This is a genomic window from Shimia sp., assembly GCF_039969785.1.
In the GTDB taxonomy this organism is placed as follows: domain Bacteria; phylum Pseudomonadota; class Alphaproteobacteria; order Rhodobacterales; family Rhodobacteraceae; genus Shimia.
The window spans coordinates 112,564-156,290 of sequence record NZ_JBDVNC010000044.1; the positions used below are offsets into that span (position 1 = coordinate 112,564).

Sequence of the window (43,727 nt, forward strand, 5' to 3'; positions counted from 1 at the left end):
TGGCCATGTCGGCCCGCTGGGCATTGACGCCAATAAACCACCTGAACTGACATGGACCCTCTGGGATGGCGCGCACGAAGGCAACGGATATGCCACCGAAGCCGCCATCGCCATGCGCGATCATCTGTTGGGTGATCAGGGCTGGCCACTGCTGGAAATTCTGGTGCAGCCAGATAACAAACCCTCGGTGCGCGTGGCCGAAAAGCTTGGGGCACAACTGACCGATCTGCCTGCCCCTGACTGGTATCCTGGCTGTCTGACCTATCATCTGACATCTGAAAGCATTGGCGAGGCGCTGCAATGACCGCGCCCATCCTGACCACAGATCGCCTGATCCTGCGCAAACCAAACGCACAGGATGCCGACGCCGCGCTCGCGTTTTTTCAGTCTGATCGCTCACGCTATGTCGGTGGTCCCCATTCGCTGGGCGCCGCATGGCGCAGCTTTGCCGGCGAAATTGGCCACTGGGACATTCGCGGCTATGGCATGTGGACTGTGACGCTCAAAGATACAGGCCGCGCCATTGGTCTGGTGGGCCCGTGGCACCCTGCCGACTGGCCTGAATTTGAAATTGGCTGGTTGCTGTTTGATGACGCAGACCAGGGTCACGGCTTTGCCGCCGAAGCGGCCCGCGCGGCGCTCGACTATGCCTTTGTGGCCCTGAACCAGCCCACCGTGGTCAGCTATATCGCCCCCGCCAACAGCGCATCCATTGCGCTCGCCGAACGGCTTGGCGCCACGCTGGACAAAGATGCGGCTCAACCCCATCCCGACAAACCCTGTCTGGTCTATCGCCACGCGGCTGATGACAACGACGGCAGTCCGGAGGCCTATGCATGACCTCCTTTACCATTCCCACGGTCGAGACCGAAAACCTGATCCTGCGTGCACACCGCACCGAAGATCTGCCTGCGGTGGTCGAATTCTTCGCATCTGAACGCGCTGAAAGCGTTGGCGGTCAGATGGACGAAGGCGACTGCTGGCGCGCGATGCTGCGCGGAGCGGGGCACTGGGCTTTGCGGGGCTATGGCCTGTGGTATATTCAGGACAAGGCAACCGGCAAGGTTGCTGGCTGGGCGGGTGTTCTGCACCACATCGAATGGCCCGAACCCGAACTGGCCTGGACCCTCTTTGAAGGTTTCGAAGGCAAAGGCGTGGCATTTGAAGCCGCCACTGCCGCCCGTCTTTATGCGGCCCGTCATTTTGATCTGAACGCTCTGATCAGCCTGATAGCCCCCGAAAACACACGATCACTGGCCCTTGCTGCGCGACTGGGTGCCACCTTTGAGCGTGAAACAGTTGTGAATGGATACAACTGTCACCTCTACCGCCATCCCAAAGTGGAGACCGCGTAATGGCCACCGAAAACATCCCCGTCCTTGAAACCCAACGTCTGATCCTGCGCGGCCCCGCGCCCGAGGATTACCCGAACTTCAAGGCCACCTTTGCCTCATACCGTTCGCGATTCATGGGCGGTCCTCTCAATGCCTATGAAACATGGATGCTCTATGCCGCTGAAATCGGCCATTGGAACATTCGCGGCTATGGCATGTGGATGATCCACGACAAGGTGACGGATGAAACCTATGGCATGGCCGGTGGCTGGATGCCCGCCGCGTGGCCGGAAAAAGAGATCGCATGGATCATCTGGCCGGATGCTGCCGGACACGGCTATGCGCTTGAGGCGCTGCATGCGGCGCGCAAGTATTTTTATGGCACGCTGGGCTGGGACGGCGCGGTGTCTTACCTCGACCCCAAAAACCTCGACTCGATCCGCCTTGCGGAACGCCTTGGTGCGGTCAAAGACAAAGAGGCACCTTCGGTTGACGGGCATGACGTGGTCTATCGCCACCCCAGCGCCGAGAATTTGACCAACAGCCAGATCAATCACGGCATCGAAATGGAAATCAGCCACTACGCCGATCCGATGTTCAAACCGAAAGGCTATGCGCTTGACTGATGCTCTGACCCGTTCGCCGGTGTTTGTCACCGACGTAATACCGACGCAATACCGACGCGCTGCCGACGGTGGTTTTTCACTCAATGGAGGCCCAGGATGACCGACGCTGCAAATCGCGCCGCTGAGGTGCTCAAAGAGCATCGCGAAAGCATCGACCGGCTCGATGCCATCCTCGTCTATACGCTGGGCGAACGGTTTAAACACACGCAGGCTGTCGGGAAACTGAAAGCCGAACACGACCTTCCCCCGTCCGATCCCAGCCGCGAAGCGGATCAGATCGCACGGCTCGAAGATTTGGCAAAACGGGCCAATCTGGACCCCGAATTCGCCAAGAATTTTCTGAACTTCGTCATCGCTGAAGTCATTCAGCATCACAAGAAACACAAAGCATAACAATTCCGTAGGTCGGACAAATTTGTCCGACCTACCAGCGCCATTCAAAGGAGAATTCACCATGGCCATGAAAATTCGTCTCGCCCGCGGCGGCTCGAAAAAACGTCCCTTCTATCGCGTCGTTGCTGCCGACAGCCGCATGCCACGCGATGGCCGTTTCATCGAAAAGCTCGGCACATATAACCCGCTGCTGCCTAAAGACAGCGAAGAGCGCGTAAAACTGAACATGGAACGCGTTCAGTACTGGCTCGACCAGGGCGCTCAGCCTACAGATCGTGTTGCACGTTTCCTCGAAGCGTCCGGCACCCTGGACAAGAAGGCCCGCAACAACCCAACCAAGGGTGAGCCTGGCGAAAAAGCCAAAGCCCGCGTCGAAGAAAAAGCTGCCAAGGCCGCTGAAGCTGCTGAAGAGCCTGCTGAGGGTTAATAAGCCAGCGTTCGAATGAACCCGAGCACGCTCAGATCATTCGGCGCACGTGGATCAGCCTTTAGCTGCCGACGCTCATGCTACAAACCACTTGTCGAGGCACGTCATACCACGTGCCTCGATTTTTTTTGGGCGGCTCGAAGTGTTTGACAGCCATTCGGTTCTGTTGCCCTGACCACATTTTCCTTGGAATGCTTGCACCTGATTCCGATCGCGTTTGCAATCAAAACCCCACCTCGATCCGTCCCTTCTCTCTTGCGTCCGCCATCCGGATCGGGGACAAAGACCGGATGGCTTCACGCGTGACAATCCAAGAGAAAACAAATGACTGAGCTGGTGTGTGTCGGCGCGATTGCTGGCGCTTATGGTGTCCGGGGCGAAGTGCGCCTCAAGAGTTTCACCGCCGAGGCTGAGGCCATCGTCGACTATGCCCCGCTGACAAGTGAAGATGGCGCGCACAGCTACAACGTCACGCTAACCCGCGCGATCAAAAACGGGCTTGCCGCACGATTATCGGGCGTGTCCAGCAAAGAACAGGCCGACGCGCTCAAAGGCCTGCGCCTGTTTGTGCCGCGCGACCGGTTGCCAGTTCTGGACGATGACGAATACTACTATGCGGACCTTGTCGGGCTAGAGGTACGCGACACAGGCGGCACCGTTCTGGGTCACGTGAAATCCGTGCAAAATCACGGTGCAACAGACCTGTTGGAAATTCACGGTGCAGGCCTAAAGGCCACGGTGCTATTGCCCTTCACTCACGCCGCCGTACCCACTATCGACATGACCGCCCGCCGTATTGTGGCCGACCCGCCCGAGGGCCTTTTCTGACCATGTCCGGCGGGCCTCTCAGCCCACTGGGTGCCACTCTGTTGCCACGTACCGATCATACCGAAGGGTATCTGCTGCTGGCACTTCACGTATTTTCCCGACCTGACGTCGATCCAACACCAATAATACACAGTGATCTCAAAGCCCCCTTTTACAAAGCAATTGCCCGCGCGGACCCGGTCATTGCCAAAGCAGCCCTTGCACTTGACGCGCGTTTGCCGGACCATCTGTTTGAAACCGCACGCTCAGACCTGACCAAAACCGCAACACTCAAAGACAAAGACGCCTGACCCCATGAAACGCATTCTGATCCATGCTGGATTTCACAAGACCGGCACCACAAGCGTCCAGCAAACGTTATTACACAACACCAGAACGCTGCGGCGCAACTTTCAGATCTTCACCCGCAAAAACATGACCGGTGCATGCGAAGCGGCGCGCTCCTACTCCGCAAGCCGCAACATGGCAGATTTGCTGGTGTTCACGGCGGAAATGACCGGAGTTTTTGAACAAGTTGACGTTCAGGATACGCGCCCTGTTATTATCTCGTCTGAGGACTTGTCCGGGTATATGCCGGGGCGACGCGGGCTTTCAACATACAGCGCCGCACCCATATTGATGAAGGCGATCACCGAAACCGCAAACCGCGTTTTCAATTCTCAGCCCGAACTAATCTTCTATTTCTCAACCCGCGAACCGCAAAGCTGGCTGCGCTCGTGCTATGCCCAGCATGTGCGCGTCATCCGCATAACGCAAACGCTTGAGGAATATCAGAAGGAACAAGCCGCCTCTGCCGATCTGGGCCGTATCATTGACGGCGTGCGTCTGGCAGTGGCACCGCATCGGGTGGTCGCCAGCTCTCTGGAAGACAATGCGCCCCGCCCTCTAGGGCCACTGGCGGCTGTGTTTGATGCATTGTCGGTTCCCAGCAAAATCCGTCGCCGCCTGTCAGTTCTTCCGCCTGCGAACGTGTCTCTGCCACAAGAGCTTTTGAACGAATTTCTGGCCGCCAATCAATCTGATCTGGATGACGCCACCGTCGCCAAAGCCAAGACAGAGGCGCGCCGCATCTGGCTGACCGGAACAGCTGACGCCTGACTATGGTGTTTTCCACAAAGCCCATTATTCTGCATGCCGGGTTTCACAAAACCGGAACGTCCAGTCTGCAACAAACGCTCAAGGCCAATCGGGCTGTTCTCAAGCGGACCTGCAACATTGTTCTCAAGTTTCGACTGCAAGAGATTTTGCGTGCCACGCGGGGCTATTCCACATGGCGCGACCCGCTGTCGCTGGCCAAGATCAGCCACCGCGCGGACACGTGGCTGACCGACCAGCCTGACTACCGCCATCGCGGTCTGATTGCCTCTGCCGAGGAGTTTGTGGGACACATGCCCGGTCGCGAAGGGGTCGACGACTATTCCGCATCGCTGACGTTGTTGCCGGACTTGCTCGCCGCGTTTCAACGGCGCTACGAACACCCCGACCTGCACATTGTTTTTACCACCCGCCAGCCCGACACGTGGCTGCACAGCGCCTATTGGGAACATGTCAAATCGTCCTCTATGACCATGTCGCTGGATGCCTTTCTAAGGCAATTCTCACAAGCCGCCGAATTCTCGCCCCTGCTGGATCAACTGGCGGAACGTATTGCCCCGGTGCCGCTTCATCGCATCGCTTTGGAAGACTGGCGGCACACCCCGCTTGGTCTGGCCGAACCGGTTGTGGCTTTGGCTGGATATCCCGCGCAAGACATGCAAAACCTTACACCTATCGCGCCCGTTAACACGCGCCTACCCAATGAGGCGCTACAGGAATTGCTGGACCTCAACCGCAATATCAGCGACAGGGAAGCCCGAAATCAGGCCAAACAGGCGCTGATGGCCCGCTTTGACACTTGAAAAGAGACTGACGTGACCGACACACCCAGATCACACGGACGCAAGTCGATCACCGCTTCTTTCAAACCACGCGAACTGATGACGCAAAATCCGCGACTGGCCAATATCTGGACCGCACGGATTATCACGCTATTTCCTCAGGCCTTCCCCGGCGTTCTGGGCGAAAGTCTGACCGGCAAGGCGCTGAAGGATGGCAAGTGGCAGTTGGAAACTACCGACTTGCGTAACTTCGGCGTTGGCAAACACCGCAACGTCGACGGCACGCCCGCCGGCGGTGGCGCAGGCATGGTCTTGCGCCCGGATGTTCTGGGCAATGCAATTGATCACACAATGCGCGGCGCGCGTGGCAACTGGCCGTTGGTGTACCTGTCTCCACGTGGGCGCCGCTTTGATCAGAAAATGGCCCGCAGCTGGAGCCAGCTGGATGGCATCACCATGCTGTGCGGCCGGTTTGAAGGCGTGGATCAGCGCGTGCTGGATCATTACGGCATCATGGAAGTATCGCTGGGTGATTTTGTCCTGACAGGTGGCGAGATCGCGGCACAAGCCATGATTGATGCGACCGTGCGCTTGTTGCCTTCGGTGCTGGGCAATGCTGAAAGCATCGAGGAAGAAAGCCATTCCAACGGGTTGCTGGAACATCCGCAATACACCCGCCCGGCCGAATGGAACGGCCATCCGATCCCGGATGTATTGATGTCAGGCCATCATGGCCACGTCGAAAAGTGGCGCCATGACATGGCCAAATCGATCACCCGTGAACGCCGCCCCGATATGTGGGCAGCGTACGACATGTCGAAAGAAGATTGACAAGCGCGGGGGTTGCCGCAGAACGTAGCCAACGGGCGCAGAATAAAAAAGACTGGAGACTTGAGTGTTTTACGGAGATTTCAGCGACGAAAAAGCAGATAAGTTCCGAGCGGCATTGCAAACCTTGCGCGAATGCTGTGGTCCAATCTACGCGGCTGACAACCTGATTGGCCTGCAGCGCGCTGCGGGTTTTCGCGAAGATCCGCGATTTAACGAAGCGTTGCAGGCCACCGCTGAAACCGATCAGGAACGCTCTTTGGCCTGGCGTCTTCATTCGTTGCTCTGGGCCGCGCAGAACGCAATGCACGTCCCGGGGGATTTCGTGGAATGCGGTGTCTACAAAGGGTTCAGTTTCCACTTTCTGACCACGTATCTGAACTTCAACGATGTCGACAAAACCCTTTACCTTTATGACACATACCAAGGTATTCCCGAGGAAATGAACTCTGAAAACAGGTCCAATTCCGTCTATGAACGCGACACGGACAAAGATCCTGACGCCATTCTAAATCTGGTAAAGAACCGTTTTCGGAACGTCTCCAATGTGCAAATAATTCAGGGGATGGTGCCGGACAGCTTTGAACAATCCAGCCCGGACAAGATTTCCCTTTTGCATATCGATATGAATTCCGCCGCATCCGAGCTTGCCGCTTTAGAGGCGTTGTTTGATCGGGTGCAGCCCGGCGGCATGATCTTGTTCGATGATTACGGCTGGACCGGATACGCGGCGCAACGTCACGCGGAAAACGCGTTTATGGCGGCACGTAACCATCACATTCTTGAACTTCCAACCGGTCAGGGGCTGGTCGTAAAACACTAAGAGACGTCACAATTCGTCCGTGCCAAGCCCGTTGACACCCAACGCCCTAAGCGTGACAACAAGCGCCGCTGTATCGACCTCCTGGACCGACACGCCAGCAGTCAACGCCATCGCAGCCGCCGTACCGGTTGCCTGTCCCATCGCCATGCATTGCGGCATGCCCCGGACCGAGGCAAACGCCACCGGATCAGCAGAAATAATCCGCCCCGCAAACATCAGGTTCTCAATCGCCTTGGGCACCAGTGCGCGGAACGGAATGCTGTAATACGCCCCTGCGCCTACAATCGCCTCATGCGTCATCTCGCTGCTGCGCATCACGTCGTCAATCGGGTTGTCACAACACACAATCCCGTCCTCAAATCGGGTCGCGGCCGCCAGATCAGCCCCCGTGACCTGATACATTCCTTCCAGTTTTCGGGTTTCGCGCACGCCAACCGTCGGGCCCAGATACGCCATACGCGCCTGTTCAAACCCGGGCACATCGCTGCGCAGAAATTCTGCCAGTTGCAAACAGCGCCTGCGCCCTTCCTGCGTTGCGCGTGCGACCGCAAGCGCATCGGTGCCGTCCACATTGCGAATGACCACGGAATTGCAAAACACCGTATCGCGGTGAAACCCTTTCATCAGGTACAACTGCGCCAGATCCGGGTGCAACCGCCCCTCGGCAATCCCCTTTTGGGCAAAGCGTCTGAAATAGGGATCGTTTTCGGAAAACACCCGGGTCCAGTCCGCATTCAGCATCTGAAAACTCAGCGTGACCCCCATCACATTGCCCTCCGCATCCCCAACGGTAAACGGAACGCCAGCCCTGGCTGAAATGTCGCCGTCCCCGGAGCAATCGATCACGATTTTGGCGGAAACTTCGTGCACACCGTGCCGGTCACTGACCTCGACTGCGCTGATCCGGGGGCCTTGCATAACGGGGGCAAGCGCGGTGGTGTTCAAACGCACCTGCACCCCTGCCTCTTCGAGCATTTCGAACATCGTGATTGTCGCAAGATCGTGGTCATATTGAATTTCGGGGCCGAAATTCTCCAACGTACAGGAGCGTTTTTCAGCCGCGGGCGGCGACATTGCAAACAGCCGTTCTGCCAGTTCCTCGATCAGGCCGCCAACAATACGATCCTTGGGATAGGCCGCGCCCCACGGCATGCCGGGGCAAAAAGCCATGACCCCGCCCACCTTTGGACTGCTTTCAATCAGACAGACATCCAAGCCCTGCCGCCCGGCCGCAACAGCCGCGCCAAACCCGGCCGTGCCGCCACCGATGACCAAAACGTCCGTTTGCCAGCGCTGCATTGTCTGCTCCCCGCTCTAAGCCCGCTCAGCGGCGGGCAATCCACTGTCCAAATCCCTCTGGCGTGCCGCGGAACACGTTGATGTCCACCTTGCCGTCAATACCGGGCACCAACCCGGTGCCGGTATACTGCCAGAACGTCCAATAGGCGCCCGGGTAAACATGGATCGGATGGCCCGCAACGGACCGCAACCAGAGTTCCGTGCCAGAAAGTCGCCCAATCCCCGTGTCACGATAGAAATCGACGGTTGTGTAAACAACCGGGCGGCGCCCGTAATGCGCCTCCAGAATGTTCAGGAATGTGCGCGCCTCTGCCATGACTTCCTTACCGCTTGGACGCCGCTTGCAGGTGCGCGATCGGGGGTTCCACTCCATGTCCAGCACATGCGGCAGCTCACCGCCCTTGGGCACATGTTGAATGAACCAGCGCGCCTGTTCCTGAGGCGTGCGACAGAAATAGTAATAGTGATACGCCCCCCAAGGCACGCCAGCCCGCTGTGCGCCAATCCGGTGCGTGTCAAATTTCGGGTCGGCCACATCGCCGCCTTCGGTGGCCTTGATAAAGGCAAAGCTCACGCCCGATTGTTTGGCCGTCGCCCAATCGATTTCGCCCTGCCAGCGCGAAATATCAATCCCGTGGATCGGATAGCTTGTTGGCCGCCGCCCATCCCACTCATGTGGATCAGCATCGCCAAATGTCGGATAGGTCGTGAATTGCTGCACCGGGTATGTTGGCACCACTTGTGCGGCAGCCTGTGTCTCATGAGGTGAAAGCTCTGGCGTGCGCCGGCCACAGGCCGACACCAGAGTCGCCAAGACACACACGGCAAGGATAAGACGCATCATAAAGTTCTTTCTGAAAAAATGCCCGTCGCGCCGGGGTATCCCAATTAGATCGGAACAGCGTAGCAGAATTCAACTGCCAATCCTGCCAGCAGACACCGATTGGCAGATTTTCACCACCTGCCTGCCTGTTTTCCCCGCTTGCCCGGTGAAACCCCTTGATCGACGCATGCAAACTGCGTAAAGCACCCCTTGTTCGGAATCGTTTTTCGCGGCTCCGGGCGTTTGGTCTATTGCAAACACCGTCACGGGCTTCTTCGTCCGGCATTGGCGACGCAAGCGACCAGAACCCAAGGAATGACGACCTGAACTCTGGCGGGCGCTGCGGCGGACCCGGAAGAAGACCAAGAGCTCTGAGGCGCAGCAAACTTCGTGGACAAACCACGAGCATATAAGGAGATGGTCAGATGAACCTGATCGCACAGCTGGAGGCGGAACAAGTTGCCGCCCTGGGGAAAGACATCCCCGATTTCAAAGCCGGTGACACCATCCGCGTCGGTTTTAAAGTGACCGAAGGGTCGCGCACCCGTGTTCAGAACTACGAAGGCGTCTGCATCAGCCGTAAAAACGGCGACGGCATTGCCGGTTCGTTCACCGTTCGTAAGATTTCGTTTGGCGAAGGCGTGGAACGTGTGTTCCCCCTGTTCTCGACCAACATCGATTCGATCACCGTCGTGCGCCGTGGCCGCGTTCGTCGTGCCAAGCTGTACTACCTGCGTGCCCGTCGCGGTAAATCGGCCCGTATCGCCGAAGACAGCACCTATAAGCCGAAGAAAGCGTAAGGAGCGGTATCATGAAAAAAGACACTCATCCCGAATACCACATCATCGACGTCAAAATGACCGATGGCACCATCTTTCAGATGCGTTCGACATGGGGCAACGAAGGCGACACGCTGGCGTTGGACGTTGATCCAACCGTGCACCCTGCATGGAATGGCGGCAACACCCGCTTGATGGATGCCGGTGGTCGCGTATCCAAGTTTAAAAAGAAATACGAAGGTCTGGGCTTCTAAGCTTCCCAACTTTATTTCGAATGAGACGCCGCATCCCATATCGGGTGCGGCGTTTTTGTTTTGTGGACAGCGCTTTGTATTTTCAGTCCCCCATGTCAAAGTGACGATCACGGTTTCTGTGAACTTAAAAGGGACATCGGGTGCAGCGCAAACTGGCAGCGATCATGGCCATTGATGTCGTCGGGTATTCCCGCCTGATGGCTCAGGACGAAGTGGCAACGCTGACTGCCTTGCAGCAAAACCTGACCCGCGTGTTCAAACCTGCCGTCAAAGCCAGCAACGGTCGCATCGTCAAGCTGATGGGCGACGGCGCATTGGTGGAATTCGCCAGCATCATGGACGCCGCGCAATGCGCGTTGTCGCTCCAGACCCAACCGGAAACACCGGTCAGCGGGCTGGAGACACACCTGAGTTTCCGCATCGGTCTGAACGTCGGGGACATTATCCGGCAAGGTGACGATATATTCGGGGATGGTGTGAATATTGCCGCCCGCCTCGAGGCGCTCGCCCCTCCCGGGGGCATTGCCATCTCAGCCGCCGCGCATGCCTATCTGGCCCCCCGTCTGGAACAACAGTTTCAGGACGCGGGCACACATCAGCTTAGGAATATTCCGGCCCCGGTCGCGGTTCTGACATGGGCGCCGCACAACACGCCAGTCCGGTCTTCGGCCCCCGCCCCCGTGCGCTTTCACAAAGCATCCATTGTGGTTCTGGCCTTTGACAACATGTCCGGCGATCCCGATCAGGAGTTCTTTTCGGACGGCCTTGCCGAAGACATCATCACCGAGCTTTCGCATTTCAGCGAATTTTTCGTCATCGCCCGCAATACCAGCTTCACCTTCAAAGGGCGCGCCGTAAAAACCGATGAAGTATGCCGTGAGCTTGGGGTGCGCTACCTGTTGGAAGGGTCGGTCAGAAAGGCTGGCAATCGGGTGCGTGTCACCGCTCAGCTGATCGAAGGCAACACAGGGGCGCATCTGTGGGCCAACCGGTATGACCGCAATCTCGATGACATCTTTGCTGTTCAGGATGAGATTACCCAATCCATTGTCGCCGCCGTCGCACCTCAGGCGCTCAGCGCGGAAACACATCGGTCACGACGCAAAAATGACGCCGAAACCAACGCTTGGGAAAAGGGTCTTCTGGGGCGCTGGCATATCGGGCGCATGACGCAACAGGACAACGCGCTGGCCCAACGATATGCCAGCGACGCAATTGCGCTGGACGCCCGGCTGTCAGATGCGCATGCCACGCTGTCTCTGGCCAAGCTGCACGCCATGTTGCACATCTGGCGCCCGGACACCAAAACCGCCATTGCCGAAGCCATCCAACACGGTCAGGACGCCATTAAGGCGGATGAGGCTGACGCGGCCGCGCACAGCATACTGGGCATGGCCTATATGTTTGGTCGCCAGTACGACAAAGCCCCCATTCATCTTGATCAGGCGATTAAACTCAATCCAAATCTGGCCAACGCATACGGTGTTTTCGCCGCGTTCCATGGCGTGTCGCGCGCCTACGAACCGTCCAGGGCAAACGCCGAAAAAGCACGCTCCCTCAGCCCGCATGACGTCAATCAGGCATTCTGGTCCGGCGGATTTGGGATCGCGGCCTATCTGGATGGCGATTACGACCGCTGCATTCAGATCAGCCAGCGCGTATTGGCCGAATTTCCCGGCTATGCCTCTTCGCTTCGACAACTGGCCGCCGCACAGGCGATGTCAGGGGATCAGACCGCCGCACAAGAGACCATGCAGCGCCTGATGACGTCCATGCCCGGCCTGACCGTGTCTATGACCCGGCATATCGTGCCCATCAGATACCCGGACGACCATGAACACTGGCTTCAAGGTCTGCGACTTGCTGGCATGCCCGAATAAACGGTCATAATGACAGCGTCGGTCGTGCAACCATAAGCCAGACCAGCACCATAATCGCAGCGAATGCCGGAATGCCACATGCGAACCATATGCGATACAACCGGTGATACCTGGCACTCAACTCTTGTCCAGCAGCGCTCAGACGCAGCGCTTCATCCCGCAACCTGATCTGGATAAACACCACCGGAACCCAGAACAGGCCGATGAAAACGTAGAGCGCGACGGACAGCACAATCCAGCCCTCACTCAGTGGCCAGCCAAGCACTATCGCCAGACCCACGCCTGTGAGCGGTTGCACAACCACAGCTGAGGCCGTGAACAAAAAATCGGCGACAACCACAATCTGGGCCGTGTGCGCAATCAACTCCACCCGCCCGGTCCGGTGCGCCATGACCATGAAAAAAGCGATGCCCGACCCGGTGCCGATCAGGACACAAGCCCCCAGCACATGCAGCCACCGCAGAATCTCCAGCCACGCCATCACCGCGACTCCAAAAGCACGCGTGCGACCAAGGCCAGAACCATCGACGGCAAAATCTTGACCAGCGGTCCCAACGGATCAAGCCACATATGCGGCACGCTCAACGTCGACGCCACCAGATAGAATAAACTGACACCGATCATGCCCCAACAAGCTGCCTTGGCGTAACGCCGCATCAGGATCAGCGCTGCCAACCCAAGATCCACCAGCGCCCAGAAAACCACACTGGCCACGGCAATCCCATGCGGCCACCCCACCTGTTCCAGAACCTGCGCCGCCGTGTTGGCGCGGACCAGTCCAATCGCGCCGGAAAGCGCCCAGAACACCGCCAGAACCGCGATGACAAGTGGCATCAAAAGGCTCATACGCGCCGCCAACCTGTCCTCAGTGCGCGCGGGCATTGATTGCAGCGTGCCAGTCAAAGGTCGCACCGCCCCAAGCTCCAGCGCCCGCCACGCGCCGGGATCGCCCCGCACCCCATCTTGCAACACCCTGAGCGCCGTACTGCGCAAGGGCGAACGCCAGCCCAACCGCGATAAAAAATCCGCCCCCTGCGCGACAACTGACACGCTCCACCCCGGCAAACGCAATTGCCAACGTGCGGGCGCAAAGCCGAGCCAGCCGCGCAAAGTTGCAACAAGATCGCTCAGATTATGCGGCGCGTCTTCAACTAGATCGCCTTCAAATCCCGGCGGAACCCGCCCGTCTATACCCGCCTCAACCGCACGCGCCACATCGGCAACTGACACCGTTTGAATTTGCGCGTTGGCCAATGCGATCGGTTGAACCAGCGGTATTGCCGCCAGCATACGCAATAACGCCGTGCCGCCATAGGCTTGTGGCGCCAACACCAAACCCGGTCGGAAAAGTCGATACTGACACCCAGACGCCCGGACCGCAGCGTCGCCAAACGCCTTAGTGGCCATAAACGCGGTATCTGCCTGCGCGTTGACCCCCACTGCTGAAATTTGCACAAGATTGATGTCACCCGTCGCACAAGCCTGCGCCAAAGCCGCAATGGCGTGGTGATGCACAGCTTGCAGATTGTCCCGGGGTCCGTCTTGTAAAGCGCCCGAACAATTCACCACGTCGGTGACGCCCTGCAATACGTCTGCCCAGTTGTCGGTGCTGGTCATGTCAGCCATGTCGCGCATAACCCAGTCCAGCCCTGGCAAAACCTGTTGCGCCATGCGCAGATCGCGCCCCATACCGCGCACGTCATATCCCCGGTCCATCAGATGGCGCGCGACACAGGCACCGATCAGCCCATATGCGCCTAAAACCAAAACCGTTTTTTGTGAGCGAACCTGTTCAGGCGCCTTGTGCATGCCGTAATCCCGACCTGTGTGACATCACCACCGAACACCACCGTATCCTGAAACACAACCATGCGAGGTCTGTTAGGCCATGCGTGCCACGGCACCACCACGTCGTCCACGCATCAGGATCATTAGCATGATCCCGATATTGAGGAAATTCCATGCAATCCCGTTCAGGAACGCCCATTCATAGGACCCGCTGATGTCGTAAATCCAACCCGACATCCATCCGCCCAGCGCCATGCCCAGAATGGTCGCCATCAACACGAATCCAACCCGGGCGCCCGCTTCTCGTGCGGGCATGTATTCGCGCACGACAAGCGCATATGCAGGCACAATGCCGCCCTGACTTAATCCAAACACCGCGCTGACCAGATAGAGCGGCACCAACCCGTCAAACGGAAGAAACAGAAACAGCGCCATGCATTGCAGCGCCGAACCTATCAACAAGGTCACAACTCCGCCCAGCTGATCCGCGACCAATCCCGAAATCAGGCGCGATACAACACCGCCCAGCAACATCAAAGCCAGCATTTCCGCGCCCACCGCAGGGCCATAGCCCAGATCGACACAGAAACTTACAATATGCACCTGAGGCATCGACATCGCCACGCAACACCCGATCCCGGCCATCCCCAATATCCATTGCAACGTGACAGGCCGGAACGGTGCCGCGCCCTGCCGGGCCAAATTTGCAGTGTCCTGTGCCGCAAAAGAATCTGCGGGCACCCGGCGCCGCAACAAAAGCGACAAGGGTGTCACCACCGCCAGCGTCAGAACCGCCAGCACCACAAACACGGCGCGCCAGCCATAATCGCTCAACACCCCGCTCAACAGAATGGGCCAGACCGCGCCAGACAGGTAGTTGCCACTTGCGGCAATCGCCACGGCAATGCCGCGGCGCTTCTGAAACCATTGCGAAATATCCGCTATCAGCGGGCCAAATCCAACCGCCGTGCCAAACCCCAGAAACAAATGCACAAACGACAACATCAAAATCGATTGCGACATCGCGGCAAGGCCGTAACTCAATGCACTCAGAACCGCCGCGCCGATCAGGGACAGCGTGATGCCCCACCGATCCACTGCACGTCCAATGGCGAAATTGCCCAGCGCAAACCCAACCATCGTCAGCGTATAAGGCAACGACGCATCGGCCCGATCAATGCCAAATTCGGTCTGAATGGCCGGCATGACCACGATCACCGCCCACATGCCCACATTGGCCACGACGGCAATCGCCAAAGTAACCCCAAGCCGCACCCAGCTATAGCGACTGTCAAGAATGCTGTGATCTGTCATCCCGCCACGCTAGGGCGCGCCAGTTCAGGTGTATAGCGCAAAAGCGACGCGTTAACCGACCCTACCGGATTGTGAAGGTGTTCCCCGTGTCACCACTTTGACCCAAACGCGAGAATGAACGCAAAACTGTCGTCTGCTCAGGGCGCGGCGCATTGCGTCTACAAGTCCGGGCTCACCGATGCTGCAGCTCGGGCCAATGTCCGTCATACGTCTAATCAGGATAACAAGTTTCCCATTCGCTGGATTTCGCTGCGCGTTTCGCCTGCCATGTTGCGAAGCCACGCAGCAAATCTCTGCACTTGGGGTCTCTTTGCGGCGTCAGGTCGAAACTGCATCCTGTATGGGTGCGGCGCAGTGATGTGCTGAGATGTAGGGAAAGGGGTGACAATCGTACCGTTTTCTAAATCGCTCAAGACCAAAGACATGCCACACACCAGAAAGCCTACATTCTGCCGCACGGCTTCTAGTGCAAGCCTGGCATTTGGATAATGAACGCCGCGATCCGGGCCGCTCTTGCGGTGACCAAATTTTTGAAACCACTCAACCCACCCAGGATGCTCTGAGCTTTCTTGCTGAACCTTCAGATGCAGCAGCGGCATTCCCTCCATCTGGAGGACCGGGTCCCAATCTGCAATTCGGCGCAGATTGTCGGGGCCGGTTACAGGCAGAAAAGCTTCGGTAAACAGCGGCTCACCGGGCCCGTCTCCGTAGTCGATGCGTATATCAGGTGTGCCCAATCTCAGCGGAACGTCTCCTGCTCCGTTTATACAGAACAAGATATTGGGATGCGCTTCACGAAACGCGTCAATACGTGGCGCCAGCCAAAGCTCAGCCCAATCGGGTTCGGCAACAATCTGAATTTCACTAACACGTTGAAAATCCAGAGTATCCGTCACGCGTTCAAGCGCCGCAAAAGCCAACTGTAAATCTGCAAGAGCGTGCTCAAGCTGTGGTGTTGGCCGCAATCCTGATCGCCCCCTCAGCAAGAGATCTGCGCCCAAAAAGTCTTCAAGTGTTCGAACGCGCTGCCCGACTGCAGCTGGCGTTATACCTAGCGTATCTGCCGCAGCTTTCAGCGAGCCCTTACGAATAGATAACTCGACCGCCTGGAGTGATTTTAGATGTGTTAGGGTGACCATTACTAAAGATTATCTTTATTCTGCAAAATATCAAGCACCTCAACTAAGGAAAATCTTTACCACGCTAAAGAAAATTGAGTTTTTATTTTCACTGTTACTCGTTCAGACTCACGGGGCGACATCACTTAAACCGACAAAGAAGATCAACAAAATGGAACGCTTCATCATCGAACGCGACATTCCAGGCATCGGCGAATTTTCCCTGACTGAGCTCTGCGGCGCTGCCCGTGCCTCAAATCAGGCGCTGGCAACAATAGGCCCCAGCATTCAATGGCAACATTCTTATGTGGCAGGCGAGAAAACGTTCTGTGTCTATCTGGCCGAGGGCGAAGAGGAGATTACCAAACATGCAGAACTGAGCGGCATTCCTGTGACGAACATCACTAGAATTTCGCAAATCATCGATCCGTTGACTGCAAACAACTAGGCCATTAGCGATTAGAAAGATACCGACGACGATAATCAGATGGTCGTCGGGTCTTTTGTAGTGCGGCGGTTTCTTTTTACTCAAGAAAACAAAACTCAGATGGTCGCTTCACCCCGTCAAACAAGTGTCTTCCGTCAGCATCATTGGCACTGCTTCAGCGAATACAAACTTATTCCCGCAATTTCGACATTTACACCGCCCGCGAAAAAGGCTGGCTCAGGCCAGCGGTTGCAGAGACCTTGAGGCACGACTACCCGATCAGCCCACAAAATGACACCGATGCAACACCGACATGATACCGACGTGTTGCCGATCCGGCTATTTCAGTTCGGGCTGGTACAAGCAAACGCGCCTATTGTCCCAGCGCCTGTGCCAGATCCGCGATCAGATCATCGGCATGTTCCGTCCCCACCGATACCCGCAGCAGATTGTCAGGGATGCCAGTATGCGACTCGATGGTATAGCGATGCTCAACCAGACTTTCGACGCCACCCAAAGATGTTGCCCGATGGAAAAGCTTAAGCTTTCCAGCAACTTGCAAGCTGTTTTCCCGCGTACCTTTGACCAACACTGACATCAGAAACCCAAATCCGCCTGGCATCTGGCGCGCCGCTATGTCATGCCCGGGATGGCTGGCAAGGCCGGGAAACAAAACCGCCTCGACCTGTGGATGATCTTCCAGAAAACTGGTAACTTTCAACGCATTATCACACATCCGCTCGACCCTGACTGGCAAAGTCCGCATGCCTCTTAACAACAACCACGCCTCAAACGCCCCCATAATAGCCCCTGCGCTGGTGCGGTCCGTGGCGATCTCTTCCCAAACCTGCGAAGGCTCGCGGCAAACCAAAACACCGCCCAACGCATCTGAGTGACCGTTGATCACTTTGGTGGTCGAATGCATCACGATATCCGCGCCAAATTTCAATGGGTTAGACAGAATTGGCGAGGCCGCAGTGCTGTCCACCGCCAACACTGCACCGCATCCATGCGCCGCTTTGGCCGCTGCGGCGATGTCTGCGATCTTCAGCCACGGGTTGGACGGCGTTTCGACCCACACAATCTGCGCCGCACCTTTGGCACAGACCGCGGCCAACGCATCGGGGTCGCTGGCGTCAACAACATCCATAACCACCTGGCGACGCTTACAAAAATCCTGAATCCATTTGGTGGTGCCCCAGTAGATACCGGATTGCACAACCACCCGTCCCCCGGTTGGAACCGTGCGAAACAGCGCCGCAATCGCCGCCATGCCGCTCGGAAACAAAAGCGCAGCCGCGCCCCCTTCGAGCTGTGCCAACAACTGCTCGGCCTGACGCACCGCATCATTGTGGTCCCGGCCATATGTGTTGTCCGCATTTATCAACCCATAGTCTTCGTCCCGTGCAAATGTCGTCGATGGCTGTATCGGCGGCACGACCCCCCCGCTCACCGGATCAATGGCGCCCCCGGCGCGCGCCAGCAGTGTATCGGGGTGCATATCTTTGGGGTCCATAACGCGTCGCTCCTTGATGGTTTCGCCAACTGTCTCGACATCGCAAAAACATGCAAGCCCCCTCGCGCTCTGACGGGTCAAATGTTAGGAACGCGCATGACCCGCACCCTCCTCTTCAACAAGCCCTTTGATGTCCTGTCGCAATTCACCGACAAAGGCACCGAAGGCAGCCCGCGTCGTACTCTTTCAGATTTCATTGACGTGCCGGGGGTTTACCCGGCTGGCCGACTGGATCGCGACAGCGAAGGCTTGATGGTTCTGACCGATGATGGTCGCCTGCAGGCGCGCATTTCAAACCCGCGCCATAAAATGCCCAAAACATACTGGGTACAGGTCGAAGGCTTGCCAGATGACGCCGCCCTTAAGGCTTTGCAGCAAGGCGTTGACCTCAAGGACGGGCCCACACGCCCCGCAGAAGCCCGCCGAATTGACGACCCCCCGGACCTTTGGCCACGCACGCCGCCCGTGCGTTTTCGCAAATCCGTGCCTGATTGCTGGCTGGAACTCACCATTCGCGAAGGACGAAACCGTCAAGTCCGACGCATGACCGCCGCCGTTGGCCACCCAACGTTGCGGTTGATCCGGTGTCGCATAGGTGATTGGACATTGGGTGCGCTGCCCCCGGGCCAGTGGAGTGATGCATGAAGGCCAGCCGGGCCATTTTTCCTGTGGATAAACACAACATATAGTGGACACGACAGGTAACGCACCGTATTCCGGGCCAAAACGAGAACGATCAGAGGCGCAGAACGCATGGCACATATCATTGTGGTCGGCAACGAAAAGGGCGGAGCCGGCAAGTCGACGCTCTCAATGCACATCGCCACTGCCCTGGCCCGCATGGGACATCGGGTCGGCGCAATCGATCTGGACTTGCGTCAGAAAAGCTTTGGCCGCTATGCCGAAAACCGCCAGAAATTCATGCAGCAGGCCGAACTGGAGCTTCCCGGACCCAATTATCAGGATTTGCCTGAGATCGACACGGACACGCTTAAGCCCGGCGAAAACGTCTATGATCATCGCCTGTCTGCTGCGGTTGCCGCACTTGAGCCAGACAATGACTTCATCCTGATCGACTGTCCCGGCTCGCATACCCGTCTTAGCCAAGTGGCGCATTCGCTGGCGGATACGCTGGTTACACCCCTGAACGACAGCTTTGTGGATTTTGATCTGCTGGCCAAAATTGATGGCGACGGAGAGAAAATCCTCGGCCCATCTGTTTATTCCGAGATGGTCTGGAACGCCCGTCAATTGCGCGCGCAGGCAGGATTGCAGCCAATCGACTGGATCGTGATGCGCAACCGGATGGGCGCGCAGCAAATGGTCAACAAAGAAAAGATGGGCAAGGCGCTGGACCGTCTGGCCAAGCGCATCGGGTTTCGTGTCGCACCCGGTTTCAATGAACGGGTGGTGTTTCGTGAATTGTTCCCACGCGGCCTGACCTTGCTGGACTTGCGGGATATCGGGGTCAAACAGCTGAACATTTCCAATGTCGCCGCACGTCAGGAACTGCGCGATTTGATAAAGACGTTAAAACTGCCCAACGTGACTGTGGATTTCTAAGGCACAACCGGCTGCGGGCTTTCAAAAAGCCCGTTTTTGCGAATCATTTCGGATCATCCAACCCGGCCAGCCGGCGCAACATCACGCGCAATAACGCAACTTCTCCGGTGGTAAACTGCGCCCGCAGCTTCTCTTCGTAGTCTTCTGCGACGGCACGTAGGTCACGAAAGGCCGCATGCCCGGCGGTGGTAAGTTTCAGCTTTTCCACCCGTCGGTCTTCGTCACTTCTCTCTCTGACCAAAAACCGCCGGTCGACCAATTTTTGCACAGCGCGGCTAATTTTTGTCTTATGTATCCGAGCCTTATCGCAAATTTCAGTCGCGGTCATTTCACCATATGTCCCAAGGTGGAACAGCACGCGCCATTCCGTTCTCAGCATTCCATAGCGGTTCTTGTATACACGTTGAAACGACAGGCTGCTTTCTTCTGCAGCCAGGTTGAGCAAGTATGGCAGGAAATCCTGCAAAGAAAATTCGTCTTTATCGGGCATGGGGCTGTCCTCCTGCTTGTTAGTTACAAAAAGAACTATTACCAAAGCAACTAAATTCGAAACAGGAGCGCGCGACATGACACAACACATGGTTCCGACCCGTATGCAAATGGCCCCTTCTCTTGCAGGTCCGCATGACGGCTATATGCCCGGGTTTGGTAATGATTATGAAACCGAAGCGTTGCCGGGCGCATTGCCCCAGGGCATGAACTCACCCCAAAAATGCAACTATGGCCTATATGGTGAGCAGCTCTCGGGCACGGCCTTTACCGCGCCCAGCCATCAGAACGAACGCACCTGGTGTTATCGCATTCGCCCCTCGGTCAAACACTCGCACCGCTACGAAAAGATCGACGTGCCATTCTGGAAATCGGCCCCCAATGTCGATCCCGACGTGACATCACTGGGGCAATACCGCTGGGACCCGGTGCCCCATACCGACGAGAAGCTGAACTGGATCACCGGCATGCGCAGTATGACCACAGCCGGGGATGTCAACACTCAGGTCGGTATGGCCACACATGTCTACCTTGTGACTGACTCTATGGTGGATGACTATTTCTTCTCGGCCGATTCCGAATTGCTTGTAGTGCCACAAGAGGGCGTGCTGCGCTTTTCGACCGAATTGGGTATCATTGATCTTGAGCCCAAGGAAATCGCCATCATTCCACGCGGCCTGCTTTATCGCGTCGAAGTGCTCGAAGGTCCGGCGCGTGGGTTTGTCTGCGAGAATTACGGGCAGAAATTCGAACTTCCTGGACGCGGTCCAATTGGCGCCAATTGCATGGCCAATCCGCGCGACTTCAAAGCCCCGGTGGCAGCGTATGAAGACCGCGAAGTGCCCTCGACCGTCACCGTGAAATGGTGTGGCCAGTTCCACAAAACCCATATTGGGCAATCGCCGCTGGATGTGGTGGCATGGCACGGCAATTACGCACCGGTGAAATATGATCTGCGCACTTATTGCCCGGTCGGCGCGATCCTGTTTGACCACCCTGATCCATCAATCTTTACGGTTCTGACCGCGCCTTCGGGCCAGCCCGGCACCGCCAATATCGACTTTGTGCTGTTTCGCGAACGCTGGATGGTGGCCGAAGATACATTCCGCCCACCGTGGTATCACAAGAACATCATGTCTGAACTGATGGGCAACATTTACGGCCAATATGACGCCAAGCCACAAGGGTTCATTCCCGGCGGTATGAGCCTGCACAATATGATGCTGCCCCACGGGCCAGACAAAAACGCCTTTGAAGGCGCCTCAAACGCCAATCTGGGACCGGACAAGCTGGACAACACGATGTCGTTCATGTTCGAAACCCGCTTTCCACAGCATCTGACCACATTTGCCGCAGATGACGCCCCCCTTCAGGATGATTACATTGATTGCTGGACCGACATCGAAAAGAAATTCGATGGCACTCCGGGCAAGAAATAAGGAACAATAAACATGCCATTGATGAAAAGCTGGGTGGCCTCGGCCAACGACGAAAACCACCCCTTCCCGCTGAACAACCTGCCCTATGGCGTATTTTCGACCACAGGCACTGAAGAACGCTGTGGCGTGGCCATTGGGGACATGATCCTCGATATGGCCGCGGCTGAACAGGCCGGGCTGATAAGCCTGTCTGAAATCCCTGTGTTTGACGCACCCTACTGGAACGATTTCATGGATCTCGGTGCCGAAGCATGGGGCGAATTGCGGGCACGCCTCGTGGCTTTGTTATCAGACGGCAGCGCCGAACAATCCTCAGTTGAGCCGCATCTTGTCGCAATGTCGGACGCCGAATTGCACATGCCCATCGCCGTCAGCGAATACACTGACTTTTATGCCGGTCGCCACCACGCGTTTAATGTTGGCACCATGTTTCGAGGCCCCGAAAACGCGCTGCCGCCAAACTGGCTGCACATTCCAATCGGCTATAATGGCCGGGCGTCGTCGATCTGCATCTCAGGCACTGACGTGCGCCGCCCATGGGGTCAGCTCAAAGGACCAAACGATGACCTGCCCCGCTGGGCTCCTTGTGCCCGTTTTGACATCGAACTCGAAATGGGCGCCATCATCGGCACGTCATCCGATGGCCCAATCACCGTTCAGGAAGCCGATGACAATATCTTCGGTTACGTCCTGCTAAACGACTGGTCTGCGCGTGACATTCAGGCATGGGAATACCAACCTCTTGGCCCGTTTCAGTCCAAAGCCACCGCAACCTCGATCTCACCTTGGATTGTGACCAAAGCCGCGCTGGAACCCTTCCGCACAGACACGCCGGATCGGGAATTTGAACTGCTCGATCACCTCAAAGACTGCGGCCCGATGCTCTATTCAATCGATCTCGAAGTCTCAATGGCCCCCCAAGGCAAAGAGGCCACCACCATCGCGCGGACCAACTATAACGAGATGTATTATTCCGCCGCACAACAGCTCGCACATCACACGACCTCCGGAACGCCGATGAATGTGGGCGATCTGATCGGGTCCGGGACAATCTCAGGACCCAAGAAAGAAAATCGCGGCTCGCTGCTTGAACTCTCATGGGGCGGCAAAGAACCGTTCACGCTCGACACCGGAGAGACCCGCAGCTTCATCGAAGACGGCGATACGCTCACGCTTAAAGGCGCGGCGCGGGGCGACGGCTATTCCATCGGGTTTGGTGATTGCACTGGTTCGATACTGCCCGCGCTCAAAGATCCATACGCCCGCTAACCCTTACATTGTTCCCGAAACACTCCTGCCGGAGGCGACCTCACCCCGCCCCGACGCACCTCAAAAAGGATACACATCACATGGCTAAGGCATTCGCGTCCCAAGGGGACATGTCCGAAAAGAAAATCACGTTTGATGAAATCGGAGAAGGTCTTTACGCTTTTACCGCCGAAGGCGACCCCAATTCGGGTGTTATCATCGGCGATGACAGCGTGATGATTGTCGAGGCTCAGGCCACTCCACGTCTGGCCAATAAAGTCATCGAATGTGTGCGTTCTGTCACCGACAAACCGATCAGCCACGTTGTACTGACCCACTACCACGCAGTACGCGTTCTGGGCGCCAGCGCATTTGGCGCGCAGCAAATCATCATGTCAGACAAAGCCCGCTCCATGGTTGTGGAACGCGGCCAGGAAGACTGGGACAGCGAATTCCAACGCTTTCCGCGCCTGTTTGAAGGCCATGAAAGCATTCCCGGCCTGACCTGGCCAACTACAACCTTCAGCGACAGCATGACGGTTTACCTCGGCAACCGTCGCATCGACATCAAGCAGATCGGGCGCGCCCATACGGCCGGTGATACGATCATCCATGTGCCCGACCAGAACGTCATGTTCACCGGTGACATCGTCGAGGATCACTCGGCCTGTTATTGTGGCGACGGACATTTTGGTGACTGGGGTCAGACACTGGACAATATCGCGGCGTATGACGTTGACGCCATCGCCCCCGGTCGTGGTGCCGCGCTGGTGGGTAAAGACGCCGTAGCCCGCGCCATCGCAAGCACACGTGACTTCGTAGACAGCACCTACGCACCAGCCGCCAAAGTTGCGGCGCGTGGCGGATCGCTGAAAGAAGCCTGGGACGCGGTACGCGAAGTTTGCGATCCGAAATTCGCCGACTATGCGATCTACGAGCACTGCCTGCCCTTTAACGTCGCCCGCGCCTATGACGAAGCCCGCGGTATCGACACACCCCGCATCTGGACCGCACAACGCGATCTGGATATGTGGGCAGCCCTTCAGGGCTAACCCGGAAACGCGTCCTTGATCCAGATCGTGTGACGGACGCAGCGAACATGAGACACTTAAAACAATCGTTCCGGCGCACACACGCGCCGGGGCACAGGGAAGTTATGCCCAATTCGGGAGGAGACTATGAGTAAAATCTTCGAAATACCGCTCTATGCTTACGAGCGCAGTTCGGATCAGGACGCCGCAACCCCGGTTCGACGCAAAGTTGTCGTGATTGGTGCCGGACCTATCGGACTTGGTGCAGCCATCGACCTTGCTCAGCAAGGCGTCGAAGTTGTCATTCTTGATGACAATGACAAGGTCAGCTTCGGCTCACGCGCTGTATGTTACGCCAAACGCCCGCTGGAAATTCTCGACCGGCTTGGCTGTGGTCAACCGATGGTCGACAAGGGCGTCGAATGGAACCTTGGCAAAGTGTTCTTTGACGATCGTCAGGTTTATGATTTCAACCTTCAACCCGAAGACGGCCATCAACGCCCCGCCTTTATCAACCTTCAGCAATACTACTTTGAAGAATATCTGGTGAACCGGGTCCGCGAATTGCAGGCCGAAGGCGCGCCCATCGAAATTCGGGGTCGCAACAAGGTTGAGGCCATCGGCACCCATGATGATCACGTCACGCTTGAGGTCGAAACCCCCGAGGGCAGCTATACCCTCGAAGCAGACTGGCTGATCGCCTGTGACGGCGCCACGTCCCCGTCGCGCCGAATGCTGGGTCTGGACTTTGTCGGTCGGGTTTTTGAAGACAACTTCCTGATCGCAGACGTGATCATGGAGGCCGAATTCCCAACCGAGCGTTGGTTCTGGTTTGATCCACCGTTCAACCGTGGCCAATCCGCATTGCTGCACAGCCAACCGGACAATGTCTGGCGCATCGATTTGCAATTGGGATGGGACATCGACAAAGAGCGTGAAAAACGCCCTGAAAACGTCATTCCCCGCCTCAAGGAAATGCTGGGCGATGATGTCGAATTCGAATTGGAATGGGTCTCGATCTATACCTTCCAATGCCGTCGCATGGAGAATTTCCGCTATGGTCGGGTTCTGTTTGCAGGCGACGCGGCACATCAGGTTTCACCATTTGGCGCACGTGGGGCGAATTCAGGACTGCAAGACACGGATAACCTGTGTTGGAAGCTCAAACTTGTACTGGATGGCAAAGCACCGGAATCGCTGCTCGACAGCTATAATTCCGAACGGGTGCACGGCGCGGATGAAAACATCCTGAACTCATCGCGATCCACCGACTTTATCACACCAAAGTCCGAAATGAGCCGTACCCTGCGTGATGCGGTTCTGGATCTGAGCGAGCAATTCGAATTTGCCCGCCCACTGGTGAATTCCGGGCGCCTTTCAGTGCCTTGCACCTATGACGGCTCATCGCTGAATTCAGCGGATGCGCTTGACGGTCCGGCGCGAACACGTCCCGGCTCGCCCTGCCCGGATGCGCCGCTTGGTGACGACTTTCTTCTGCCCAAACTGGGAAATCAGTTCACGTTGCTGACCATCGATGCTGACGCACCCGACAGCTTTGAGGAAGATGGTATCGAAGTCACACGGTTGGCATTGTCGGTCAAAGATGACGCCACTTTGGAACTGAAACGCCGGTATCTGGGCGACAGTGACAGCGCCGTTTACCTGATCCGCCCGGACCAGCATGTTGCTGCCCGCCGGCCCAGCTTTGACGAAAACCACTTTCGCGCAGCGCTGCGCCGCACAACAGGAAAGGAGTAAGGTACATGTCAGATAGCTTGAATCTCACCCCGAATATTGACGGCGCCGATGACTTTTACGCCGAACTTCTGGCGGTCCATGAAGGGTTGGAAAAACCTGAGAGTGACGCACTAAGCGCCCGCTTGATCTTGATCCTGGCCAACCATATCGGCCAACGCAACGTTCTTACTCAGGCGCTGGCAGCCGCCGCCCTGAAACAGGAGTAATTCTTATGAAAATCGAACAAATTCATCACGTTGCCTATCGTTGCAACGATGCCAAGGAAACCGTCGAATGGTATGGCAAGATGCTGAACATGGACTTCGTTCTGGCCATTGCCGAAGACAAAGTCCCCTCAACACATGAACCCGACCCCTACATGCATCTGTTTCTGGATGCGGGAAACGGTAACGTTCTGGCGTTCTTTGAACTGCCCACCAAACCGGAAATGGGACGCGATCCTAACACCCCGATCTGGGTCCAGCATATCGCGTTCAAAGTGAAAGATCGCGCCACGCTGATCGAATTCAAAGAGCATCTTGAGGCCAATGGCGTCGAAGTTCTGGGTGTCACCGATCACTCGTTGTTCCATTCGATCTATTTCTTTGACCCCAGCGGCCATCGGGTCGAGCTGGCCTGCCCCGATCCCAAGGAAGAAGCCCTGCTAAAACGCATGGACGAAGTGAAGTGGGATATGCTCGAAGAATGGTCCGTGACCAAACGCGCGCCTCAGCACGCGGCATGGCTGCATGCAAAAGAGCTGAACAAAGATGCTCAAACCGATTAACATCGCAACTTAGTTGCAGTAAAACTATGACATCCGGCCCAATTGGGTCGGATGTTTTCCAATAGAGAACAGGCAGAGCTGATGACCGACACCAAACTTTATGACTATTGGCGCTCCTCGGCCTCTTACCGGCTGCGCATCGCGCTCAATCTGGCGGATATCCCATATCAGGCGATCCCGGTCGATCTCGTCAAAGGCGATCACAGAGCACCGCAGCATCTGGCCCGCAACCCTCAGGGGCTGGTACCGGTGCTGGATATCGACGGGCACCAGCTGACACAATCACTCGCCATTCTCGATTACCTGAACGACACCCGAAGCATGGGCCTGTTGCCCACCGATCCGGTCGAGGCCGCCAGGGTCCGCGCGTTGGCGCATTCTGTGGCGGTCGATGTGCACCCGGTTTGCAATCTTCAGGTGGTTGCGCATGTATCCAGACTAATGCCGGAAGCAAGTTCAGCAAAAGAAGACTGGATGACCCATTTCATTGCGCCGGGTTTGACGGCCTTTGAAGCCTTGCTGAACAATTTCGAACAAACACCCTATTGCGCAGGAAGCGCACCGTCGCTCGCAGACATCTGTCTGATGCCACAAATTTATAATGCGCGGCGGTGGAATGTTGATGTCTCAGATTGTCCGCGCATTCTCGCGGTTGAGGCCGCCTGCGCAGATCACCCCGCGTTTGCGGCCGCGCATCCGGAACAGGTCAAACCGGCCTGAGCCGACTTTACAGGTCGAGCTTATTCAGATCGTCCAGCAAATCCAGCAAACTGCTATAGCGTTCATCGCCCAGCTGTTCACGTAATGCTCTGGCGTGGCGCTGGCTTTCGGGCATGTTCTTGGCGATCAATGCGTGGCCTTTTTCAGCCACCGAAATCACCTGACGCCGCCGATCAACTTCGTCGCGCGTGCGCGTCACATATTCTTTTTCTTCCAGCTTTTGCAGAATACGGGTTAGGCTGGGCAACAACAAAACCGCACGGTCCGCAATGGTTGTTGGGTCCAGCGGCCCTTCTTCCATCAACACACGCAACACGCGCCACTGTTGTTCTGTGACACCAGCATCTGCCAACATGTGACGGATCGGACCCATTACTTTTTCTCGTGCACGCAACAAAGCAATGGGCAAAGACTTGGATGTGGCGGGAATGTTGGTCGCATCTGTCATTTTTTCTTCATGCACCGCAGTGTGCAAAAAGGCAAATTCATTATCTTGAAATAGTCGCGATATTGATTAACGTGTTAACCGAACAAGGGAGAGTCACATGGATTGGTCAGAATTTGCGCGTTGGGGTGCCCGGATTTCCGAATGGGGGCGCAACTATCACGAAACCATCCGCAGCCGTCCCGTGCGCGCTCAGGTCGCGCCGGGTGACATTCTGAACGCTTTGCCCAAGGCGCCGCCATCGGCAGGAACGGATATGGAAACCGTTTTTGCGGATTTCGAACAAGACGTCATGCCCGGCATCACCCATTGGCAGCATCCGCGGTTCTTTGCCTATTTTCCGTCCAATGCGACACCGCCTTCGATGCTGGCTGAATTTCTTGCCACCGTCATCGCGCCGCAATGCATGCTCTGGCAAACTTCTCCTGCGGCAACCGAAATGGAAACCCGCATGATCGACTGGCTACGCCAATCGCTTGGACTGGGCGCGCATTTCTCGGGCGTCATTCAGGACAGCGCGTCGTCGGCCACACTGGCCGCAGTGCTGACGATGCGGGAAAAGACGCTGAACTGGACAGGCAACACCCAGGGCCTGCCGGGTCAAGCTGCATTGCGGATTTATTGCTCGGCCGAGGTCCACACGTCGGTTGACCGCGCCATCTGGGTATCTGGCATTGGACAGGACAATCTGGTCCGCATTCGCACCAGCGGCCCCAAGCGCGCCATGGACCCCGCCGCGCTGGACGCCGCGATTGCGGCCGACATTGCCGCCGGGTTGAAACCGGCAGGAATCGTCGCCTGCACCGGCGGGACAGGCACTGGGGCCTGTGACGATATTTCGGCCGTGTGTGACCTGGCGCAGAAATACGGATTGTATGTACATGTCGATGCCGCATGGGCCGGGGCCGCAATGATTTGCCCGGAATACCGCGATTTGTGGGCCGGAATCGACCGCGCCGACTCGGTTGTGTTCAACCCGCATAAATGGCTGGGGGTTCAATTCGATTGCTCCGCGCATTTTGTCAAAAACCCCGACGATCTGGTGCGCACATTGGCCATTCAACCCGAATACCTGAAAACTCATGGTCAGGACGGTGTTATCAATTATTCAGAATGGTCCGTGCCGCTGGGGCGCCGCTTCCGGGCGCTGAAAATCTGGTTTGTGTTGCGCATCTATGGGCTGGACGGTTTGCAGCAAATGATCCGCAATCATGTCAGCTGGTCCCAGGAGCTTTGCGAACTGATCCGCGCCGCGCCCGACTATGAGATCATCACTGAACCTGTGCTGTCGCTGTTCACATTCCGCTATGCGCCGCCCGAACAGGATGATCTGGATGTGCTCAACCAAACGCTGGTTGACCGGATCAATGATGACGGGCGCATTTACATTACGCAAACTCGGGTCAATGGTGATCTTGTGATCCGTTTTCAGGCCGCACACTTCGCGGCAACCCGCGAAGATGTGCTCTTTGCCCTTGAAGTTATTCAGGAACTCGCCGCTGATCTGACCTGAAAACCGACCTACGTATTTTCCCCGAATTGACCCAATTCAGGCTCTCCCCCTACCATGATCACAATTCGCCCGGTCTTTGAACCGGGCAGATTTCAGGGAGAGGAACTCATGAAAAAATACCTGCTTTCGGGCATGGTGTCGGCCCTTGCGCTGACCAGCGCTGCCCATGCCGATATCAAGATCGCCCACATCTATGGCAAAACGGGCCCCTACGAGGCCTATGCCAAACAATCCCATGACGGTCTGATGTTGGGGCTCGAATATGCCACTGGCGGCACCATGGAAGTGAACGGCGAAAAGATTGTCGTGATCGAAAAGGACACACAGCTTAAGCCGGACAATGGCAAAGCCCTTCTGGAAGAGGCCTACGGCGATGACGAAGTTGATCTGGCCGTAGGTCCGGTCAGCTCGGGTGTTGCGCTGGCGATGCTGCCAGTGGCCGAAGAATACGAAAAAATTCTGATTGTCGAACCTGCGGTTGCCGATTCAATCACCGGCGCCAACTGGAACCGCTATATCTTCCGCACCTCGCGCAACTCGTCTCAGGATGCCGTGGCCAACGCCATCGCGCTGGCCGGTGAGGATGTTCAGATTGCCACGCTGGCGCAGGATTATGCCTTTGGGCGCGACGGGATTTCCGCCTTTAAGGAAGCGCTGGAAAGTCAGGGACAGTCGGTCACACACGAAGAATACGTGCCCACCGACACCACCGATTTCACCGCTGCCGCCGAACGCATCTTCAACGCCATGAAAGATGTCGAAGGTGACAAAAAACTGTTCATCATCTGGGCCGGTGGCGGCAATCCAATGGGCAAAATCCAAGCCATGGACCCCAGCCGCTTTGGCATCGAAATCGCCACCGGTGGCAATATTCTGGCCGCGTTGAAAAGCTACAAAGACTTCCCCGGTCTGGAAGGCGCGACGTATTATTACTACGAAAACCCCAATAACGACGTGAATGACTGGTTGGTGACAACCCATCAGGAACGTTATGACAGCCCGCCTGATTTCTTCACCGCCGGTGGCATGTCGGCAGGAATAGCCGTTGTTGAGGCCCTGAAAAAAGCGGGCAGCACCGATACCGAAGCGCTGATTTCAGCGATGGAAGGCATGGAATGGATGACGCCTAAGGGCAAGATGAAGTTCCGCGCTGAAGACCATCAGGCGCTGCAGTCCATGTATCATTTTAAGATCAAAGTCGAAGACGGCGTTGAATGGGCGATTCCGGAACTGGTGCGCGAACTGACAATCGACGACCTGCCGATTCCGATCCGCAACCAGTAATCAACCCAAACGCACGAAGCCCGGCGGCCTCCTCTGCCGGGCTTCCCCTTCCCCGCCAAGGGACCATTCCCATGTCTCACCCGCTTCTTGAAACCACCGACCTGACGGTCCGCTTTGGCGGGCATGTGGCGGTTGATCATATTTCCTGCGCCTTTAACGCCGGAGAACTGACCGCGATTGTCGGGCCCAATGGTGCCGGAAAAACCACCTATTTCAATCTGATCTCCGGGCAAATCCCGTCGAGCGAAGGCAACGTCGCGTTGAACGGGCGTGACATCACCCGGCTGTCTGTGGCGCAGCGCACTCATTTGGGCATCGGGCGTGCGTTTCAGCTGACCAACCTGTTTCCAAACCTGAACGTGCTGGAAAATGTGCGGCTGGTAATCCAGTCCAAAGCCGGGCGCGGGTTTCGCATGTTTTCGCTGGCCTCATCCCATGACGACCTGACCACCCCGGCGCTGGAAATAGTCGAGCGTGTGCGCCTGAGCGATCAGGCACTGAAACCGGTAAGCGAACTGTCCCACGGTGATCAACGCAAGCTTGAGGTTGCCCTGCTGATCGCACTTGATCCGCTGGTCTATATGTTTGACGAACCCACCGCTGGAATGAGCGTCGACGAAGCCCCTGTTGTGCTGGACCTGATTGCCGAGCTGAAACACCGCAAAGACCGCGCGATCATACTGGTGGAACACAAAATGGATGTGATCCGCACATTGGCCGACCGGATCATCGTACTGCATAACGGCGCGCTGGCCGCCGACGGCGACCCGGCCACAGTGATGGCCAGTGATGTGGTCCAGGAAGCCTATATGGGCAAGGAACTGGAAGATGTCTGATCCGATACTCTCGCTTCAGGGCGTCAATACCAACATCGCGCAATACCACATCCTGCAGGGCGTCGATCTGGACGTACCCCGCGGCGCGGTCACGATGCTGTTGGGGCGCAATGGTGTGGGCAAGACCACAACGCTGCGCACAATCATTGGCCATTGGCGTGCCCATCAGGGTCAGGTCCTGTTTGACGGGCAGGACATCACCCGCCTGCCCACACCGGCCATCGCGCGGCTGGGCATTGGATTCGTGCCCGAGGATATGGGTATCTTTTCCGATCTGAGCGTCGAGGAAAACATGATCCTTGCCGCTGTGTCGGGTCCGATTGATTCCACCCGGCTGGAATGGCTGTTTTCGGTATTTCCCGCGCTGGAAACCTTTTGGAAGAAGGATGCGGGCACCTTGTCGGGCGGTCAAAAGCAGATGCTGACCATTGCCCGCGCCATGATCGAAGAGCGCAGGCTGTATCTGATCGATGAACCCACCAAGGGTCTGGCCCCGGCGATCATCTCGACGATGGCGCGGGCGTTGCGGGAGCTTAAGGATCAGGGTGCCTCAATCCTGTTGGTCGAGCAGAATTTCGCGGTCGCGCGTGCCCTGGGGGACAGTGCCAATGTGATGGATGACGGGCGCATGATCTGGTCCGGGCAGATGCAGCAACTGTCAACCGATGCCGATCTGCAGGAACGGCTGATGGGCCTGAGTATGGAGGGGCAATGATGCGCAGTCGGAGAGGTCGGATTTTGAGTATTTTTGGCAAAATGAAATCAGGGGCGTCGCTATGAATACGGCACCGGATCACACCCCAACCATGGCGCGCATGTCTTGGGCCGAACGGCTGAGTCCCTATGCGCCTGTTTTATTGATCATCGGGCTGGTGCTTGCCGGTCTGATCGCAATTCCGTCGACTTCGAGCTGGCTGACGTTGACCGTGTCGGGATTGGCGATGGGCATGATGATCTTTATCATGGCTTCGGGGCTGACATTGGTGTTTGGCCTGATGGACGTGATCAATTTTGGCCATGGCGCGTTTGTGTCGGTGGGCGCGTTTGTCGGGGTCAGTTTCCTGCTGATGCTGGAACACATGACCGGCGCACCGTCGCTGGCGCTGAACCTTACGGCGATGCTGGTGGCGATAATCGGCGCTATGCTGGCCACGGCCGCCATGGGCTGGGCGTTTGAGCGTGTGATTGTAAAGCCGGTCTATGGCCATCACCTGAAACAGATCCTTGTGACCATGGGCGGGCTGATCGTGGTGGAACAGCTGATCATCGTGCTTTGGGGGCCCGAAGAGATATTCATCACCCGCCCGGAAGCCTTAAAAGGCGCGATTACCTTTGCCGGAGCCGCGCTGGAGAAGTACCGGCTGGTGGCCGTTGGCATTGGCCTGGTGGTGTTTCTGGCCATGCGCTGGGTGTTGCGCAGCACTAAAATCGGGCTGATCGTGCGCGCCGGGGTTGAAAACGGCGAGATGGTCGAAGCGCTGGGGTACCGGTTGCGGCTGGTATTTGTCGGCGTGTTTCTGGCAGGTTCGGCGCTGGCCGGGCTGGGCGGAGTTCTTTGGGGACTCTATCAGGAGGTCATCACGGCCCATATGGGCAACCAGACCATGATCCTGATCTTTATCGTTGTCATCATTGGCGGACTGGGCAGCGTGGAAGGCTGCTTTATTGGCGCGCTGATGGTGGGGCTGCTGCAGAATTATGTTGCGTTTCTGGAACCCAAAGTGGCGCTGATTTCCAATATCGGGCTGATGGTGGCGATCCTGATGTGGCGCCCCATGGGCATGATCCCGGTTGTAAAGGCGAAATGAGTATGCTGCACAAACTCCTTTCCGGCGATATGCCCCGTTCAACCGTGCTGGCAGGATTGCTGATCACGATCCTGATCTGTCTGGCGTTCGCGCCTTTTATCTTTCCAGGCGTACGGTCAGTCGATACCGCTGCGCGTATCTGTATCTTTATTGTGCTGGTGGCGTCTTATGATCTGATGCTGGGCTATGGCGGCATTGTCAGCTTTGCGCACACGATGTTTTTCGGGCTGGGCGCCTATGGCGTGGCATTGGCCAGCACGCATATCGGGCGCGGGTTTGATGCCATACTGATCGGATCTGTGGCGGGGGCGCTGATTGCGGCGCTGCTGGCGCTTATGATCGGGCTGTTCAGCCTGCGGGTGCGGGCGATCTTTTTTGCCATGATCACGCTGGCCGTGGCGTCTGCGGTGGCAGTTCTGGTCAGCCAGATGTCGGGCCTGACCGGGGGCGAAGACGGGCTGTCTTACAAGATCCCACGCGCGCTGGGGCCAGCCTTCAAATTCGCCGATGGCACGCTGATGGGCGTCAAAATGAATGGCAAGCTGCTGAAATACTATCTGATCTTCTTTTCCTGTCTGGCCCTGTTCCTGTTGATGCTGCGCCTTGTGCATTCCCCGTTTGGACGGGTCCTGCTGGCGATCCGGGAAAACGATTTTCGGGCCGAGGCAATTGGGTATCGCGTGGTGCATTACCGGGTTGCGGCCACGTGCATCTCTGCGGCCATTGCCGCGCTGGCGGGATCCCTTTATGCGATTTGGCTGCGCTATGTCGGGCCGGATACATCCCTGTCGATGGAGATCATGATCGACATTTTGCTGATGGTGGTGATTGGCGGTATGGGCACGATGTATGGTGCCGTGATTGGCGTGACCCTGTTTGTGCTGGCACAGAATTATCTTCAGGGGCTGATGAATATCGCCTCAGGCGCTGTCGAAGGCATCCCGATCCTGCCAGACTTGCTGAACGCCGATCGCTGGCTGCTGTGGCTGGGCGTGTTGTTTATCCTGTCGGTCTATTTCTTTCCAACCGGCATTGTCGGGCGTCTGCGCCAAGGCAAATAACCCCTGCGCATCAGCGCAGCTGTTCCGCCGCACGCGCATAGCCGCCCGCCGCACCATCCACAAAATGCATATGCGTGTTGTCGGTGGCCGAAGGCACAAGACAGGTCATCAGCGCCTCGTCCTGGGCATGCATCCCATAGCGGATCAGGCCCTTGTCAGCGGCGGCGCGCAAAACAGCTTCGATCCTTTTTTGCGCCTCAGCATCGCAGTCCAGTGTCATTTTCAAACCATCGTCAAATTTGCGAAAATCTGCATTGTGCCCAACCTCCTCGCGATAGTTTTGGGGAGAGAAATTTCCTAACCGTATATTGAATCGGAACAGAGCCCAGATCATCAAATTGGCACCCAGCAATGCCAGTTTTTGAACCCACACAGGCCGTGCACCATGACTGACATGCGCCTCCAGAGACAATCCAACCGGCGGGAACCGGAAATTCGGCCCCTGACGTGGGACAGGATGCCCGCCTCGACCAGAGCCATCCGAGGCCGCAATTACAGACCGGGAAACTTTGGCAAAAGCGCGCACAGAAACGCCAACTCCCGGCTTTATTACCAAAGATAGAATAGCTCCGTTTTTTGCTTCAAGATTTGACCAGCGGCAGGACAGCCCGCTCAGGTCTGGTTCCTTGTCTGGCATGCCGTCTTCTGGCAGCCGCAACGCACCGGATTTCATCTGGTCTTCCGCCCAGGCCACCCCACCCCCCGAAAACATGGCATAATCGACCCCTTCGGCAGGCGCATATCGCGCCACGCGAATGTCGTGACCTGCAGCGCGTATCTCGCCCACAGTCACCATGGCGGCGCGCAATTCGATGTCAAACTCCCGCCGCGCCCAGCGCCGTACGGCGTCCAACGCATTTTCAGCAGCGCCGCGTTGTTCTGGCCAGACCGCGAAACCAGCACCATCACCACCAAACACATAGGGCAAGCGAAGCAATTCCGCCGCGTTCAACTGAGCTGAAATCACAGCGGCGCCCACGGTGTTAACGGTCTTGTACCGCCCCCGCGCAATTTCCTGAGTCGAACCGACAATATCGGCAACGCCCACAACCCAATCATCGGGCAAAGGCGCATAACATGCAGGATCGGCCAGAACTTCAAATTCTGTCACACGGGGCAGATTCTCATAATATGACTGTGTCGTCTGCGTCATGTGCGCGTCCCGCGTTCGGTTGTTACTGCTTATACGCAGTTACGCTACGACCGGATCATTGCAACGCACAAGCCCGTGAAGCTTGGACTTGCCATTCTCGCGGGCTTGGGATCAAGTCGCATACACCGAGGGAGTGAATTTTCATTATGCGAGCAGACTTGATCCTGCTGTGTTTGGCCTATGTGCTCAGCCAGTTTTTCCGTGCCTTTCTTGCCGTGCTGTCTCAAGTGCTCAAAGAGGATATTGGCGCCACCGCTGAACATCTCGCCTCGGCGTCAGGTCTGTGGTTTCTCGTGTTTGCGGCCATGCAAATTCCGGTTGGTGTTGCGTTGGATCGCTATGGACCACGCCGCACATCCGGTTTGTTGCTACTGATCGGTGGCGCGGGGGGCGCGGCCCTGTTTGCCGTTGCGACCACGCCCACGCATGTGTCGCTGGCCATGGCCCTTATCGGGATTGGGTGTTCGCCGGTCCTGATGGCCAGCTTCTATATCTTTGCACGCAGCTACCCGCCTGCGCGGTTCGCAACGCTGGCGGCCCTGATGATTGGCATTGGGTCAATCGGCAACATTGTGGCGGCCTACCCGATGGCATGGGCGGCAGAAACTATTGGCTGGCGCGCAGCTCTTTGGGGGCTGGCTGGGATTTCCGGCATCACGGCGATCAGCCTGTGGATCATGGTGCAGGACCCTCCGCATGTGCATCACGAAGAGAAAGGGTCGGTGCTTGACCTGCTCAAGATACCGGCACTTTGGCTGATCCTGCCCTTGTTGCTGGTCAACTACTTGCCCGTCGCCGGGGTACGTGGTCTTTGGATTGGTCCGTATCTGACGGATACGTTTGCATTGACGACCGGTCAGATTGGTCAGGCATCTCTTGTTATGGGGCTCGCCATGATCATCGGCACTTTGGCCTATGGCCCGGCAGATCGCATCTTTGGCACCCGCAAATGGGTGGTGGTGGTGGGCAATTCCGGTGCGCTTGCCGCGTTATTTGCACTGACATTCTGGCACGATACCAGCCCGTGGTTCGCCATAGCGATGATGGCCACACTTGGCTTTTTCGGCACCAGCTTTCCGTTGATTGTCGCCCATGGCCGCAGCTTTATCCCGCCACACCTGCTCGGGCGCGGCGTCACGCTTTTGAACCTGTTTGGCATCGGTGGCGTCGGGGTGATGCAATTTGGCTCTGGCCGTCTGCACAGCGCAGTGTCCGCCACACACCCAACCTTGGCCTATCAGGTGCTGTTCGCCACCTTTGGCGCTCTGTTGCTCATCGGGTTACTGATCTATCTGTTTTCACAGGACCGAACAGACTGATCCTTTAACGGCGCAATTGGCGTATCATGTTCCGAAATACACCGCTTCACGAGAAACCGTGAGAACCCCCCTTTTTTCTGACGGAAAACACAGCTAAGAGAGCCCGTCCTCAACTAAGGAGACCTGAAATGGGTTATCGCGTCGTCGTCGCTGGCGCCACAGGCAATGTGGGTCGCGAAATGCTGAACATCCTGGCGGAACGTCAGTTCCCTGTCGATGAACTTGCTGTATTGGCAAGCCGTCGCTCGCTGGGCACCGAAGTCAGCTTTGGCGACACCACGCTCAAGGTCCAGGATATCGATCAATTCGATTTCTCTGGCTGGGACATCGCTCTGTTTGCCATCGGCTCAGATGCGACCAAAAAATACGCCCCCATCTCAGCCGCCGCCGGATGCGTTGTGATCGATAACAGCTCGCTCTACCGGTACGACCCTGATGTGCCGCTGATCGTGCCGGAATGTAATGCCGATACGATCCACGGTTATGCTAAGAAAAACATCATCGCCAACCCCAACTGCTCGACTGCGCAGATGGTTGTCGCGCTGAAACCTTTGCACGACCGTGCCAAGATCAAGCGCGTTGTTGTCTCGACCTACCAGTCTGTTTCAGGCTCGGGCAAAGACGGTATGGACGAACTGTGGGAACAGACCAAATCGGTCTACAACCCCACCACCGACGTCCCGCCTAAAAAGTTCCAGAAAGAAATCGCCTTCAACGTCATCCCTCAGATCGACGTCTTCATGGAAGACGGATCGACCAAGGAAGAGTGGAAGATGGTTGTCGAAACCAAAAAGATCGTTGATCCATCGATCAAGGTCACGGCGACATGTGTGCGCGTTCCGGTCTTTGTTGGCCATTCCGAAGCCGTGAACATCGAGTTCGAAGAGTTTCTGGATGAAGACGAAGCCCGCGATATCCTGCGCGAGGCACCCGGCATCATGGTGATCGATAAACGCGAAGACGGCGGCTATGTCTCGCCCAAAGAATGCGTCGGCGATTTCGCCACCTTCATCAGCCGCATCCGTCAGGATCCGACCATCGACAATGGCCTGAACCTGTGGTGCGTCAGCGACAACCTGCGCAAGGGTGCTGCCCTGAACGCAGTACAGATCGCGGAAACACTGGGCCGCGAAGTGCTCAAAAAGGGCTGATCACCGCCCCATATTCGAATAGACAAGGGCGCCGTTACGGCGCCCTTTTTTTGCATCTCCCACATTGTGAAACGTCAGATGACTTTGAACTTTAAGTCATCACATGCCCCAAAAACGAAAAACCGGACCTTCGCACCCGATGCAGCTAAAGTCAGCAATGAGCCCAACCCGTGAATTCAGCCACATTGCGCCAAACGTGCGCAGCTTAGAATACGTGATTTCTAGTCTATCGCTTATGCTGCGATGCAGAAGAAAACGGGCATTCCATGGCGCAATGGACGTTAGACCTCGCTGCCCTGCAGTCTTGAAATGCGATCGGTGAAGGTGGATCTTGGTGCGAACTTCGCAAAAGACTCGTCCTTCACGTTCTTAGCCCACCATGAACTTCGAACTGAATGGCAGGCTTGCCGCACCAATCGCCTTGGGCGAAACACTTAATTGTCCGGCTTTTGCATCAATACCGCTGTGCCTGTTTGTAATGACTTTAGCCAATTCTGCGCAAATATCGCTTGGCGCATAAGAGGATACGATCACGGTGCTCACAGGGAGAAATTGGGATGCTGCCGAGAGCGATTGACTCAATGCAGTTACGCATTCATCCAGCCAACTTTCCTTTAGGTCTCCATAGTCAGGCCAATCGGCACCCCGGGTCCATAAGGCTTCAGAGGATTCACCGTTGGAAATCAAGTGATTTTCCAATGCAATCAGCCCGGCAGGATTGCTTGTTTGAACCGGGCTTTGAAAGATCTGATGGTTCAGCACCAACCGGTGATGAAGCCGTGCACCAAGATAGAAGAAAAGATAGTCATCGAGTGATTTTGCTGCGCCAAACATACTCTCGCCCGCAGCAGCTGCCGTAATATCGTTCTGTACGTAGACTTCTACCCCGAGCGCATCTTCGATTTCTCGACTGATCGCTTCGAACCGCTCAGACATGCCGGCAGGCCCAAGTGCCAGCTCATCCCGGTCCTCCGGCAAAGCGAGCCCAACACCGGCAATCCGCTCATTTTCTTTTTTTGGCAGCTCGGCCATTGCCTGCCTGACGGTTTCGACCAGGTGAGAGTGGTTTGTTGGCTCGGATGGCGTCTCAGCAGGCAGCGTGGCGTGGAATTTCACCTCGCCAACAAAATCAATGAGCACCACATCTGTATGGCGATGTCCCAGGCTGATGCCAACGGCGTAGGCACCACCGGGATTTAGGGAAAGCGGAATCGTGGGTGGGCCCATCCGGCCCTTTTGGGCCTCTCCTTTGGCGACCAACCCGTCCTGTTCCAACGAGCGGACGATAACAGAAATCGTCTGTGCCGATAGGCCTGTCCTTTTTCCGATTTCCATCCGGGACAGGCCCTTGTTTTGTAAGAGCAGCGACAGCACCAGTCGTTCATTATAGCTGCGCACGCTAACGGCGTTCATGCCGCTGGATCGGTCGGCAATGCGGATGGGGTTTGGCGGAGCAAAACGCATATCAGGCATGTTAATCGCCCCAGCCAATAACATTGATTTCTTCTGCTAAAGCTATGCCAAGAGATTTATGAGCGTCTTCACTGAGATGAAAACCGTCACCCGGATCGGACTGAATTACCGTCGCTGCATCGAAAAAGTGCACTTCGAGCGAATCCGCGATGACTTCAAAGTCATGGGCAAGCTGATGGCTTTTTGGTTGAGCACCTGAGAAAATTCCTTCCCACTCTCCAATATCGCCAAGCATCGGCGGAGGAGCGACAACGAGGATTTCAGGGATGTGACCTGCGGGGCCAGGGGCCAGTTCTTTGATGTCATGGACGAGGCATCCGATGCCCATCGCAACCTCGGTAGATGGCTGTCTAAACCGAACCTTTAGGTCGTTTGTACCGAGCATCAGTATGACAAGATCCAGTGGCGCATGGCTCATCAAGCATGGTTTTAAGTAGGTACGGCCATTCTTCAAATCACCTTCAATGGGATCATTGTGAACGGTTGTGCGCCCGCTCAACCCCTCTTCGATAACGTACCACGATGAGCCCAATTGTTTTCTCAGCACACCCGGCCAACGTACATTGGGCCCGAAACGCTCAAGCGGCGTCCCGCCGGGCATTTGTCCGTGCGTGTTTGAATCACCAAAGCAAAGTACTGATTTCAATATTATATTCCAGTTCACGTTGCCGCGCCAGCCGAGCGGTATAGGTCATGTCGTTCACCGCAACCTTGCACTTCGCCGATCGAAGATCAATCAGGATACTTATTCACTCACCATGAATAAGTATTGACTCGGGCGCAAATTTTGCGTTTGTAAGTCGGCGGAGGAGATATGCATTCGCAGTGTCAAAGCGCAGGCAAGCTGCGCATCTCAGGGGCGGTTCGACCGTTTTTTGGGCGCGATACTCTGTGGCCGCTTGTCTTGTGGAAAAATAAGGGAGGAAACTCAAATGAAACCATCCAATAAGAAACACCTGATGGGCTATCTGGCAGCATCAACACTTCTCTGCACTGCCGCATTCGCGCAGGATGTGAACCTTATGGCCGGTGTCGAAGCGCGGCCTGATAATAACACAACCGTTGCCGCAGGCGCGTTTCAAAAAGACGGCCCCTGGACGATTGCGATGAGCCATTTCGGTGTGAACGCAAATACGTGGACGGTTCAAACGGCACACGAAGCCCAAGGCATCGCAGACGGCGATGACCGGATTGCGAACTTTGTCATGCTGGACGCGAATTTCGATCAAGCCAAGCAAGTGGCCGACATCGAAGACTTGCTGACGCAGAACCCAGACGTTCTTATCGTGATGCCTGTCACTGGCACATCGGCTGATGCGGGCATTCAAAAAGCTATCGATGCGGGTATCCCGGTTGTCGTGCACACGGGCCGGACAGAAATCAAAAACTTCACAGTTGAAATCCAAGGCGGGGCCGAAAACTTTGGACGCGTTATGGGCGATTTCATCGTTGATCAGCTGGGCGCCGAAGGTCGGATTTGGGTCCTGCGCGGTCTTCCGTCCCACCCAGAAGATATCAACCGTTACAACGGTTTGCTTCAATCCCTTGAGGGTACCGGGATTGAGATCGTTCAGGAAGATCATGGGAACTGGGTCTACGACCTCGGTAAGAGCTTGTGCGAGACTTTCTATCTCAACGATCCCAACGTTGATGCGATCTGGTCTTCGGGCGCAGACATGACACGTGCCTGTGTGGACGTTTTGACCGAGTTCGGCGCAGACATTCCCCCGATCACGGGCGAAGGTAACAACGGCTTCTTTGGTCAATGGATTGAACAGGGTTATCCGTCGATCTCAGCAGAATACAGCCCCTCTCAGGCCGCCGCCGGTGTACGCGCCGCTATTGCTCTACTCGAAGGTCAAGAGATGCAGAAACACTACATTTATGAACCGGAAGGCTGGGATGTTGCTAAGGCAACTGAGTTCTATCGGGATGAGCTGTCCGCCAACGTTTGGTGGCCGACAGAATTGCCCGAAGAGACACTTCAGAAACTCTACGGCAACTGACGATTTACCCTTCAATCCAGCCCTCGCAGATTTGATCTGCGGGGGACCAACTTCTAATTGATTGTAAAGAGAATGACGCCACTTGTTTCTATGGTTGGAGTGACCAAGCGCTTCGGCCCCATTACCGCAGTTGAAGATGTAAGCCTGAGCCTCATGCCTGGTCGCGTCCATGCGTTGATGGGGGAGAACGGTGCTGGCAAGTCCACCCTCATGAAGGTCTTAGCCGGCGTTTTGAAGCCGACAGAAGGCAAAATAGAAATCGGATCGCAACCTGTTAGGTTTGACGATCCGCGGCAAGCACTTGCTGCGGGTATCTCGACCGTTTTTCAAGAACTGTCGCTGCTCCCAAACCTGAGTATTGCTGAGAATATGTTCCTTGGCAAAGAACTGACCGGGCGTTTTGGTGGGCTAGATCAAAGGGAAATGCACCGCCGGACACGTGATGCACTTAATGAGCTGGGCATGACGCTTGATCCGGATACGTTGGTGTCGGAATTATCTATCTCTGAACGCCAGTTTGTCGAAATCGCACGTGGTATTAAAGCTGATGCGCAAGTCTTCGTTCTGGACGAACCCACGGCCGCGCTCAACGCCGCTGATGTGGAAATCCTAAATCAACAAATACAAAAGCTGACTGATGCAGGCAAAGCTGTCGTCTACATTTCCCATCGGATGGATGAGATATTTCAGGTGTGTGATGACGTGACTGTCATGAAAGACGGCAAGCTTGTGGCAACCCACAACCTCAAAGACCTGACACCGGATAGTTTGATCGCGTTGATGGTTGGACGCGAGTTACAGGATTTATTTCCACCCGGTTCTGACCAGATCGGTAAGTCGTGCCTGTCCTGCCGGAATTTGGTTCTAACCCCCGATGCGGACCCAATTTCTTTCGACCTCCATAAAGGTGAAATCCTCGGCCTGTCTGGCCTTGAAGGTCAAGGGCAGCAGGAAATCGCACGGTCCTTGCTTGGTCAACATGCGCCGCTTAGTGGCGAGTTGAGGATCAATGAGCATGCGCTCTCACTGCCCATTCCAAAAAGTAGCGGCGTCAGAAAACTGCAATCCTTGCGTGTCGGCTTCGTGCCGGAAGACCGAAAGGAAGAGGGTCTGCTCCTTTCTGCGCCAATCCGCGAGAACATTGGCATCAGCCTGCAGGCCGCGCGCCCGGGCTACCGTTTTGTGGCAAAGCTGGCATCGCTTGTCGACAAGACAATGCAAAACCTGAACGTGAAAGCGCCTAACAGCGCAGTGCCAGTGGCCTCACTTTCTGGCGGGAACCAACAAAAGGTTCTTTTGGGCAGATACCTTGCGGCTGACATGGACATCCTGATCATCGAAGAGCCAACCCGTGGCGTCGATATCGGGGCTAAGGCTGAGATTTACCGCTTGCTGCGCGCACTGGCAAATCAGGGCAAGGCGATCCTTGTTCTTTCCCGTGAAACTATCGAACTGATCGGTCTTTGTGATCGCTTGCTCGTCATCCACGATCAGAAAATTGCCAAAGAAATGCCCGCTGCAACTGCAACCGAACACGCCATACTTGATGCGGCGTTGAACTCTTGAACACTCTGGATCTCCGATAAAATGCACTTAATCAAAGCCAGCCGAATGTTCGGCAAAAATTCCCGGCAGGGCAATTGGTGGGCACCCCTCATCATCATTTGCGTAACCACGGCGTTACTAATGGCGACGACGGTTGATTTTGCGACCCCGCAAAACGCGACAAACCTTTTGGCGCAAGCGATGCCGCTGATCATCGTCGCTATAGGTCAAATGATTGTCGTGGTTCTTGCAGGTATGGACCTGTCCGTCGGATCGGTGATGAGCATGACAACGGCGATCCTTGCACTGGATGGGTCGCCGCTGGTCTTGATCCCTTTGGTCTTTATTGCGGCTATGATGGTCGGTGCAGTGAACGGCGTGGCGATAGTCAAGCTCAACGTGCACCCCATTATCGCAACGCTTTCAATGCAGTTCATCGTACTTGGTATCGCACAATTGCTGCGACCGGTTGCTGGTGGCTCAGTCCCCGAAATCGTCGTGATGGCAGTGAATGGAACGTTGTTTGGTATCCCAGCGCCCGCTTTTTGGGCTGTAGGGATAACGCTTGCGGCTTGGAAAGTGCTACATGGTTCCCGTTTCGGATTGCACCTGTTTGCCATTGGCGGTGGTGTGGCGTCCGGACAAACGGATACGGCACATAACTATGGGTTGCCTGATCAGCGCAATATCACATTGGCCTATGTCTTAAGTGCGGTATTCGCGGCGTTCGCCGGTATCTTTGTGGCCGGGCGTATTGGCTCTGGCGATCCGAACGTTGGCACACA

The 43,727-nt window shown here is 56.4% G+C and carries 48 protein-coding genes (1 of these 48 running past the window's edge); 36 read left to right on the forward strand and 12 right to left on the reverse strand.

Going from position 1 to position 43,727, the window contains the following annotated elements; translation table 11 throughout:
- From ABJI08_RS19710 to ABJI08_RS19765, 12 genes are all read left to right on the forward strand, one after another.
- Window positions 1-304, forward strand: the 3' portion of a protein-coding gene (locus tag ABJI08_RS19710; RefSeq protein WP_348403565.1) for a GNAT family N-acetyltransferase. It extends 221 nt beyond the left edge of the window; only the last 304 of its 525 coding nucleotides appear in the window; its start codon lies off the left edge, out of view; the stop codon is at window positions 302-304.
- On the forward strand, window positions 301-840 hold the full coding sequence (locus ABJI08_RS19715) for a GNAT family N-acetyltransferase (RefSeq protein WP_348403566.1): 540 nt from the start codon (window positions 301-303) through the stop codon (window positions 838-840). The genes ABJI08_RS19710 and ABJI08_RS19715 overlap by 4 nt, the downstream gene beginning before the upstream one ends.
- A complete protein-coding gene (locus ABJI08_RS19720; RefSeq protein WP_348403567.1) occupies window positions 837-1,355 on the forward strand; it encodes a GNAT family N-acetyltransferase in 519 nt (172 codons plus the stop codon). The genes ABJI08_RS19715 and ABJI08_RS19720 overlap by 4 nt, the downstream gene beginning before the upstream one ends.
- Window positions 1,355-1,960 carry a GNAT family N-acetyltransferase gene (locus ABJI08_RS19725; protein WP_348403568.1) on the forward strand — a complete coding sequence of 202 codons (606 nt, stop codon included), beginning with the start codon at window positions 1,355-1,357 and terminating at the stop codon, window positions 1,958-1,960. Before ABJI08_RS19720 ends, ABJI08_RS19725 begins: the two co-directional genes overlap by 1 nt.
- A 96-nt stretch (window positions 1,961-2,056) precedes the next feature.
- A complete protein-coding gene (locus ABJI08_RS19730; RefSeq protein WP_348403569.1) occupies window positions 2,057-2,353 on the forward strand; it encodes a chorismate mutase in 297 nt (98 codons plus the stop codon).
- A gap of 61 nt (window positions 2,354-2,414) precedes the next feature.
- Complete coding sequence (gene rpsP / locus ABJI08_RS19735; protein WP_348403570.1) at window positions 2,415-2,780, forward strand: 30S ribosomal protein S16; 366 nt, start codon at window positions 2,415-2,417, stop codon at window positions 2,778-2,780.
- 324 nt (window positions 2,781-3,104) lie between these two features.
- Window positions 3,105-3,608: a ribosome maturation factor RimM gene (rimM, locus tag ABJI08_RS19740; protein ID WP_348403571.1), complete on the forward strand. Its 504-nt coding sequence runs from the start codon at window positions 3,105-3,107 to the stop codon at window positions 3,606-3,608.
- A 2-nt stretch (window positions 3,609-3,610) separates the two neighbouring features.
- A complete protein-coding gene (locus ABJI08_RS19745; RefSeq protein WP_348403572.1) occupies window positions 3,611-3,898 on the forward strand; it encodes a hypothetical protein in 288 nt (95 codons plus the stop codon).
- A gap of 4 nt (window positions 3,899-3,902) precedes the next feature.
- On the forward strand, window positions 3,903-4,706 hold the full coding sequence (locus ABJI08_RS19750; RefSeq protein ID WP_348403573.1) for a hypothetical protein: 804 nt from the start codon (window positions 3,903-3,905) through the stop codon (window positions 4,704-4,706).
- A gap of 2 nt (window positions 4,707-4,708) precedes the next feature.
- Window positions 4,709-5,506, forward strand: a complete 798-nt coding sequence (locus tag ABJI08_RS19755) for a sulfotransferase (RefSeq protein ID WP_348403574.1) — start codon at window positions 4,709-4,711, stop codon at window positions 5,504-5,506.
- A 12-nt stretch (window positions 5,507-5,518) separates the two neighbouring features.
- The gene (gene trmD / locus ABJI08_RS19760) at window positions 5,519-6,316 is read left to right on the forward strand and encodes a tRNA (guanosine(37)-N1)-methyltransferase TrmD (RefSeq protein WP_348403575.1); all 798 of its coding nucleotides are present in this window, start codon (window positions 5,519-5,521) and stop codon (window positions 6,314-6,316) included.
- A 64-nt stretch (window positions 6,317-6,380) separates the two neighbouring features.
- Window positions 6,381-7,136 carry a TylF/MycF/NovP-related O-methyltransferase gene (locus tag ABJI08_RS19765; RefSeq protein ID WP_348403576.1) on the forward strand — a complete coding sequence of 252 codons (756 nt, stop codon included), beginning with the start codon at window positions 6,381-6,383 and terminating at the stop codon, window positions 7,134-7,136.
- A gap of 6 nt (window positions 7,137-7,142) precedes the next feature.
- Here the strand turns inward: ABJI08_RS19765 and ABJI08_RS19770 are convergent, their stop codons facing one another.
- Together ABJI08_RS19770 and ABJI08_RS19775 are read right to left on the reverse strand one after the other, a co-directional pair.
- Window positions 7,143-8,435: an FAD-dependent oxidoreductase gene (locus ABJI08_RS19770; RefSeq protein ID WP_348403577.1), complete on the reverse strand. Its 1,293-nt coding sequence runs from the start codon at window positions 8,433-8,435 to the stop codon at window positions 7,143-7,145.
- Window positions 8,436-8,460: 25 nt separating this feature from the next.
- Window positions 8,461-9,276: a GH25 family lysozyme gene (locus tag ABJI08_RS19775; protein WP_348403612.1), complete on the reverse strand. Its 816-nt coding sequence runs from the start codon at window positions 9,274-9,276 to the stop codon at window positions 8,461-8,463.
- Between the two features lie 407 nt (window positions 9,277-9,683).
- Here ABJI08_RS19775 and rplS point away from each other — a divergent pair, with 407 nt between their 5' ends.
- The 3 genes from rplS (at window position 9,684) to ABJI08_RS19790 (ending at window position 12,171) form a co-directional block, all read left to right on the forward strand.
- On the forward strand, window positions 9,684-10,058 hold the full coding sequence (rplS, locus tag ABJI08_RS19780) for a 50S ribosomal protein L19 (RefSeq protein ID WP_348403578.1): 375 nt from the start codon (window positions 9,684-9,686) through the stop codon (window positions 10,056-10,058).
- An 11-nt stretch (window positions 10,059-10,069) separates the two neighbouring features.
- Window positions 10,070-10,291: a 50S ribosomal protein L31 gene (gene rpmE, locus ABJI08_RS19785; protein WP_348403579.1), complete on the forward strand. Its 222-nt coding sequence runs from the start codon at window positions 10,070-10,072 to the stop codon at window positions 10,289-10,291.
- A 140-nt stretch (window positions 10,292-10,431) separates the two neighbouring features.
- Entirely contained in the window at window positions 10,432-12,171 is a 1,740-nt protein-coding gene (locus ABJI08_RS19790; protein ID WP_348403580.1) for an adenylate/guanylate cyclase domain-containing protein, read from the forward strand.
- A 4-nt stretch (window positions 12,172-12,175) separates the two neighbouring features.
- On the opposite strand, the gene ABJI08_RS19795 is transcribed toward ABJI08_RS19790, so the two are convergent.
- The 4 genes from ABJI08_RS19795 to ABJI08_RS19810 form a co-directional block, all read right to left on the reverse strand.
- Window positions 12,176-12,652, reverse strand: coding sequence for a DUF2269 domain-containing protein (locus tag ABJI08_RS19795; RefSeq protein ID WP_348403581.1), 477 nt, complete (start codon window positions 12,650-12,652; stop codon window positions 12,176-12,178).
- Entirely contained in the window at window positions 12,652-13,980 is a 1,329-nt protein-coding gene (locus ABJI08_RS19800; RefSeq protein ID WP_348403582.1) for an SDR family oxidoreductase, read from the reverse strand. The genes ABJI08_RS19795 and ABJI08_RS19800 overlap by 1 nt, the downstream gene beginning before the upstream one ends.
- Window positions 13,981-14,052: 72 nt before the next feature.
- The gene (locus ABJI08_RS19805) at window positions 14,053-15,273 is read right to left on the reverse strand and encodes an MFS transporter (protein ID WP_348403583.1); all 1,221 of its coding nucleotides are present in this window, start codon (window positions 15,271-15,273) and stop codon (window positions 14,053-14,055) included.
- 215 nt (window positions 15,274-15,488) lie between these two features.
- Window positions 15,489-16,412 carry a LysR substrate-binding domain-containing protein gene (locus tag ABJI08_RS19810; RefSeq protein ID WP_348403584.1) on the reverse strand — a complete coding sequence of 308 codons (924 nt, stop codon included), beginning with the start codon at window positions 16,410-16,412 and terminating at the stop codon, window positions 15,489-15,491.
- Between ABJI08_RS19810 and ABJI08_RS19815 the strand changes: the two genes are divergently transcribed.
- Window positions 16,405-16,839 (forward strand): DUF4242 domain-containing protein, encoded by a 435-nt coding sequence (locus ABJI08_RS19815; protein WP_348403585.1) that lies wholly within the window; start codon window positions 16,405-16,407, stop codon window positions 16,837-16,839. The two genes, ABJI08_RS19810 and ABJI08_RS19815, sit on opposite strands and share 8 nt — an antisense overlap.
- Window positions 16,840-17,191: 352 nt before the next feature.
- On the opposite strand, the gene ABJI08_RS19820 is transcribed toward ABJI08_RS19815, so the two are convergent.
- Window positions 17,192-18,334, reverse strand: coding sequence for a PLP-dependent transferase (locus tag ABJI08_RS19820; protein ID WP_348403586.1), 1,143 nt, complete (start codon window positions 18,332-18,334; stop codon window positions 17,192-17,194).
- A gap of 96 nt (window positions 18,335-18,430) precedes the next feature.
- Between ABJI08_RS19820 and ABJI08_RS19825 the strand changes: the two genes are divergently transcribed.
- Both ABJI08_RS19825 and ABJI08_RS19830 read left to right on the forward strand, forming a co-directional pair.
- On the forward strand, window positions 18,431-18,979 hold the full coding sequence (locus ABJI08_RS19825) for a pseudouridine synthase (RefSeq protein ID WP_348403587.1): 549 nt from the start codon (window positions 18,431-18,433) through the stop codon (window positions 18,977-18,979).
- 108 nt (window positions 18,980-19,087) lie between these two features.
- Window positions 19,088-19,897, forward strand: coding sequence for a division plane positioning ATPase MipZ (locus ABJI08_RS19830; protein WP_348403588.1), 810 nt, complete (start codon window positions 19,088-19,090; stop codon window positions 19,895-19,897).
- Window positions 19,898-19,940: 43 nt separating this feature from the next.
- On the opposite strand, the gene ABJI08_RS19835 is transcribed toward ABJI08_RS19830, so the two are convergent.
- Window positions 19,941-20,387: a MarR family winged helix-turn-helix transcriptional regulator gene (locus ABJI08_RS19835; protein ID WP_348403613.1), complete on the reverse strand. Its 447-nt coding sequence runs from the start codon at window positions 20,385-20,387 to the stop codon at window positions 19,941-19,943.
- A gap of 76 nt (window positions 20,388-20,463) precedes the next feature.
- On the opposite strand from ABJI08_RS19835, the gene hmgA reads away from it, so the two are divergent.
- From hmgA to maiA, 7 genes are all read left to right on the forward strand, one after another.
- Window positions 20,464-21,825: a homogentisate 1,2-dioxygenase gene (gene hmgA / locus ABJI08_RS19840; RefSeq protein ID WP_348403589.1), complete on the forward strand. Its 1,362-nt coding sequence runs from the start codon at window positions 20,464-20,466 to the stop codon at window positions 21,823-21,825.
- Between the two features lie 12 nt (window positions 21,826-21,837).
- Window positions 21,838-23,094 carry a fumarylacetoacetase gene (gene fahA, locus ABJI08_RS19845; RefSeq protein WP_348403590.1) on the forward strand — a complete coding sequence of 419 codons (1,257 nt, stop codon included), beginning with the start codon at window positions 21,838-21,840 and terminating at the stop codon, window positions 23,092-23,094.
- A gap of 80 nt (window positions 23,095-23,174) precedes the next feature.
- Window positions 23,175-24,125: an MBL fold metallo-hydrolase gene (locus tag ABJI08_RS19850; RefSeq protein ID WP_348403591.1), complete on the forward strand. Its 951-nt coding sequence runs from the start codon at window positions 23,175-23,177 to the stop codon at window positions 24,123-24,125.
- Between the two features lie 126 nt (window positions 24,126-24,251).
- Window positions 24,252-25,862, forward strand: a complete 1,611-nt coding sequence (locus ABJI08_RS19855; RefSeq protein ID WP_348403592.1) for an FAD-dependent oxidoreductase — start codon at window positions 24,252-24,254, stop codon at window positions 25,860-25,862.
- A 5-nt stretch (window positions 25,863-25,867) separates the two neighbouring features.
- The gene (locus ABJI08_RS19860; RefSeq protein ID WP_348403593.1) at window positions 25,868-26,068 is read left to right on the forward strand and encodes a DUF2783 domain-containing protein; all 201 of its coding nucleotides are present in this window, start codon (window positions 25,868-25,870) and stop codon (window positions 26,066-26,068) included.
- Between the two features lie 5 nt (window positions 26,069-26,073).
- Window positions 26,074-26,628, forward strand: coding sequence for a VOC family protein (locus ABJI08_RS19865; RefSeq protein ID WP_348403594.1), 555 nt, complete (start codon window positions 26,074-26,076; stop codon window positions 26,626-26,628).
- 81 nt (window positions 26,629-26,709) lie between these two features.
- Window positions 26,710-27,348 carry a maleylacetoacetate isomerase gene (gene maiA / locus ABJI08_RS19870; protein WP_348403595.1) on the forward strand — a complete coding sequence of 213 codons (639 nt, stop codon included), beginning with the start codon at window positions 26,710-26,712 and terminating at the stop codon, window positions 27,346-27,348.
- Window positions 27,349-27,355: 7 nt separating this feature from the next.
- On the opposite strand, the gene hpaR is transcribed toward maiA, so the two are convergent.
- On the reverse strand, window positions 27,356-27,796 hold the full coding sequence (hpaR, locus tag ABJI08_RS19875) for a homoprotocatechuate degradation operon regulator HpaR (protein ID WP_348403614.1): 441 nt from the start codon (window positions 27,794-27,796) through the stop codon (window positions 27,356-27,358).
- A gap of 97 nt (window positions 27,797-27,893) precedes the next feature.
- Here hpaR and ABJI08_RS19880 point away from each other — a divergent pair, with 97 nt between their 5' ends.
- From ABJI08_RS19880 to ABJI08_RS19905, 6 genes are all read left to right on the forward strand, one after another.
- Window positions 27,894-29,306 carry a pyridoxal-dependent decarboxylase gene (locus ABJI08_RS19880; RefSeq protein WP_348403596.1) on the forward strand — a complete coding sequence of 471 codons (1,413 nt, stop codon included), beginning with the start codon at window positions 27,894-27,896 and terminating at the stop codon, window positions 29,304-29,306.
- A 108-nt stretch (window positions 29,307-29,414) separates the two neighbouring features.
- Window positions 29,415-30,590 (forward strand): substrate-binding domain-containing protein, encoded by a 1,176-nt coding sequence (locus ABJI08_RS19885; RefSeq protein WP_348403597.1) that lies wholly within the window; start codon window positions 29,415-29,417, stop codon window positions 30,588-30,590.
- A 71-nt stretch (window positions 30,591-30,661) separates the two neighbouring features.
- Window positions 30,662-31,426, forward strand: a complete 765-nt coding sequence (locus ABJI08_RS19890; RefSeq protein WP_348403598.1) for an ABC transporter ATP-binding protein — start codon at window positions 30,662-30,664, stop codon at window positions 31,424-31,426.
- Complete coding sequence (locus ABJI08_RS19895) at window positions 31,419-32,141, forward strand: ABC transporter ATP-binding protein (RefSeq protein ID WP_348403599.1); 723 nt, start codon at window positions 31,419-31,421, stop codon at window positions 32,139-32,141. The genes ABJI08_RS19890 and ABJI08_RS19895 overlap by 8 nt, the downstream gene beginning before the upstream one ends.
- A 61-nt stretch (window positions 32,142-32,202) precedes the next feature.
- Window positions 32,203-33,234, forward strand: a complete 1,032-nt coding sequence (locus ABJI08_RS19900) for a branched-chain amino acid ABC transporter permease (protein ID WP_348403600.1) — start codon at window positions 32,203-32,205, stop codon at window positions 33,232-33,234.
- A 2-nt stretch (window positions 33,235-33,236) separates the two neighbouring features.
- Complete coding sequence (locus tag ABJI08_RS19905) at window positions 33,237-34,295, forward strand: branched-chain amino acid ABC transporter permease (RefSeq protein ID WP_348403601.1); 1,059 nt, start codon at window positions 33,237-33,239, stop codon at window positions 34,293-34,295.
- 10 nt (window positions 34,296-34,305) lie between these two features.
- Here ABJI08_RS19905 and ABJI08_RS19910 read toward each other — a convergent pair whose 3' ends face one another.
- Window positions 34,306-35,448 carry a DUF3095 domain-containing protein gene (locus ABJI08_RS19910; RefSeq protein ID WP_348403602.1) on the reverse strand — a complete coding sequence of 381 codons (1,143 nt, stop codon included), beginning with the start codon at window positions 35,446-35,448 and terminating at the stop codon, window positions 34,306-34,308.
- Between the two features lie 146 nt (window positions 35,449-35,594).
- Here ABJI08_RS19910 and ABJI08_RS19915 point away from each other — a divergent pair, with 146 nt between their 5' ends.
- Entirely contained in the window at window positions 35,595-36,767 is a 1,173-nt protein-coding gene (locus tag ABJI08_RS19915; protein ID WP_348403603.1) for an MFS transporter, read from the forward strand.
- Between the two features lie 128 nt (window positions 36,768-36,895).
- The gene (locus tag ABJI08_RS19920) at window positions 36,896-37,918 is read left to right on the forward strand and encodes an aspartate-semialdehyde dehydrogenase (protein ID WP_348403604.1); all 1,023 of its coding nucleotides are present in this window, start codon (window positions 36,896-36,898) and stop codon (window positions 37,916-37,918) included.
- A gap of 369 nt (window positions 37,919-38,287) precedes the next feature.
- Here the strand turns inward: ABJI08_RS19920 and ABJI08_RS19925 are convergent, their stop codons facing one another.
- Entirely contained in the window at window positions 38,288-39,391 is a 1,104-nt protein-coding gene (locus ABJI08_RS19925) for an ROK family transcriptional regulator (RefSeq protein ID WP_348403605.1), read from the reverse strand.
- Window position 39,392: 1 nt separating this feature from the next.
- On the reverse strand, window positions 39,393-40,037 hold the full coding sequence (locus tag ABJI08_RS19930; protein ID WP_348403606.1) for an SGNH/GDSL hydrolase family protein: 645 nt from the start codon (window positions 40,035-40,037) through the stop codon (window positions 39,393-39,395).
- Between the two features lie 286 nt (window positions 40,038-40,323).
- Here ABJI08_RS19930 and ABJI08_RS19935 point away from each other — a divergent pair, with 286 nt between their 5' ends.
- The 3 genes from ABJI08_RS19935 to ABJI08_RS19945 form a co-directional block, all read left to right on the forward strand.
- Window positions 40,324-41,397: a substrate-binding domain-containing protein gene (locus ABJI08_RS19935; RefSeq protein ID WP_348403607.1), complete on the forward strand. Its 1,074-nt coding sequence runs from the start codon at window positions 40,324-40,326 to the stop codon at window positions 41,395-41,397.
- A gap of 72 nt (window positions 41,398-41,469) precedes the next feature.
- Complete coding sequence (locus ABJI08_RS19940; protein WP_348403608.1) at window positions 41,470-42,963, forward strand: sugar ABC transporter ATP-binding protein; 1,494 nt, start codon at window positions 41,470-41,472, stop codon at window positions 42,961-42,963.
- 120 nt (window positions 42,964-43,083) lie between these two features.
- Window positions 43,084-43,727: ABC transporter permease (locus tag ABJI08_RS19945; protein ID WP_348403609.1), on the forward strand; the 644-nt coding region annotated here is incomplete at its 3' end.

Coding starts and splice junctions, on each gene's coding strand:
- ABJI08_RS19715 (WP_348403566.1), top strand. CDS start 301: ATGACCGCGCCCATCCTGACCACAGATCGCCTGATCCTGCGCAAACCA.
- ABJI08_RS19720 (WP_348403567.1), top strand. CDS start 837: ATGACCTCCTTTACCATTCCCACGGTCGAGACCGAAAACCTGATCCTG.
- ABJI08_RS19725 (WP_348403568.1), top strand. CDS start 1,355: ATGGCCACCGAAAACATCCCCGTCCTTGAAACCCAACGTCTGATCCTG.
- ABJI08_RS19730 (WP_348403569.1), top strand. CDS start 2,057: ATGACCGACGCTGCAAATCGCGCCGCTGAGGTGCTCAAAGAGCATCGC.
- rpsP (WP_348403570.1), top strand. CDS start 2,415: ATGGCCATGAAAATTCGTCTCGCCCGCGGCGGCTCGAAAAAACGTCCC.
- rimM (WP_348403571.1), top strand. CDS start 3,105: ATGACTGAGCTGGTGTGTGTCGGCGCGATTGCTGGCGCTTATGGTGTC.
- ABJI08_RS19745 (WP_348403572.1), top strand. CDS start 3,611: ATGTCCGGCGGGCCTCTCAGCCCACTGGGTGCCACTCTGTTGCCACGT.
- ABJI08_RS19750 (WP_348403573.1), top strand. CDS start 3,903: ATGAAACGCATTCTGATCCATGCTGGATTTCACAAGACCGGCACCACA.
- ABJI08_RS19755 (WP_348403574.1), top strand. CDS start 4,709: ATGGTGTTTTCCACAAAGCCCATTATTCTGCATGCCGGGTTTCACAAA.
- ABJI08_RS19770 (WP_348403577.1), bottom strand. CDS start 8,435: ATGCAGCGCTGGCAAACGGACGTTTTGGTCATCGGTGGCGGCACGGCC.
- ABJI08_RS19775 (WP_348403612.1), bottom strand. CDS start 9,276: ATGCGTCTTATCCTTGCCGTGTGTGTCTTGGCGACTCTGGTGTCGGCC.
- rplS (WP_348403578.1), top strand. CDS start 9,684: ATGAACCTGATCGCACAGCTGGAGGCGGAACAAGTTGCCGCCCTGGGG.
- rpmE (WP_348403579.1), top strand. CDS start 10,070: ATGAAAAAAGACACTCATCCCGAATACCACATCATCGACGTCAAAATG.
- ABJI08_RS19795 (WP_348403581.1), bottom strand. CDS start 12,652: ATGGCGTGGCTGGAGATTCTGCGGTGGCTGCATGTGCTGGGGGCTTGT.
- ABJI08_RS19800 (WP_348403582.1), bottom strand. CDS start 13,980: ATGCACAAGGCGCCTGAACAGGTTCGCTCACAAAAAACGGTTTTGGTT.
- ABJI08_RS19805 (WP_348403583.1), bottom strand. CDS start 15,273: ATGACAGATCACAGCATTCTTGACAGTCGCTATAGCTGGGTGCGGCTT.
- ABJI08_RS19810 (WP_348403584.1), bottom strand. CDS start 16,412: ATGGTCACCCTAACACATCTAAAATCACTCCAGGCGGTCGAGTTATCT.
- ABJI08_RS19820 (WP_348403586.1), bottom strand. CDS start 18,334: ATGGACCCCAAAGATATGCACCCCGATACACTGCTGGCGCGCGCCGGG.
- ABJI08_RS19825 (WP_348403587.1), top strand. CDS start 18,431: ATGACCCGCACCCTCCTCTTCAACAAGCCCTTTGATGTCCTGTCGCAA.
- ABJI08_RS19830 (WP_348403588.1), top strand. CDS start 19,088: ATGGCACATATCATTGTGGTCGGCAACGAAAAGGGCGGAGCCGGCAAG.
- ABJI08_RS19835 (WP_348403613.1), bottom strand. CDS start 20,387: ATGCCCGATAAAGACGAATTTTCTTTGCAGGATTTCCTGCCATACTTG.
- hmgA (WP_348403589.1), top strand. CDS start 20,464: ATGACACAACACATGGTTCCGACCCGTATGCAAATGGCCCCTTCTCTT.
- fahA (WP_348403590.1), top strand. CDS start 21,838: ATGCCATTGATGAAAAGCTGGGTGGCCTCGGCCAACGACGAAAACCAC.
- ABJI08_RS19850 (WP_348403591.1), top strand. CDS start 23,175: ATGGCTAAGGCATTCGCGTCCCAAGGGGACATGTCCGAAAAGAAAATC.
- ABJI08_RS19855 (WP_348403592.1), top strand. CDS start 24,252: ATGAGTAAAATCTTCGAAATACCGCTCTATGCTTACGAGCGCAGTTCG.
- ABJI08_RS19860 (WP_348403593.1), top strand. CDS start 25,868: ATGTCAGATAGCTTGAATCTCACCCCGAATATTGACGGCGCCGATGAC.
- ABJI08_RS19865 (WP_348403594.1), top strand. CDS start 26,074: ATGAAAATCGAACAAATTCATCACGTTGCCTATCGTTGCAACGATGCC.
- maiA (WP_348403595.1), top strand. CDS start 26,710: ATGACCGACACCAAACTTTATGACTATTGGCGCTCCTCGGCCTCTTAC.
- hpaR (WP_348403614.1), bottom strand. CDS start 27,796: ATGACAGATGCGACCAACATTCCCGCCACATCCAAGTCTTTGCCCATT.
- ABJI08_RS19880 (WP_348403596.1), top strand. CDS start 27,894: ATGGATTGGTCAGAATTTGCGCGTTGGGGTGCCCGGATTTCCGAATGG.
- ABJI08_RS19885 (WP_348403597.1), top strand. CDS start 29,415: ATGAAAAAATACCTGCTTTCGGGCATGGTGTCGGCCCTTGCGCTGACC.
- ABJI08_RS19890 (WP_348403598.1), top strand. CDS start 30,662: ATGTCTCACCCGCTTCTTGAAACCACCGACCTGACGGTCCGCTTTGGC.
- ABJI08_RS19895 (WP_348403599.1), top strand. CDS start 31,419: ATGTCTGATCCGATACTCTCGCTTCAGGGCGTCAATACCAACATCGCG.
- ABJI08_RS19900 (WP_348403600.1), top strand. CDS start 32,203: ATGAATACGGCACCGGATCACACCCCAACCATGGCGCGCATGTCTTGG.
- ABJI08_RS19905 (WP_348403601.1), top strand. CDS start 33,237: ATGCTGCACAAACTCCTTTCCGGCGATATGCCCCGTTCAACCGTGCTG.
- ABJI08_RS19910 (WP_348403602.1), bottom strand. CDS start 35,448: ATGACGCAGACGACACAGTCATATTATGAGAATCTGCCCCGTGTGACA.
- ABJI08_RS19915 (WP_348403603.1), top strand. CDS start 35,595: ATGCGAGCAGACTTGATCCTGCTGTGTTTGGCCTATGTGCTCAGCCAG.
- ABJI08_RS19920 (WP_348403604.1), top strand. CDS start 36,896: ATGGGTTATCGCGTCGTCGTCGCTGGCGCCACAGGCAATGTGGGTCGC.
- ABJI08_RS19925 (WP_348403605.1), bottom strand. CDS start 39,391: ATGCCTGATATGCGTTTTGCTCCGCCAAACCCCATCCGCATTGCCGAC.
- ABJI08_RS19935 (WP_348403607.1), top strand. CDS start 40,324: ATGAAACCATCCAATAAGAAACACCTGATGGGCTATCTGGCAGCATCA.
- ABJI08_RS19940 (WP_348403608.1), top strand. CDS start 41,470: ATGACGCCACTTGTTTCTATGGTTGGAGTGACCAAGCGCTTCGGCCCC.